Here is a 56,628-nt window from a genome sequence, read left to right on the forward strand (position 1 = left end):
GAAGAGCCTGCCGAAGCCGACGATCATCGGCCACCGCGGCTCCAGCGGCTACCGCCCGGAGCACACCTTCGGCTCCTACAACCTCGCCCTCGACCTCGGCGCCGACGTCGTCGAGGCCGGCGACCTCGTCCCCACCAAGGACGGTCACCTGGTCTGCCGTCACGAGCCGGAGATCGGCGGCACCACGAACGTCGCCGACCACCCCGAGTTCGCCGACCGCAAGACCACCAAGACGCTGGACGGCGTCCCCACCACCGGCTGGTTCACCGAGGACTTCACGCTCGCCGAGCTGAAGACGCTGCGCGCGATAGAGCGCATCCCGGCCAACCGCCCGCACAACACGATCTACAACGGCCGCTGGGAGATCCCCACCTTCGAGGAAGTCCTCAAGTGGCAGGACGAGCAGACCCGCAAGCGCGGCAAGCAGGTCTGGATCTACCCGGAGGCCAAGCACCCCACCTACTTCCGCAAGCTCGGCCTCGGCGTCGAGGAGCGGATCGCCAAGCTGCTGCGCAAGTACGGCAAGGACAAGCGGAACTCGCCGGTCATCGTCCAGTCCTTCGAGCCGACCAGCATCCAGCGCCTCAACAAGCTGATCGACAACCCGCTGGTGGTGCTGCTGTCCGCCGCGAACACGCAGCCCTACGACTTCGTCGCGACGGGCGACCCGCGCACGGTCGCCGACCTGATCACGCCCAAGGGCCTGCGTGAGATCGCCGGCTACGCGCAGGGCATCGGCCCGACCGTGGACCTGATCATCCCGAAGGACGCGAACGGCAACTTCACCACGCCGAGCACCCTCGTCGCGGACGCGCACAAGGTCGGTCTGATCCTGCACCCGTACACCATGCGCAACGAGAACCCCTTCCTGCCGCCGGCCTACCGCATCGGCAGCGACGCGGACGCCTACGGCAACGTCTTCCCGGTCTTCCAGAAGTACTTCGAGACCGGCATCGACGGCGTCTTCACCGACAACGCCGACACCGCCCTGCTGGCCCGCGCCGACTTCGTCAACGGCTGAGCCCCCGCACCCCGTTCGGGGTGTCTCCCGGCCGCCCCGGCAACCTGCCCCGGGGCGGCCGCGTCGTTCCGCACATGACCCACGACCTGGTCACCGCCCTGCGCCCGCTGCTCACCGCCGAGGCCGCCGCCGAGGCACATGCGTGCGGCAGCGACCCCCGCGACCTGGAGCAGACCGTCTGGCTCCGCCTCCTGGAGCGCCTGGAGACCCATGGCCCGCCCCGGGCCCCGGAGGACTGGCTGCGCCGCGCCGTCCGCGCCGAGTCCCGCCGCACCCGACGCACCGCCCGCCGGGAACACCCGTACGCCACGGACCCCGCCGACCCCTGCGCCCCCACCCCCGAACAACGCGTCCTCACCACCGCCCGCCACCGCGCCCTGCGCGAGGCGGTCGCCCGCCTCCCCGGCCGCTGCCCCCGCCTCCTCCAGGCCCTGTTCTCCCCGAAGGACCTGACATACCGGGAAATCGCGGGGGAGTTGGGTATCTCACAGGGCAGTCTCGGCCCGGAACGTTCCAGATGTCTGGGTTGTCTGCGCCGATTGTTGACGCCGGAGGTTGCGCGCCGCGAAGCGCGGGGATAGGAGTGAGAACGACAGGCGATCAGGTGAGCGGGAGGCGTGCGCACATGGGCATGAGCGTGACCATCTCGGTGGCGACCGAGCAGGATGCAGAGCAGATCTTCAGGCTCCAGTACCTGTGCTTCCAGAGTGAGGCGGCGCTGTACGGCAACTACCGCATCGACCCGCTCGTCCAGAGCCTCGACTCGGTCCGCCAGGAGCTCGCCACCGACTGCGTCTTCGTCGCCCGCCTCGGCGAGGAGGTCGTCGGCTCGGTCCGCGGCTCGGTCACCGAGGACGGCGCCGCCGCCATCGGCAAGCTCTGCGTCCACCCCCGCCTCCAGGGGCACGGCATCGGCGCCCGCCTGCTCCGCGCGGCCGAGGAGGCCCTCGCCGAACAGCGCGGCGCCAAGAGGTTCCGCCTCTTCACCGGCCACCGCAGCGAGGGCAACCTCCGCCTGTACCGCCGGGTCGGCTACGAGACGGTGGGCACGTCGAAGGGCGCGGACGGCGTCCCGATGATCGTCCTGGAGAAGCCGGCGAGCACATACGCGACAACGGCCTAGCTTTTCAACGCCCCAAGCTGAAGCGCCCCTTCAGGGGCGCGGGGCCGTGTTTGATGTGCGGCTACCGCCGCGTGGGCGCGACCAGCCACGAACCACCCGCAGTCGCGCACGTTCCTCAGGCTCCCGCCCCCTTGGCGCCCTTCCGCAACCAGTACAACGCGGAAATCGGCAACAGCACGGGAATGAACACGTACCCCATCCCGTAGTCCGACCACACGGTCGCGTCCGGGAACGCGGAAGAGTCGACGACCGTCCACGTACCCACGATCAACACCCCCGCAAGCTCGGCGGCGCAGCACACCTGCGCCACCCTGCGGGCCGTCTCGCCGCCCCGCACCAGCGTGTACGTGATGAACGCGTACACCACCCCCGCGACCGCCGACAGCGAGTACGCGAGCGGCGCCCGGTAGAACTCGGTCGCGATCTGGTACGCGGATCGCGACACGGCCCCGACGACCATCACGCCGTAGAACCACACCAGCAGCGTCCCCGGCCCACTGGTCAGCCGCTTCGGCCTCTCGTCCACGGCCGTCATCTCACCCTCCCCAGATGTCATAGAGCCGCACCTCCAGCACGGCCAGCACCACGCCGCCCGCGGCGACCGTCACGGAACCCCACCGCGTCCGCTCGGCGAGCGACATGAACCCCGCGGCCGGCACGCACGCGAACGCGCCCAGCAGATAGGCGACGAAGATCGTCGTCCCCTGGTCCGGCTTCTCGCCCCGCGCCAGCAGCACGATCCCGGCGACCAGTTGGATCACCGCCAGCACCGTCACCACGGCCATCCCGATGAAGTGCCAGTCCTTCGTCGGCTGGTCCCGGTACGCCGCCCAGCCGCACCACGCGGCGAGCAGCAGCGCGGCGACTCCGGTCACCAGCAGCAGGGCATTGAGCATGCGGTGACCTTATTACGGCCGAAACGGCCCGATGCCGTCGCCCCTGCCGTACACCGTAGGGTCTAGACCATGACGATCCACGCACAAGCCCTCCTGTTCGACAACGACGGCACCCTGGTCTCCTCCCTCGACTCGGTCGAGCGCTGCTGGACCCGCTGGGCGGCGGAGTACGGCGTCACCGAGGAGTTCGCCCGAGTCGAGCTGCACGGACGGCCCGCCGCGGACATCGTCGCCGACCTGCTCCCGGCGGACCTCGTGCCGGAGGCGGTCGCCCGGGTCGAACAGCTGGAGGTGGAGGACGTCCCCAACGACGGCGTCCACCTGCTCCCCGGCACCGCCGCGTTCCTCGACTCCCTGCCCGCCGACCGCTGGGCCGTCGTCACCTCCGCCACCCGCCGCCTCGCCGAGGCCCGCCTGGAAGCGGTCGGGATCCGGCCGAAGACGCTGGTCTGTGCCGACGACATCACCCGCGGCAAGCCCGACCCCGAGCCCTACCTCCTCGCCGCCCGGCAACTGGGCGTCGACCCGGCGCACTGCGTGGTCTTCGAGGACGCCCCCGCCGGGCTCCAGGCGGGCCGCGCGGCCGGTATGACCACCGTGGCGTTGGCCACAACACACCAGGCGCACGAGCTGGACGCGGACCTCGTGGTGAAGGACCTCTCGGCCTTGTCCGCGCTGGTCACCGACCGCGGCGTCGAGATATCGCCCCGCGGCTGAAAGGCGTCCGCCGCTGTCCAGCATGCGGACAGCGGCGGTCTGTCAGGACCGTAGGTCTGGTTTACTGATCGCATGACCACGACGAGCGACCGCACCCCTGCGACCGAGGCGACCATGACGCCCGGTGCTCGTTGTATGTGTCGAATGTGCGCCTTCTAGAGGGCCCCCGCACCACCCCAGAGCTCGCGCCCCGAAGCGAGACCGGTGGCATGTCCGTACGACGCGACGACGCCCGTACGTGACGCACGCCGCCCCCCCCGCGCACATGTTCTCCCCGGTTCAGCGCCTCTGCGAGAACCGTGCCGCGTCCCTGAACGAACGCACCCGTGCGCCCGGGCACACCCACGCCCGCGCACTCGACAGTGACGGAAACCCACGTGATCACCACAACGGGCCTCACCAAGGTCTACCGCTCGCGCGGCCGAGAGGTCACCGCCCTCGACGGCGTCGACCTGCACGTCCGCGAAGGCGAGGTGTACGGCGTCATCGGCCAGTCCGGCGCCGGCAAGTCCTCGCTGATCCGCTGCGTCAACCTCCTGGAGCGCCCCACCGCCGGCACCGTGACGGTCGACGGCCGGGACCTCACCGCCCTCGCCGGGCGCGGTCCCCGGGCCGGCCGGGAGCTGCGGCAGGCGCGCAGCCGGATCGGCATGGTCTTCCAGCACTTCAACCTGCTGTCCTCCAGGACCGTCCAGGACAACGTCGAACTGCCCCTGGAAATCCTCGGGAAGTCGGGGAAGGAACGTTCCCGCAAGGCGCTTGAGCTGCTCGACCTGGTCGGGCTCGCCGACAAGGCGAAGGCCTACCCCGCCCAGCTCTCCGGCGGCCAGAAGCAGCGCGTCGGCATCGCCCGCGCCCTGGCCGGCGACCCCAAGGTGCTGCTCTCCGACGAGGCCACCAGCGCCCTCGACCCGGAGACCACCCGCTCCATCCTCCAGCTGCTGCGCGACCTGAACCGGCAGCTGGGCCTGACCGTTCTGCTCATCACGCACGAGATGGACGTCGTGAAGACGATCTGCGACTCCGCCGCGTTGATGGAGAGGGGCCGCATCGTCGAGCACGGGACCGTCAGCGAACTGCTCGCGACCCCGGGTTCCGAACTGGCCGCCGCGCTCTTCCCGGTCGGCGGTGAGGCATCCGGCGACGACCGCACGGTCCTCGACGTCACCTTCCACGGCGAGGCCGCCACCCAGCCGGTCATCTCCCAGCTCTCCCGCACCTACAACATCGACATATCGATCCTCGGCGCGGCCATCGACACCGTCGGCGGCCTCCAGATCGGCCGCATGCGCATCGAACTGCCCGGCCGCTACGAGGACAACGTGGTGCCCATCGGCTTCCTGCGTGAGCAGGGCCTGCAGATCGACGTGCTGGGCCAGGAGCCCGCGCTGGTGAAGGACGGTGCCCAGTGAGCTGGTCCGAGATGCAGCCGCTGCTGTCCCAGGCGTGTTGGGACACCCTCTACATGGTCGGCTGGTCCACGCTGATCGCCGTCGTCGGCGGCCTGCCGCTCGGCGTCCTCCTCGTCCTCACCGACCGGGGCGGCCTGCTCCAGAACGTGCTGGCCAACAAGGTCATCGGGCAGATCGTGAACGTCGCCCGCTCGATGCCGTTCATCATCCTGATGGTCGCGCTGATGAACTTCACCCGCTGGATCACCGGGACGACCATCGGCCGCGAGGCCGCCATCGTGCCGCTCGCGATCGGCGCCATCCCCTTCTTCGCCCGCCTCGTCGAGACGGCTGTCCGCGAAGTGGACGGCGGGCTCGTGGAGGCCGTGCAGTCGATGGGCGGCAACACCTGGACCGTCGTACGGAAGGTCCTCGTACCCGAGTCGCTGCCCTCGCTCATCTCCTCCACCACGACCACGATCGTCGCGCTCATCGGCTACTCCGCCATGGCCGGCACGGTCGGCGCCGGCGGGCTCGGCGACATCGCCATCCGCTACGGCTACCAGCGGTTCGAGACCGAGCTGATGTGGATCACGGTCGCCATCCTCGCCGTCGTCATCTCGGTCATCCAGTTCGCCGGCGACTACGCGGCCCGCTCGCTGCACCGCCGGGGCGGTCAGTCGGGCCCGGTGCCGAAGCTCCGGCTGCTCAAGGCGTCCACCGCGACGAGCAAGACCGTCTGAGCCGCCCCCTCCCCAGAACTCCCCGCACCACCCACCGCGGGGCCGCTCCACCCTTAAGGAAAGGCACTTTTCGTGCGTAACACCGCCAAGCTCACCACCGCCGTCCTCGCCGCCGGAGCCCTCACCTTCGGGCTCACCGCCTGCGGCTCGGACAAGGACTCCGCCTCCGGCTCCGGCGACTACAGCGGACCGCTGGTCGTCGCCGCGAGCCCGACCCCGCACGCCGAGATCCTCGACTACATCAAGGACAACCTGGCGAAGAAGGCCGGACTCGACCTGGAGGTCAAGGAGTTCACCGACTACATCACGCCGAACACGGCGACCGAGGACGGCTCGGTGGACGCCAACTACTTCCAGAACAAGCCGTACCTCGACGACTTCAACAAGAAGCGCGGCACCCACATCGTGCCCGTCGTCACGGTCCACCTGGAGCCGCTCGGCCTCTACTCCCACAAGATCAAGAGCGTCGACGCGCTGAAGAGCGGTGCGACGATCGCCGTCCCCAACGACGCCGTGAACGAGGCCCGCGCCCTCAAGCTGCTCGCCGCGAACGGGCTCATCACCCTCAAGGCGGACGCCGGCAGCGAGGCGACCCCGCAGGACATCGCGAAGAACCCGAAGAACCTCCAGTTCAAGGAGGTCGAGGCGGCCCAGACCGCGCGCTCCCTGGACGACGTGGACGCCGCGGTCATCAACGGCAACTACGCCATCTCGGCCGGCATCAAGCCCGCCAAGGACGCCCTCGTCCTGGAGTCCGCGAAGAACAGCCCGTACGGCAACTTCCTCGCGGTGAAGAAGGGCAACGAGAAGGACCCGCGGGTGAAGAAGCTCGCCAAGCTGCTCACCTCGCCCGAGGTGAAGAAGTTCATCGAGGACAAGTACCAGGGCTCGGTCATCCCGTCGTTCTGAGCCGTACCGTCCTTCCGGGCCGTCCGGTCCTTCTGACGGCACGTATACGGCGTATCGCCACGCACGGGGTCCACTCGGTCACCACGGGTGGACCCCGTCGTGCGGTTCAGTGGTTTCATGCTGCATGCTGGGCAGTTCGCAGGCCCTGACGGTTTGGCCCTGAAGGATTTCCGAAGGTTACGGAGCGGCGCATGACTAGCACCTTCCCCAACATCTCCATCAGCACGGAGCGGTTGGTGCTGCGTCCCCTCGACGAGGATGATGTGCCCGCGCTGGCCGAGATGATGAACGACGAGCAGGTGGCGGCCTGGACCAGCGCCCCGCAGCCGTACAGCGAGGACGCCGCCCGGCGCTGGATCACCGAGCACGCCCCGGCCGAGCGGCTCGCCGGCCGGGGCCTCGACCTCGCCGTCACCGAGTTCCTCACCCAGCGCCTGGTCGGCGTCGTCCGGCTCGCCAAGACCAACTGGCACATCCGGGCGACCGAGTTGTCGTACATCATCGCCCCCTGGGCCCGCGGCGAGGGCTACGCCTCCGAGGCCGCGCTCGCCACCGCCCAATGGCTGCTCGGCGACCAGAAGTTCGAGCGCATCGAGCTGCGCACCGCCGCCGACAACACCGCCGCGCAGCAGGTGGCACAGAAGATCGGCTGTATCAGCGAGGGCGTGCTGCGCAACGCCTGCATAGTCCACGTCCGCACCGAGGACGGCACCTGGGCGGACGTGCGCAGCGACTACATCGTGTGGAGCCTGCTCCCGGAGGACCTGGAGGGCGCGGGTGAGGAACTCGCCGGCAGCGACGGCTTCACCTCCTGGAACTGACGGCGGCGGGACTCTCCCCGTCGCGCGCCGTACACCTCCACCAGGTACTCTCACGGAGCCCGCCCTCCGGGCCCGGACCCTGACGACCTGCGAAAACCCTGGAGACTGACGACGATGGCCGACCGGGTCACGGTGATCGGCTGGGATGGCTCGCCCCTGACCGCCGCGGGGCGCGGCGCGCTCGGCGCCGCCACGCTCGTCGCGGGCGCGGCCCACCATCTCGCCCTCCCCGAGGTGCCGCCCGGCGCCGAACGCATCCGCCTGGGCAGCGTCGCCCTCGCCGCCCGCCGCATCGCCGGCCACCGCGGCACCGCCGTGGTGCTCGCCGACGGCGACCCCGGCTTCTTCGGCGTCGTACGGACCCTGCGCGCACCCGAGTTCGGCCTGGAGGTCGAGGTCGTCCCCGCCGTCTCCTCGGTGGCCGCCGCCTTCGCCCGCGCCGGGATGCCCTGGGACGACGCACAAGTGGTCGTCGCACACCGGCGAACCCTGCGACGCGCGGTGAATGTGTGCCGCGCCCACACCAAGGTCGCCGTCCTCACCTCACCCGGCGCCGGCCCGGCCGAACTCGGCCTCCTCATGGAGGGTGTCCACCGCACCTTCGTCATCTGCGAGGAACTCGGCACCGAACGCGAGCAGGTGCACGTCGTCACCTCCGACAAGGCAGCCGACCACGCCTGGCGTGACCCCAACGTCGTCATCGTCATCGGCGGCACCACCGGAGCGGTGACGGCACCCGACGGCGGCGGCTGGATCGCCGGCCGCGATCCGGCCACCGGCCCGCGCGGCTGGGTGTTGCCCGACGCGGAGTACGGCGACGGCGCCCCGCTCGGCGAAGGGGAGACGGATCTGCTGCGGGCCGCCCAACTCGCCCGGCTGGGACCCCGGGTCGGAGACCTCGTCTGGGACATCGGCTGCGGCAGCGGCGCGTTCGCCACCGAGGCCGCGCGCGCCGGAGCCGCCGTCATCGCCGTCGACCGGGACCTCGCGGCCTGCGTGCGCAGCGAGACGGCCGCCCGGAAGTTCGGCGTCCAGCTCCAGATCGTGCACGGCGGTGCCCCGCACGTGCTGGAGGACCTGCCCGAGCCCGACGTCGTCCGGGTCGGCGGTGGGGGCGCGGCCGTGGTCAGCGCGGTCGCCGACCGCCGCCCGCAGCGCATCGTCGCGGACGCCGCCACCCGGGACGCGGCCGAACTCATCGGCCGCGACCTGACGGAGCACGGATACGACGTCGAATGCGCCCTGCTGCAGTCCGTCGAACTCGACACCAGGGCCTGGACGGAGACCGAGCGGAACGTCGCGTTCCTGCTCAGCGGTGTTCTCCCCGAGCGCGCCCCGTGATCCTGTTGTCATACTGCGCGCGGTAGGCTGGCCGATCGCTGCACCGCACCGGTGGCCCGGAAATTCGTTCGCCAATGTCCGGAAAACGCGCCCCTTTTGGGGCGGGTGTGGTACGGCATAACCGGGGACGCGCAACGTGGCGCAGTCCACAGCGGGCTGTCGCGGATCACGCTGTCGCGACGGTCGAACGGCCGGGACAATGCCACTGAATGGCTTTGTCGCCTTTTCTGGCGGGTCGTTCGTGCCGCTGGGCACGCACGCTCGTTCTTCACTGCGGGGCGGTCGGTGCGCCGTCCCGGGCGAGCTGGTCGTAGAAGGCACTAACCGATGGGCGAGGGGTACGCATGACGGACACCGGCCAGGTCCCGGGCGAGGGACTGCCGGAGAGCGCAGGCATGGTGGAACAGCCGGGCGTTCCCGCGCACGGCGCGTACACCTACCTCTCCGAGTCGCCTGCCGAGGACGAAGAGGACCTGCTGCTCCCCGGGGCCCAGGGCGCCTGGGGCAACGAAGTGCCGCCGCCGGCCCCGGAGCCGGTCGTCGAGACCGTCCACGAGCCCGGCCCGCACGAGATGGACGGCCGGGACAGCGGCTCGGTCGACCTCACCGCCGTCCGGCTGCCCAGCTCGGTACCGGCGTCCCCGATCCTCTCCGTGCCGCACGACCCGGCGGCCGCCCCGGCGCCGCGCCGCCCGCTGCACCTCGGCCCGCCGATCCCCGACGCCTCCACCAGCCCGGTCCGCTCCCTCGCCGACCGCGGCCCGGCCGGCGTGCCGGTGCGGCAGCCGGGCGCGCCGGCGGCCGGTCCCGAGTACCTCGACGTCCAGCCGCCGCACGAGGCGGTACCGCAGTCACCGCAGTCCGCCGCGCCCTGGGGTGCGCCGCAGGTCTTCCCGCAGGCGGCACCGCAGGCAGTCGCGCAGGCCGCTCCGGTGGCCCAGGTGGCAGCACCGGCCACGGCTGCCGAAACGGTTGCTCCGGCTCCCGAGCCGGTTGCTGTCGCGGCTCCCGCCGTCCCTGCCGCTCCCGCTGTTCCGGAGCCCGAGCCGCTGCCGCAGCCCGTGGCCGCTCACGAACTCGGAACTCCCGACCCGATCGGCGGCGCCGCCCAGGCGGCCGTCGCCCGGCTCGCCACGGCGGCCGTGGCCGCGGGCGAGCCGCAGGTACCTGCGGCCGGCGTCGGCGCGCAGTTCGACAACGCGTACGGTGCGCAGGGCGCGGCCCGGCCGGTCGACGGGGGCGTTCCGGTACCGGTGGCCGAGCCGGTGGCACCGCCGGCCGCACACGCGCCGGGCGTTGCTCACGTGACGCAGGTTCCGCAGTTCCCGGACGCTCCCGGGAGCGCCGAGGTTCCGCAGGCTCCCCAGGGGCCGGATGCGGTGCTGACGCAGGTGGCTCCGTCGGACGTGGTGAGTCCGGAGGCCGTACCGGCTCCCGGCACCGACGCGCCCGTTGGCGGCGGTACCCCGCCGGTGCCGGAGGAGGCCGGTCATCGGCTGACGGAGCCGGAGAACGCCGCCGATGCCGTGGTAGCCGCGCCGGAGCAGCAGGCCGTGGCGCCGGTCGGAGTCGAGCAGGTCACGGAGCCCGTGGTGCCCGAACCGGCCCCGGCGCCGGAAGCGGTCGTACCGCATGCTGTCGTACCGGAGGTTGTCGCGCCGCAAGTTGTCGCGCCGGAAGCTGTCGCCTCCGAGCCCGTCCCGGCTCCGGAGGCCGTCGTGGCCGAGCACGTCCAGCCGATGCCCGCCGTGCCGCCCGTGCCGGTGCAGCCCGACGAGGCTGTCGGCGAGGTCCCCCAGCCGCCCCAGCCGGCGGAGCCCCTCACGTCGGCCGTCCCGGAGGCCGAGCAGGTCACTCCGCCCGCCGCGGCCGACGTATCCGCGGAGGCCGTCGTGCCGCCGCCGGCCGAGACCCCCGAGTCGCACCCCGCCGAGCCCGCCCAGCCGGTCGACGTCCCCCTCGCCGGCCCGCAGACCCAGGGCCCGGCGCCCGCCCCCGAGGAGACCCCGGCGGCCACCGTCCCGACGGAACCGGCCCCGGACCACCTCCTGGGCGAGTTCGTCCCCGTGGACGGTCAGGTGCCGACCACACCGCACCTCGCCCCCACCCCGCCCCACCCGCTGGTCCTCCCCGCGCAGGACCAGGGAGGTGTGTCGCCGCCCGGACAGGCCGCGACGGTCCCCGGGCCCCGCGAGGCCGAACCCGCTCCGCTGCCGGGGCACCCCGATGTCGTACAGCAAGCGGAGGACCTGGACACCAGGGCCGCCGACCAGGAAGAGAGCACGGCCCCCGTGGCAGAAGCACGTCAGTCCACCGGCCCGGCCGCGCCCGCCTACGACGACGCCGAGCGCGAGGCCGTCCTCAAGGTCATGCGCGAGCGCCGTGACATCCGCAACGGCTTCCGCAGCGACCCCATCCCGCACGAGGTGCTGCTGCGCGTCCTGGAGGCCGCGCACACCGCGCCCTCGGTAGGCCACTCCCAGCCCTGGGACTTCGTCGTCATCCGCTCGGCCGACACCCGCCGCTCGATGCACGAACTGGCCATGCGCCAGCGCGACGCCTACGCCAAGTCCCTTCCCAAGGGCCGCGCGAAGCAGTTCAAGGAACTGAAGATCGAGGCCATCCTCGACACCCCGGTGAACATCGTGGTCACCGCCGACCCGACGCGCGGCGGCCGCCACACCCTCGGCCGGCACACCCAGCCGCAGATGGCGCCCTACTCCGCCGCGCTCGCCGTCGAGAACCTCTGGCTCGCCGCGCGCGCCGAGGGCCTGGGCGTCGGCTGGGTCAGCTTCTTCGACGAGCGCGAGATGGTCCGCGCCCTCGGGCTGCCCGAGCACCTGGAGGTCATCGCCTACCTGTGCGTCGGCTACGTCGACGAGTTCCCGGACGAGCCCGAGCTGATGCAGGCCGGCTGGTCCAAGCGCCGCCCGCTGTCGTGGGTCGTCCACGAGGAGACCTACGGCCGCCGCGCGCTGCCCGGCGAGGACCCGCACGACCTGCTCGCCGAGACCGTCGCCAGTGTCCGCCCGCTGGACGCCAAGGCGCTCGGCGAGGCCTGGGAGCGCCAGAAGCGGATGACCAAGCCGGCCGGCGCGCTCGGCATGCTGGAGATCATCTCCGCGCAGCTCTCCGGCCTGTCCCGGCAGTGCCCGCCGCCGATCCCGGAGCCCGCGGCCGTCGCGATCTTCGCCGGCGACCACGGGGTGCACGCCCAGGGCGTCACCCCCTGGCCGCAGGAGGTCACCGCCCAGATGGTGGCCAACTTCCTCGGCGGGGGAGCGGTCTGCAACGCGTTCGCGAGCCAGGTGGGCGCCGAGGTCTGCGTGGTCGACGTCGGCGTCGCGGCCGAGCTGCCCGCCACGCCGGGGCTCCTCCCGCGCAAGGTCCGGGCCGGCACGTCCGACATGACGACCGGCCCGGCGATGACCCGCGAGGAGGCCAAGCAGGCCATCGAGGTGGGCATCGAGACCGCACGCGACCTGGTGGCTGCCGGCAACAAGGCGCTCCTCACCGGCGAGATGGGCATCGCGAACACGACCGCCTCCGCCGCGCTCATCTCCGTCTTCACCGGAGCCGACCCCGCCGAGGTCACCGGCCGCGGCACCGGCATCAACGACGAGACCCTCGCCCGCAAGACCGAGGTGGTCCGCCGTGCCCTGGAACTCCACCAGCCGGACCCGGCCGACCCGATCGGCGTCCTGGCCGCGATCGGCGGCTTCGAACACGCCGCGATGGTGGGCCTGTTGCTGGGCGGCGCGTCCCTGCGCACGCCGGTGATCCTCGACGGCGTCAGCGCAGGCGCCGCCGCTCTCGTGGCCCGCGCCATCGCCCCCGAGGTCCTCGCCGCCTGCATCGCCGGCCACCGCAGCGCGGAACCGGGCCACGTGGCAGCCCTGAACAAGCTGGGCCTGCGCCCCCTGGTCGACCTCGACCTCCGCCTGGGCGAGGGCACGGGCGCCCTGCTCGCCCTTCCGCTGGTCCAGAGCACGGCGCGGGCCATGCACGAGGTGGCGACGTTCGACTCGGCGGGCGTGACGGAGAAGTAGGCGACTACGGTTCCGGGCTCCCGTAGCGGCCCACTGGTCGTTGGCTGCGGGCTGCGGCCCACTGGTCGTTGGCTGCGGGCTGCGGGCTGCGGGCTGCGGGCTGCGGGCTGCGGGCTGAGGGCTGCGGGACGGCCGTGCCGGGTTCCTTGTCGGCCGACCGGTGGTTCTGGGCTGCGGGACGGCAGCACCAGCTTCCTTTTCGGCCGACCGGGTGGTTGTGGGCAGTCGTTCCGCAGGGCGGAACGGGTGGGCACAACCACCCACAGCCCTGCACCCGGCACGCAACGCCCAGCCCCCGGACACCTGTCCCACCAAGTCACCCTGCCCCGTAAAATCTGCACGTCAGGGCTATAGCAACGCCTCGGAGGAGCCGCACCTCATGGCCGAACACCCCGCCTACCCCGTAGGCCTCCGCCTCACAGGCCGCCGCGTGGTCGTCCTCGGCGGCGGTCAGGTAGCCCAGCGCCGCCTCCCCGCCCTCATCGCGGCCGGCGCCGACATCACCCTCGTCTCCCCCGAGGCGACCCCCTCGGTCGAAGCGATGGCGGACGCCGGTGAGCTCACCTGGGTCAGGCGCCCCTACCAGGACGGCGATCTCGGCGACGCCTGGTACGCCCTGATCGCCACCAGCGACCCCGCCGCCAACTCCGCCGCCTCCGCCGAGGCGGAGCGCCACCGCGTCTGGTGCGTACGGTCCGACGACGCCGACCAGGCCACCGCCTGGACCCCGGCGACCGGTCACAGCGAGGGCGTCACGGTCGCCGTCCTCACCACCGACGCGCGCGGCCGCGACCCCCGCCACACCGCCGCCATCAGGGACGCCGTCGTCGAGGGCCTGCGCGACGGCACCCTCGTCGCCCCCCACCACCGCACCCGCACCCCCGGCGTCGCCCTGGTCGGCGGCGGCCCCGGCGACCCCGACCTGATCACGGTCCGCGGCCGCCGCCTGCTGGCCGCCGCCGACGTCGTCATCGCCGACCGCCTCGGCCCGCGCGACCTCCTCGCCGAACTCCCGCCGCACGTCGAGGTGATCGACGCGGCGAAGATCCCGTACGGCCGCTACATGGCCCAGGAGGCCATCAACAACGCTCTGATCGAACACGCCAAGCAGGGCAAGTCGGTGGTACGGCTCAAGGGCGGCGACCCCTACGTCTTCGGCCGGGGCATGGAGGAGGTCCAGGCGCTCGCCGAGGCCGGGATCCCCTGCACGGTCGTCCCCGGCATCTCCAGCTCGATCTCCGTACCGTCCGCCGCGGGCATCCCGGTCACCCACCGGGGCGTCGCACACGAGTTCACGGTGGTCAGCGGTCATGTCGCACCGGACGACGAGCGCTCGCTGGCCGACTGGCCGTCCCTCGCGAGGCTGACCGGGACCCTCGTCGTCCTCATGGGCGTCGACAAGATCGGGAAGATCGCCGAGACCCTGGTCGCGCACGGCAAGTCCCCGGAAACTCCTGTGGCTCTGGTCCAGGAAGGCACGACGGCCGCTCAACGCCGGGTCGACGCGACCCTCGCCACGGTCGCGGAGGTCGTCCGCACCGAGGAAGTGAAACCCCCGGCGGTCATCGTGATCGGCGAGGTCGTGAACGTCGGGCCGCGCCCGGCGGCCTGAAAGGGCACCCGCGCGGGCACCGACGTAACCCCGGGTAACACAACCCGCCCCAGACCATTGGCACCCCACCCAGGACAAGGCAGTATCACCCTGTGGCCGATCTCATCACCGTTGAGGATCCCGACGACCCGCGCCTCCGTGACTACACGGGCCTGACCGACGTCGAGTTGCGCCGCAAGCGCGAACCGGCCGAGGGCCTGTTCATCGCCGAGGGCGAGAAGGTCATCCGCAGGGCGAAGGACGCGGGCTACGAGATGCGTTCCATGCTGCTGTCCGCCAAGTGGGTCGACGTCATGCGCGACGTCATAGACGAACTCCCGGCCCCCGTCTACGCGGTCAGCCCGGAGCTCGCCGAGAAGGTCACCGGCTACCACGTGCACCGCGGCGCCCTCGCCTCCATGCAGCGCAAGCCGCTGCCGACGGCGACCGAACTGCTGCGCACCACCCGCCGGGTCGTCGTCATGGAGTCGGTCAACGACCACACCAACATCGGCGCGATCTTCCGCTCGGCGGCCGCCCTCGGCATGGACGCGGTACTGCTCTCCCCGGACTGCGCCGACCCGCTCTACCGCCGCAGCGTGAAGGTCTCCATGGGCGCGGTCTTCTCCGTGCCGTACGCCCGTCTCGACACCTGGCCCAAGGGGCTGGACTCGGTCCGCGAGGCCGGGTTCACGCTGCTCGCCCTCACCCCGGACGAGAAGGCCCGCAGCCTGGACGAGGCGGCCCCGCACCGGATGGACAGGGTCGCCCTGATGCTCGGTGCGGAGGGCGACGGCCTGTCCACCCAGGCGCTGGTCGCCGCCGACGAATGGGTGCGCATCCCGATGTCCCACGGCGTCGACTCCCTCAACGTGGGCGCGGCGGCCGCGGTCGCCTTCTACGCGGTGACCACCGGCCGCCCCGAGGCGTAGGACCGCTACTCCCTGAGGGCCACGGCCTTCGCCGGTACGACACCGGTACCGGGCACGCCCATCCCGTGGGCGGGCCCGGAGCAGCCCTGGGCCAGCGCGATCCCCAGCGCCACCAGCAGGGTCACCACGACGAACACGAACAGCCGCTGGCGCAGCAGCCGAGGATTGGCCGGCCGCCGACCGGTACCCGTGGGACGCGGCGCGGGACGCCCGTTGCCGCCGCGCGACGCGGGCCGGTTCCCGCTCCCGTTCCCGGGCCGGGTGCCGTTGCCGCGCGGGGCGGGCGTGGGGCGCGCGCCGTTCGGCCGGGACGGCACACCGCCGGCCGGGCGCGGACCGCTGCCGCCGCGTGAGGGAGCGTTGCCCCGCACCGGCGCGCCCGACGCACCCGACGAGGACTGCGGCCGGCGCTGGGTGCGCTGCGGATCCGGGTAGGTCGAGTAGGTGTCGGTGAGCCGCCCGGTGGGCCGGTCCGCCTCCGCGGCACGCGGCGCGGGCGGCCGTACGTCGGCCAGCCCCTGCGCCTCGCGCGCGGCGATCTCCTTCAGCCGGAGCGACAGCTGGAGCGTGCTCGGCCGCTCCTCCGGGTCCTTGGCCAGACAGGCCCGCACCAGCGGCGCGAGCGCGTCCGGCACGCCGTGCAGGTGCGGCTCCTCGTGGACGACCCGGTAGAGCATCACCTCGGAACTGCCGTGCCCGAAGGGCGAGTCGCCGGTCGAGGCGTAGGCGAGGGTCGCGCCGAGCGAGAAGACGTCCGTGGCCGGGGTGACGGCCGCCCCGCGCACCTGCTCGGGCGCGAGGAACCCGGGGGAGCCCACCGCCGTACCGACGTGGGTGAGGGTGGAGGCCCCGGTGGCCCAGGCGATGCCGAAGTCGATGATCCGCGGCCCCTTCGGGGACAGCAGGATGTTCGACGGCTTGAGATCCCGGTGCACGACCCCGGCCTCGTGCACGGCGACCAGACCCTCGGACAGCGCCGCCCCGACCGCCGCCGCGTCCGCCGCGCCCAGCGGGCCGTCGTCGGCGACCTTGTCGTGGAGCGAAGGGCCGGGCACGTACTGGGTGGCGAACCACGGCCGCTCGGCCTCCAGGTCCGCCGCGACCAGCCGCGCGGTGCAGCCGCCCCTGATCCGCCGGGCCGCCGAGACCTCACGGGCGAAGCGGGACCGGAACTCCTGGTCCTCCGCCAGATCGGGCCGGATCACCTTCAGCGCGACCCGCTGCCCCTTCTTGTCGGAGCCGAGGTAGACCACGCCCATCCCGCCGGCGCCGAGCCTTCTGTGAAGCCTGAACGAGCCGACGACGCGCGGGTCCTCGCGCCTCAGGCGCATCATCGCCATGTTCATCCCCGCTGCCCGGTCCGTCTGACGTGGCACAGCTTACGTTTACCGGGCCGCCCGTGCGCAGAGGCCGCGCCCTCTCGGCCCGATGGATTGTCAGTGCCGGGTGCGAGACTTGAGGAGTGGTCAGGAAGGCGCCGTTATCGGCACCTTTGAGCACCCGTCTGCTCCAACAAGCCGTCACAGAAGGGGGATTGATGCTGTGAAGGGTGACCGCGTGGAGATAGTCGTGGACGCCGGCGACACGACCCGTACGTACGAGGTGGTGGCGAGCAGGGCCGGCCGCCGGGTGGAGACAGCGGTACGGCGGGGGGTGGTGGAAGTGAGCGAAGTCACGCGGAACGGCGCCGTCGTCCGGACCGCCCGCTTCATGGCGACCCGGGTCCTGGCCCTCGTGGAGCAGCCGGTGCCCCGAGAGGACAGCTCGGAAAAACCGGGAAGGACCGGGCACCCCCTCCGGGAAGACCCCGAGGGGTAGGACGAGACGTAGGACCCGTCTCCACCCAGGGGAGTAGACCGCAGGTCACGGCTCATCCTCTCGGAGGCCCGCGATTCGGTACGAGGGCATGACGTCCGCGAGGTGGCACGCGCCTAGATTTGAGGTCAAGCGGCGGGTGCAGCACTCGTCCCCCGAGGTCAGACACCCGCCGCTGCCAACGACAACTGAGCACGGTCAGGAGAGGGACCATGGCCCTTACGGCACAGCGGACACACACCACCCGTCCCCGCCGACAGGGCCGCCGCCACCCGCTGGTGGCGACGCTGATGGCCCTTCCCCTGGCGGCCCTGCTCCTCCTCGTCTTCGACGGCTGGGAGACAGTGGCCACACAGGCGTCGTCCGTGGGAGTGATGCTGGGGCGCTGAGCGGCGACCCCAGGCCCGGAAGAGCGGTCCGGGCGGGGACATCCACCCATGAAACCCCGTGGGGACGGGGGTGCGGCGGACGGCAAAATGCCGGCGCAGCTGGGGAGCTGCGCCGGCATTGCTTTTTCCCGGGGCTGCGGTTGTTGTCAGGCCGCGGTCCGGTGGGGGCTGATCGCGCAGTTCCTCCCCCAGCCTTCGGCCGGGGGTGCCCCCAGCGCCCTTTACGGCGCTACTCAGCTGCGGGCAGTCGTGCCTCCCCCAGTGCCATAAGGGCCTGGGAGGTGCCCCCAGGGCGGCACGGGTGGGCGCAGCGGCACCCCGCGAGCGCGGGTGAGCGACACCCCGGTACCCCAGCCCCCACCCCGGCCGCATGTGAACCCCGGCCCACCACACCCACGTACCCTCACCCCAGCACAGCCGCACCTCCCGGGGGACCCCATGACCGCAGACCTACTGCCCCAGCTGACCGCCAAGGTCACAGCCGCCGCCCACCCGGACGCGGCCCCCTGCGCCTGCGGCACCACCACCCTCGCCCACCGCCCCGACACCATGGTCCTCCGCCACGCGGAAACCGTCGCCAAGGCCCACGCCCCCGCCACCGACCCCACCGCCCTCGCCCTCCGCCTGGCCACGGCGACCCGCCTCCCCGGCGTCTTCCTCCCGCCCCTCGCCGCGGCCCCCGCCGCCTTCGTCGACGACCGCCCCGTCACCCTCTGGCCGTACGGCGCCCCGGTGGACCCCGACGCTCCGGAGGCCGCCCCCTGGGAAGCCGCCGCCACCCTCCTCGCCCTGCTCCACCGCACCCCGCCCGCCCCCGCCACACCCCCGATGCGCGGCCCCGCCAAGGCGGCCCACGCGATGGCCCGGCTCAGGGAAGCCCTCCCCGGCGCGGGCGCCCACCCCGCCGCCCCGCCCGTCCTGCGGGCCTGGTCCGCCCTGCCCGCCTGGGCCCGCGCCGAGGCCCCCATGCCCGGCCGCCCCCGCACCCTCTGCCACGGCGACCTGCACCTGGGCCAGCTGGTCCGCTACCCGGCGCCGAACGGCCCGTGGCGGCTCATCGACGTGGACGACCTCGGCGTCGGCGATCCCGCCTGGGACCTCGCCCGCCCCGCGTCCTGGTACGCCTGCGGCCTCCTCCCGCCCGAGGAGTGGACCCGCTTCCTCGGCGCCTACCGCGAGGCCGGCGGTCCGGCCGTACCGGAGGACGGCGACCCCTGGCCCGCGCTGGACGTCCCGGCCCGCGCCCTCACCGTCCAGACGGGCGCACGCTACCTCGCCAAGGCCATCGCGGCGGACCGCCCTCTGGACGAGGTCGAGCAGTCCCTGATCGACGCATGTGCCCGAATGGCTCCGCAATGATCCCGGAATGCATCCGTACAGCTCCCGAACGACCTTGGTCCCCGGGCGGTTGGCCCACGATTTCCCGAAGTAAGGTGCAACCGACCGGGAACGGACGGAGTCTGTCCTGGGGAAAACGCGAAGCAGTTTTTACCGGCGAGGAGTTGAGCCGACCATGCAGTGTCCGAAGTGTCATGCGCCGATGCACACCTACAACCGCAACGGCGTCCAGATCGAGCAGTGCAGCGGCTGCCGGGGCATCTTCCTCGACTACGGCGAGCTGGAGGCGCTGACCCAGCTGGAGGCACAGTGGTCCAAGCCGGTCCCGCCGCCGGCTCCGCAGGCCTACCCGGCCCCGCCCGCGCCGGCCTGGGGCGCCCCGCAGCACGGCGGCGGTCACCACGGCGGCGGTCACGGCGGGCACTACGGCGGCCATGGCGGCCACCACGGCCACAAGAGCTGGGCGCACATGCTCTTCTCCAGCTGACCGCACGAAAAAGCCCCGGCCGTACGAGACGGCCGGGGCTCTTTGCTGTGTGGACGATACTGGGATTGAACCAGTGACCTCTTCCGTGTCAGGGAAGCGCTCTCCCGCTGAGCTAATCGTCCTCGGGACCGAGATCCGAGGATCACGGGCACTGCGTGCGCGATACTGGGATTGAACCAGTGACCTCTTCCGTGTCAGGGAAGCGCTCTCCCGCTGAGCTAATCGCGCGAGACAGATCCACGGCCTTCCGGCCAAGATCCAGTGGACGATACTGGGATTGAACCAGTGACCTCTTCCGTGTCAGGGAAGCGCTCTCCCGCTGAGCTAATCGTCCTTGGAGGTGGAGACGGGATTTGAACCCGTGTAGACGGCTTTGCAGGCCGTTGCCTCGCCTCTCGGCCACTCCACCAGGAGTGTAGGGGATCGGGAAGACCCCTAGTTCCTTCGAGCGGACGACGAGGCTCGAACTCGCGACCTCAACCTTGGCAAGGTTGCGCTCTACCAACTGAGCTACGTCCGCCTGTCGTTTCGGTCCGCTCTCGCGTCCCGGCGACGTGTTGAACTCTAGCGGATTCCCGGGCCAGCACAAAAACGCGTTTGCGCAGCGTGCTGCGCCGGTCCCGACGGATGAGGTGGTCAGGGCCCCCTTGACGACATGCCCGGGCCACCCCGAGGACACCCGCCATAGACTCGACGACGTGCTCCATCGCGCTCCTCATCACCCTCCTCTCGCCCGGTTCGGCGACCGCGTCGCCACCGGCCTCCTCGACGTGACCAGCGACCCCGCGGCCCTCGACTCCGCCGGATTCTGGGCCGTCTGCGCGGATTTCGAGGGCCGGCTGACCTGCGCCCGGTTCGGCGACGTACGGGCGGAGCCGGTGCCCGCGCCGGTGCCGGGACGGTGGCGGGGCCCGGCGGTCGGTGACTGGACGTCGTCGCTGGACCACGTCGCGTACACGGCGGCGGTGCGGCGGATCCGTACGCACATCGCGGCCGGCGAGGTCTATCAGGCCAACCTCTGCCGCGTGCTGTCCGCGCCGGTCGCCCCGGACGCCGACGTGGACGCCCTGACCGCGCTGCTGGCCCGCGGCAACCCGGCGCCGTACGCCGGAACGATTCGCCTCCCGGCGCACGGGGTGGAGATAGCCACCGCCTCGCCCGAGCTGTTCCTGCGGCGGACGGGGCGGACCGTCGAGAGCGGGCCCATCAAGGGGACCGGCCGTACCGAGGCGGACCTCCTGGAGAAGGACTACGCCGAGAACGTGATGATCGTGGACCTGGTCCGCAACGACATCGGGCGGGTCTGCGCCACCGGCACCGTGACCGTCCCCGACCTGTGCGCCGTCGAGAAGCACCCGGGGCTGGTCCATCTGGTCTCCACGGTCCGGGGCGAGCTGCGGGCCGACGCCGGCTGGCCCGAACTGCTCGCCGCGGCCTTCCCGCCCGGCTCGGTCACCGGCGCGCCGAAGTCGAGCGCCCTGCGGATCATCGACACCCTGGAGACCGTGCCGCGCGGCCCCTACTGCGGCGGTATCGGCTGGGTGGACGCGGACCGGGGCGTCGGGGAGCTGGCCGTGGGCATCCGTACCTTCTGGATCGACCGGTCCGGCGACGGTGACGCGCTGCGGTTCGGCACCGGCGCCGGGATCACCTGGGGATCCGATCCGGAGGGTGAATGGCGGGAGACCGAGCTGAAGGCCGCCCGGCTGCTCGCGGTAGCGTCGGGTACGTACGACGTGCACGAAGGGGGTCCCGGGTGCTGAGCAGACCCGGAGGACACCCCCGTACCCGCGGCCGGTCCGGCGCAACCGACGCATCCGGCGCTGACTTGTGAGGTAGAGAGCAGTGAAGATCTGGTTGGACGGCGGGTTGCAGGACGTCGAGTCCGCGCGTGTCTCCGTCTTCGACCACGGGCTGACCGTGGGGGACGGCATCTTCGAGACGGTGAAGGCGACCGAGGGCCGGCCCTTCGCGCTCACCCGCCACCTCGACCGGCTGACCCGCTCGGCGCGTGGCCTCGGCCTGCCCGACCCCGACCACGACGAGGTCCGCCGGGCCTGCGAGGCGGTCCTCGCGGCCAACCCGATGCCGCTGGGCCGGCTGCGCATCACCTATACCGGCGGCCACGGCCCCCTCGGCTCCGACCGCGGCGACCGCGGCCCCACCCTCGTGGTCGCCCTCGGCGAGACCGGCCGCCGCGCCGACTCCACCGCCGTGATCACGGTCCCCTGGACACGCAACGAGCGCGGCGCGCTGACCGGCCTGAAGACCACCTCGTACGCCGAGAACGTCGTCGCCCTGGCCCGCGCCCACCAACACGACGCCTCCGAAGCCCTGTTCGCCAACACGGTCGGGCAGCTCTGCGAGGGCACCGGCTCCAACGTCTTCGTCGTCCTCGACGGCGAGATCCACACCCCTCCGGTCGCCTCCGGCTGCCTGGCCGGCATCACCCGCGCCCTGACCGTCGAGTGGACCGGCGCCCGGGAGACCGACCTGCCCCTGGACGTCCTGGAGCGGGCCGACGAGATCTTCCTCACCTCCACCCTGCGCGACGTCCAGGCCGTGCACCGCGTCGACGACCGCGAACTTCCCGGCGCCCCCGGTCCGGTGACCGCCAAGGCCATGCGCATCTTCGACGAGCGCTCGGGTGAGGACCTGGATCCCTGAGAGCCCCCATGGGGGCATTGCCGGACCGGGCCATATTGGGCTGACGTCGCCGTCCCGGGCGGGTAGAACACCCCTGATGACCACGACCCTGCGGCCGACCGAGCCGCTCCAGCACGGTGCCGACGGGGCGCCCTCCCGCCACTTCCAGGTGTGCGTGAACGGCAGGCCCGTCGGCACCCTCCACCTCGGCACCTCGCCGAATCTCGGGTCTCGCGTGGCCCGGATCGTCGATCTGCGCATCGAGGAGCCCGACCGCCGCCGGGGTCGGGGCACCGTGGCCGCGCTCGCCGCGGAGGAGGTGGCGCGCGGCTGGGGCTGCCGGCAGATCGAGGTGAGTGTCCCGGCCGCCGCGGAGCCGGCACTGCGGCTCGTCACAGCGCTCGGCTACGTCCCGCGCAACCGCAGGATGGAGAAGCGCCTCGGCGACACCCCGCCCGCCCTGCCGGCCGGCAGCCTCGGCCGTGCCATGAGCGAGGCCGAGTTCGAGGAGTGGCTCGCGTACGAGTCCGAGGCGCACGCACGCATGTGGATCGAGCGGGGCCTGCCCGAAGCCGAGGCACACGAGAAGTCGCGGCGCGACCACGAGCGACTGCTGCCCCGGGGGCCGGCCACCGAGGACATGCGGTTCAGCATCCTCGAACACGAAGGGACACGCGTCGGCACCCTGTGGCTGGCCTTCTGGAAGGACCGGGCCTGGGTGTACGACGTCGAGGCCGACGCCGCCCACCGCGGCCGGGGACACGGCCGCACCCTCATGCTGCTGGCGGAGCACCAGACGATCGCCGCCGGCAGACCCGTCCTCGGCCTCAACGTGTTCGCCGGCAACACCCCGGCCGAACGGCTCTACGAGTCGCTGGGGTACGTCACGGTGTCCTGCGTCTTCTACAAGAACCTGATCTGAGGTCCGGCCAGTCCTGCCCGGTCGCTCATGCCCGGTCACTCCTGCCCGGTCACTCCTGCTCGGCCAGCAACCGGTCGGCGATCTCCGCCACGCGCTCGCGCAGGCCCTCCTGGCTCTTGCCGCCGTCGAGGCGTTCGCCGCCGATGACGTACGTCGGGGTGCCCGTCACGCCGATGGCCTTGCCCTCGGCCTGGTCGGCGTCCACGATCAGGATGTGCCGGCCGTCGACCAGCGCGGTGTCGAACTCCTCGGCGTCCAGACCCAGTTCGCCGGCCACCTCGACCAGGAACGGCTCGCCCTCGCGGTCCAGTTCCTCGACCCGGCCGAGGACCGCCTCGACGTACTCCCAGCCCTTGCCCTGCTCCAGGGCCTCCTCGGCGGCCTGCGCGGCGGCGAAGGCGTGCTTGTGCTTCTCCAGCGGGAAGTGCCGCAGCCGCAGCTCCAGCCGGTCACCGTACCGGGCACGCAGGGCGCGGAGGTCGTCCAGGGCGCTGCGGCAGTCGGAACACTGGAGTTCACACCAGACGTCGAGGACCAGGGCGTCGGTGCGCGCGGGGGAGTCGTTCATGCCGACCAGTCTTCCAGGCCACGCTCCGTCCACCGAATCGAGACGGCGGGGGTGGCCGGCGGACGGACCGGGCGGCGGCCGGTATCCGGGGCCGACGGCTGGAGCGGGTGTGGTCGTGGCTCGTCCCTGGGGTGGAGGCGACCCGGAGAGGACCCCGAGATGCCCCTGAATGTCAGGCCTGGGCATGGATCGCACGGGCCGGGCGGTGCACGATGGAAGGGGCGAAGCAGCGCACGCACGCCGCCCGTCGCCCCGCCCGCCCGACCCAGCCCGCAGGAGGACCGGATGATCGCCGAGACAGTCTGTTCCGCCGCGTCCGCGGCAGGCCTGGGCATCGCCGTGGTCACCGCCTATCGCAAGCGGTACCTGGCGGCGGCCCGCATCGCCGCCTACTCCCTCGTCCCCGTCGGCCTGGTGATGACCGGCGTGGTCGGCTGGCTCGCCGACACCGTCTTCAGCCCCACCGCCTGGGCGGGCTTCGGCGTGCTCGGCGCGGCCTGGGCCCTGTTCGCCACCACCCGCGCCGTGGAGCGCCGGCGCGGCGGCGGCCGTGGCACCCGTGCCGAGCGCAAGGCGGCCTCCCGGGGCGCAGAGCATGACGCCGTCGCCCCCGCCGCCTCGGCACCGTCCCTGAGTCCGGCCACCCGCCCGGCGACCAGGCCCGCGGCGGCGCCCCGCAGCGCCGGCTCGGGCGACGACTTCAGCGACATCGAGGCCATCCTCAAGAAGCACGGAATATGACACGCCGCGGCGGCGGACGGGGCACGGTGGACGGCGCCCCGCAGCACGCCGGCGCGGCGCTGTTCAGCCGGGTTGCGGGCGCATGCATATGACAGTCACATGAGGCATTGAAACGACACAGTGCGCCTGCGGCGCGCGCGGAAGTGTTCAGAGGGCGAGCGGAAGCGAAACGGACATCACGGAATTCGGCGAACTCCCGCCCATTCCGGGCGTGTTGATCGCGCGGCGGGTGTCCGCTGGGACATCATCGCCGCGAGATGCTGGACACGAAACAGAGCGAGGCCGCGCCGTCGAAGGACGAGCCCCGCGGGTGCCTCTTCGCCCTTTCCCAGCCACCGCTGATGATCTTCCTAGCGGTGATCGGGTGTCTGCTCCTCATGGCTGCGCTGCACGACCTGCTGTGGCTGTGAGCCGTACCCGCCCGTCCCGGCGTCACCCGCCGGGACCGGCGTCGGCATCTGCACCGTCGGTACTCCCGCGGTGTGCACCCCGTTCCCGACGTCCCTCCGATCAGCCCGTCGCCTCCTTGCGGCGTGCCCGGTACGCGGCGACATGCAGGCGGTTTCCGCAGGTCCGGCTGTCACAGTAACGACGCGAACGGTTACGGGAGAGGTCGACGAAGGCGCGCCGGCAGTCCGGAGCCTCGCAGCGCCGCAGTCGCTCCTGCTCCCCGGCGACGACGAAGAACGCGAGCGCCATCCCGCAGTCGGCGGCGAGATGGTCGGCCACCGAGGCACCGGGCGCGAAGTAGTGCACATGCCAGTCGTAGCCGTCGTGGTCCGTGAGCCGGGGCGTGGTGCCCGCGGCCGCCACCAGCTCGTTGATCATCCCGGCGGCGGTCCGGGCGTCCGGAGCGGCGAAGATGCCCGCGAAGCGGCTGCGGATCTTGCGCACTGCCGACAGATCGAACTCCGACAGGACGCCCACATCGCTGATGTCGTGGTTTCGTACGAAATCCAGGAGGGTCGCGACATCGGGCAGTCCGTCCGGCGCCGCGTCGTCCTCCGGCGCGGAGTTCACCAGATCCACCACGGCGTCGAGAGAACACCGGGTGTCGTGGGTGATCAGCACGTTTCGCTCCCTGGCCTGAGGGTCGGGCGGGCGCCCGCCGATGGTGGCCGATGGTAGCGACATACGGCGGCCCCGCACCGTGCCCTGTCCCACTCGTGACTGTCCGGTACAACGCGCACCGCCCCCCGGCGGTTCCACGGGCACGCGGACACACCGGCGCCGCCCCGTGACCGAACACGGTGGCGGCGCCGGTGCTGCCGTATGCGGTTGTCTAGGCCCGAGCCGTCTCCCCGAGTGGACGGCGCCGGGCGGCTTGCAGGGGGCGTGCCCTCAGCTTTCCGCCAGAATGTGCGACAGCTCCTGATCGAGATCGAAGTGGCGGTGTTCCGTGCCGGGCGGCACGGCGGCGTCCGTTCGCTTCAGGAAGGACTCCAGGGCCCGCGCCGGGGCTTCCAGCAGGGCTTCCCCTTCCGGAGAGCTCAGGGCAATGCACACGACGCCCTGACCGTGACTGCGGGACGGCCAGACGCGGACGTCGCCGGTGCCGGTGGGGCGGTGCAGCCCCTCGGCGAGGAGGTCGCGGGCGAACACCCACTCGACGGTCTCCTCGGCTCCGGTGTGGAAGGTGGCGTGCACGGCGTAGGGGTCGGCCGTGTCGTACCGCAGGCCTGCGGGGACAGGCAGGGATGACTCGCTCGACACAACGAGGCGCAGGTGCAGCTCGCAGCTGACCGTGGTGTTCATAAGCGCCAGGGCCTTTCGCTCAGTGTGCGCTCGGGGATTCGCACGTCGGCGAAATCGACATGCCACCTACGGTGCCGTTGTAAACCCCTCTGAGTGTTTTGCGTGTGTTTACGTAACTCTTCCGGCCGAGAACCCGGACGCGATCTACGACCATTCCGGTGACCTGAATCGCTCAGGTAGGGTTTGGTCGTATGAATACGGGGAGTAACGAACCGGGCGAGGCCGCCGTGGCCTCGGACGGGAGCGAGGTGGACGGGACGACGACGGACCGGGGGCGTGACGAGCGGGGGCTCGGATCGCGGGCGCCCGCGTTCATCAGGGCGCGCCGGGTGCTGCACCTGAGCTGGCAGGTCGGGGTCTTCGCGATCGGCCTGGCGGTGGTGGCCGTGGGCATCGTCCTGCTGCCGTTGCCCGGACCCGGCTGGGTGATCATCTTCGCCGGCATGGCGATCTGGGCGACCGAGTTCGTCTGGGCCCAGCTGGTGCTGCGCTGGACGAAGCGCAAGGTCACGGAGGCGGCCCAGAAGGCCCTCGACCCCAAGGTGCGCCGCCGCAACATCACCCTCACGACGATCGGCCTGGTGGTCGTGGCCGCCGGGGCCGGGATCTACCTCTCCAGGTTCGGGATCGTGATGCCCTGGAAGATCGAGGAGTGATCCGGCCGTCGGCCGCAGGCCCCCGGCGACTGGTCGGGGGCACCCCCTGACATGGGGTAATGTTCTTCCTGCGCCCGGGCGATTAGCTCAGTGGGAGAGCGCTTCGTTCACACCGAAGAGGTCACTGGTTCGAACCCAGTATCGCCCACCCGGAACCACGGCCCACCTGCGAGAGAGCAGGTGGGCCGCGGTCGTCTCGGGGCTCGGAGGGGCGGCGCCACGGCGGTGACGGCCACGGCGGCGACGGCCACGGCGGCGACGGCCACGGCGATGACGGCCACCTCGGGCGACGGCCACGGTCACGATCAGTACATGGCCTGCCTCGGGCTGGTGCTCGGGGCGGCACGAGATGCGCTGCGGGTTCTCAGACCTCCGACGTCTGCCTGTCTCGGCCCACCCCGCCCCACCCCATCTCAACCCCTCCTCCGGCCTTCGCCCCCCCGGAGCCGCTTGCCCCCCTTCTCGCCGCCCCCTCCACCCTGCTCGCCGAAGCCAACCCGTAACCCCCGCCTCCCGCAGGCCACTTCGCGTTCGACCCCCCGACTGAACGCCCCTCACCTGTGGCGTCACCCGCCCCGCACCCCTCGCGGTTCCGCCGCGCCGTCCCGCCCCGCCGGCCCCGCCCACAAGAAATTCCTGTCCGAATCATTGACGCCTCACCGGCCCCTCCGTAACTTGTGCCAGCAAGCGCTTACTTGAAACGATTCATGCAGGCGTCGGCGACGCTGCGGGGAGGGGCCCGACTGTGGGAACCAGCAGGAATGTGGAGAGGCGGACCATCCTGAAGGCGGCCGGGGCCTCGGCGGCCGCGCTCGGGATCGCCGCGACGGCCGGGTGCGGAGGTGGCAGCGGTTCCGGGGACGGAACGGTGACGATCCGTTACTCGTGGTGGGGCGCCGAGGAACGCGCGCAGAAGATCAACAAGACCATCACGCTCTTCGAGAAGAAGTACCCGAAGATCAAGGTCAAGACCGACTTTCAGACGTACGCGTCGTTCTGGGAGAAGTTCCAGACCCAGGCCGCCGGCGGAAATCCCCCGGACGTTTTCCAGAATGCCGTCACCTTTCTCCGGAAGTACGACAAGCGAGGAATTCTCCTCGACCTCAAGTCACAGGTTCAGGCAGGAAATCTGAGCCTGGATCACTTCCGGGCCGGAGTGACGAAGGTCGGCGAGGTCGACGGAAAGCAGCTCGGAATCCCCGTCGGCTCCAACACCATGGCGCTGGTCATCGACAAGAAGGTCTTCGAGAAAGCAGGCGTCGAGCCGCACACGGGCTGGACCTGGGACGACTACTTCAAGGCCCTGAAGACCATCCATGACAAGACGAAGGTCGCGGGGGACACCGGCTACTTCGGCATCATGTACCTCTACGACCTCTACCTCCGCCAGAACGGCAAGGCGTTCTACACCAAGGACGGGCTCGGCTTCGACAAGGCCGACCTGACGGAGTGGTGGGGCGACGGCTACGGCCGCGTCAAGGCCGGCATCGTCACGGACCCGAAGGTCGTGGCCCAGGACTTCCCCAAGTCCTCCCTCTCCGCCGGGCACGGCGCCTCGGAGTTCACCTGGGACAACTTCACCGTCCGCTACTCCTCCGAGGGCGACAGCACCTACGGCCTCGCCCCGATCCCGACCATGGACGGCAAACACACCGGGCAGTACCTCGCCTCCCTGATGCTGAGCGCCTCCGCCCGCACCTCCCACCCCAAGGAGGTCGCGCAGTTCATCGACTTCATGGTCCACGACCCCGAGGTCGGCAAGATCATGGGCTACGACCGGGGCATCCTCGCGAGCACCGAGCAGTACGCGGCGTTCAAGCCCACGGACGCGGTGAACAAGGAGATCGCGCAGTACGAGGACGACACCGCCAAGGCCGGCGTCCTCGGCACGATCACCCCGCATCCCTCCGGCGCCGACACCATCGAGGCCGCCTTCCTGCGCATCGGCGGCGACCTCGGCCAGGGCAAGACCAAGGTCTCCGACGCGGTGAAGCAGTTCTTCACCGAGTCCGAGGCCGCCTTCCAGGCCTGATGGGACCTGCCGTGACGCTCGTCAAGGACTCCCTGCCCGCCGCCCGCGAGCCGCGCCCGGCCGCCTCCGCCCGCACGCGGCGGCGGCCCGGCCGCCGCCGCGAGAACCTCGCCGGCTACCTCTTCATGTCCCCGTGGATCGCGGGCTTCCTGCTGCTCACCGCGGGCCCGATGGTCGCCTCGCTCTACTTCGCGTTCACCGACTACAACCTCTTCAACACCCCGAAGTGGATCGGGTTCGACAACTTCACCAAGATGTTCGACGACCCCCGCTGGCAGAGGTCGGTGGAGGTGACCGCGAAGTACGTGGTCATCGGCACCCCGCTGAAGCTACTGCTCGCGCTCGGGGTGGCGATGCTCCTGGCCCAGAGCCGGCGCGGCCAGGCCTTCTACCGGGCCGCCTTCTACGCCCCCTCGCTCATCGGCGCGAGCGTCTCCGTCGGCTTCGTCTGGCGGTCGCTCTTCTCCGACGGCGCGATCGTGGACCGTACCCAGTCCCTCTTCGGCCGGCACGTCGGCGGCTGGGTCGGCAACGCCGACTGGGTGCTGTACTGCCTGGTCGCACTGACCGTGTGGCAGTTCGGCGCGCCCATGGTCATCTTCCTGGCCGGTCTGAAGCAGGTGCCCAAGGAGCTCTACGAGGCAGCCGAGATGGACGGCGCCGGACCGCTGCGCAGGTTCTGGAACATCACCCTGCCGATGATCTCCCCGGTGCTCTTCTTCAACGTGCTCCTGGAGACCATCCACTCCTTCCAGATCTTCGGCTCGGCCTACGTCGTCTCCAACGGCACCTGCGGACCGGCCGACGCCACGCTCGTCTACACCTGCTACCTGTACCAGCAGGGCTTCCAGAACGCCCGGATGGGCTTCGCCGCCGCGATGGCCTGGATGCTGCTGCTGGCCGTGGCCCTGGTGACGGCCGTCCTCTTCTGGTCCCAGAAGAAGTGGGTGCACTACGAGGAGGACGCCCGATGAGCGCGACCACCACCAAGCCGTCCCTGCCGAACCGCTCCCTGCCGAGCCGCCGCCGGGCCGGATCCCTCGGCTGGCACCTCGGCGCCCTGCTGATCCTCGCGGTCATCCTCTACCCGGTGGTCTGGGTGATCGGAGCGTCCTTCAAGCCCAGCAAGGACATCATCAACAGTCTCCGGCTGTTCCCGGCCCACCCGATCCTGTCCAACTTCAAGGGCCTCGCCGACGGCATTGCGGACATCAGCATCTGGACGTTCTTCCAGAACTCCCTCTTCTACGCCGTCGGCGCCGTCGTCGGTGTGCTGGTCTCCTGCTCCCTCACCGCCTACGCCTTCGCCCGCATCCGGTTCGCCGGCCGCAACCTGCTCTTCTCCCTGATGATCGGCACCCTGCTCCTGCCGTACCACGTACTGCTGATCCCGCAGTACGTGATGTTCCAGAAGCTGGGCTGGATCAACACCTACGCCCCGCTGCTGATCGGCAAGTACCTCGCCACCGAGGCGTTCTTCGTCTTCCTGATGGTGCAGTTCATGCGGAACCTGCCCCGGGAACTCGACGAGGCGGCCCGGCTCGACGGCTGCGGGCACTTCCGCATCTACTGGTCGATCGTGCTGCCGCTGTGCCGGCCCGCCCTCATCACCAGCGCGATCTTCACCTTCATCAACGCCTGGAACGACTTCATGGGCCCGCTGATCTATCTCAACGAGCCCGGCAAGTACACGGTCTCCCTGGGACTCATGATGTTCCGCGACTCCGACGGTGTGGCCGCCAACTACGGCGGCATGATCGCCATGTCCCTCGTGGCGCTGCTGCCCGTGCTCCTGTTCTTCCTCGCCTTCCAGCGTTATCTGATCGACGGGATGGCGACCTCCGGACTGAAGGGCTGATGACGTCGTGGCCGACGTGCGCGCAAGGCCGTCCGTCTTCGCGGAGCGGTTCGGCGTCTTCGCCGAGTGCCTGCTCACCGGGGTCTGGATCGCCATCGCCTCCCTGGGGATCGTCACCTACCCGGCCGCCTTCGCGGCCGGCGCCCGGCACCTGCGCCGCCGTACCGGTCAGGTGGGCGGCGGCTGGCAGGAGTTCGTGAGCGACTTCCGGGCCGCCCTGCCCGGTGGCCGGCTCGTCGGGCTCGCCGGCTGGGGTGCGGTCGCCGCCGCCTGGGTGGACGTTCAAGCCGTACGCGCCGGGCTGCCGGGCGGTCCGCTCGTCGGGGCCGTTGGCCTGTTCGCGGTGATCGGCCTCGCGGTCGCGGGGCTGCGCGCCGCTGCCGTCTGGGCGCCCGGCGACCGCTGGCGCACCCTGCTCGCGGCGGCCGGCCGCCGCACCGTCCTCGACCCGGGCGGATCCTTCCTGCTCGTCGGGGGAGCGGTCCTCGTGGTCTGTACCGCCCTGCTCATCGCGCCCCTGGCGGTGCCCGTGCTGGGCGCCCTCGCGGCGGCGGCCGTCGCGGTCGAGGAGCGTCACCGGCGCCGCCACGGCTGACCGGCCCCGCACCAGGGTCGGCGCCCGGCGCCACACCTTCCTCTGTCATGCACCTGATCACAACTCTCCATCCTCCCTGCACTCGCACGGACAGGAAAGGCGGACCATGTCTCCCATCCCCCGCAGGTCCCTCCTCAAGGCGGCCGCCGTCGCCGGCGCCGCCGCCCAGTTCAGCTGGGTGCTGGGTGCGAAGGACGCGCAGGCCGCGCCCGGAGCCGAGGCCGCCGACGCGGACCCGGTGACCCTGGACTGGCTGGAGGACGGCGGCCTCGGCGCCGCGCCCGGTTCCACCGTCGGCGTGCCCTGGCCGATGGGTGCGTTCCAGGAGGACCAGACCTTCGCGCTGACCGACGAGGACGGCAAGGACGTGGCCGTCCAGTCCTGGCCGATCGCCTACTGGCCCGACGGCTCCCTCAAGTGGACGGCCCACGCGGTCGGCTCCGGCACCGGCAGGCTCACCCTCGCGGCAGGCGAACCGGCCGCTCCGGCCCGGCAGGTCACCGTCGACAAGCACGGCGGCACGATCGACGTGTCGACAGGCGTGATCACCGTCACGATCGGCAAGGACGGCTCGACGATCGTCAAGTCCGTCACCCGGGGTTCGACGGAGATCGCCAGGAACGGACGGCTCGTCCTCATCCGCCAGCCCGAGATCGAGGACGAGGACCAGGGCCAGGTCAGGACCGAGCGCTTCGACGGCGCGATCGACTCCGTCACCGTCGAACAGGAGGGCCCGGTCCGGGCCGTGGTCCGCGTCGACGGCAAACACCGCAAGGGAAGCCGCAGTTGGCTGCCGTTCTCGATCCGGCTCTACTTCTACGCGGGCGCCGACTCCTTCCGGATGGTCCACACGATCACCTACGACGGCACCCAGGAGCCGGGCAGAGCGAGCGGTGACTTCATCCGCGGGCTCGGCGTCCGGTTCAGCGTGCCGATGCGCGACGAGGCGTACGACCGGCACGTGCGGATCGGCGGCGAGGGAACGGGCCTGCTGCGCGAGGCCGTCCAGGGCATCATGGGTCTGCGCCGCGACCCGGGCGCGGCCGTCCAGGCGGCCCAGTACGCCGGGCAGAAGCTCGCCGACCCCGCCACCTGGGACCAGCGCGTCACCACCCGCCTCCAGTACATCCCGCACTGGGGCGACTACACCCTCGCCCAGCTCTCCGCCGACGGCTTCACCCTGCGCAAGCGCACGAAGAAGGGGTACGGCTGGATCGCGGCCGGCGGCGGCAGACGGGCCTCCGGGTTCGGCTACGTCGGCGGGGCGAGCGGCGGACTCTCCTTCGGCCTGCGCGACTTCTGGGAGAAGTTCCCGGCCCAGCTCGACATCCGCGACGCCCACACCGACGCGGCCGAGGTCACCCTCTGGCTCTGGTCGCCCGAGGCCCAGCCGATGGACCTGCGCTTCTACCACGACGGCATGGGTCAGGACACTTACGCCAAGCAGCTCGAAGGCCTCAACATCACCTACGAGGACTACGAGCCCGAGTTCGGCACCCCCTACGGCATCGCCCGCACCTCCGAACTCCTCTTCTGGGCCAACGAGTCGACCCCTTCGGCGGACGCCCTGGCCGAACAGGTGGCGGCGGTACGGACGTTGCCGCAGCTCACCGCCCCGCCCCGGCAGCTCATCAAGGCCAAGGTCTTCGGCCCCGGCCTCTACTCCGAGCCCGACCGCTCCACCGCCGCCAAGGCGAAGATCGAGGACCACCTCGACTTCCTCTTCACCTACTACAAGGACCAGGTGGAGCAACGCCGTTGGTACGGCTTCTGGGACTACGGCGACTTCATGCACACCTACGACACCGTGCGCCACCAGTGGCGGTACGACGTCGGCGGCTATGCCTGGGACAACTCCGAGCTCTCGCCCGACCTGTGGCTCTGGTACGCGTACCTCAGAAGCGGCCGCTCGGACATCTTCCGGTTCGCCGAGGCGCTCACCCGGCACACCGGCGAGGTCGACGTCTACCACATCGGCCAGTGGGCAGGGCTCGGCACCCGGCACGGCATCCAGCACTACGCCGACAGCGCCAAGCAGCAGCGCATCTCCAACACCACCTACCGGCGCTTCTACTACTTCCTCACCGCCGACGAACGCGTCGGCGACCTCATGGCCGCGAACGTCGACTCCGACGAGACGTTCCTCGTCCTCGACCCGCAGCGCAAGGTCCGCACCGACCCCTACACCCCCGACCGCCACGCCCTCTCGATCGGCTTCGGCACCGACTGGAGCGGCCTGGTCTCGGCCTGGCTGACCGAGTGGGAACGCAAGGGGCCCAAGTGGGAGAAGGCCAAGGCCCGCGTCCTGTCGACCATGGCGGGCATCGCCGCCCAGCCCAACGGCTTCGTCCAGGGCAGCGGCCTGTACGACCTGGACACCGGCAGGTTCGCCACGGCGACCACTCCGGTCGTCTCGGTCTCGCACCTCTCGGCCGTCTTCGGCCTCAACGAACTCTGCGCCGAACTCGTCTACTTGACCGACATGCCGGAGTTCACCGAGGCGTACTTCGACTACTGCCGCTACTTCAACGCCACCAAGGCGGAACAGGCGGCACGCTACGGCTCCAACTTCGGCACCCTGCTGCTCTTCCAGGGCCACTCACGCCTCGACGCGTACGCCGCCGTACAGACCGGCGACGCGACGCTCGCCAAGCGCGCGTGGACGAAGTTCTACAGCTCCGACGGCTATACGGAGTCCTCGCCGTGGAAGACGGAGCCGCTCTCCGGCCCGGTCACGCTCGTCGCGGGCAGCGAGGCGAGCTGGGTGTCCTCCAACGACACCGCGCTGTACGGACTCGCCGCCATCGAGAACCTGGCACTGCTCGGCGACAAGATGCCCTCGTAAAGGAGTGGGGGAGCGCCGTCGCACGGGCGGCGGCGCTCGTACCGGTGAGTGTGGTCCAGGTCACTCCACGCGGGCATGAGTACGCGTACTCAGATCCACGGTCTGCGACACACTGCGGCCATGGACTGGAACCACTATCGTTTCCGCAGCCTGTGGCCCCTCCCGGTACCCCTCACCACCGTGTACGAGGCGCTGCGGGAGGTGGAGGAATACCCCCGCTGGTGGCCCCAGGTGCGCTCGGTGAACCGGCTGGACGACTCCGTCGCCGTCCTCACCATCCGGTCGTTCCTCCCGTACGACCTCACGTTCACCGCACGCGAGGCGCGGCGCGACCCCGAGGCCGGCGTGCTGGAGATCTCGATGACCGGGGACATCGAGGGCTGGGCCCGGTGGACGATCACGTCGGACGGCGCCGGCACCCTCGCCCGCTACGACCAGGTCGTCGACGTCCGCAAGCCGCTGCTGCGACGACTCGCCCCGCTGGGACGGCCGTTCTTCCGGCTCAACCACCGGCTGATGATGCGCTCCGGACGGCGCGGACTGCTCAGGCACCTGCAAGCGGTTTGAACGAAACCCGCCGGTCCCTGTATCGTTCACTGCGTTCCCGGGCGATTAGCTCAGTGGAAGAGCGCTTCGTTCACACCGAAGAGGTCACTGGTTCGAACCCAGTATCGCCCACCGGGAAAAAGCCGGTCTGCACCAGCAGACCGGCTTTTTTGTGTGTTCAGAGGGGGGCTCATGACTGGTGGGGAAGGCAAGAGACCGGGACGACGGGGGAAGGTGACGTCCATACGACGGCGCAGGGTGAGGTCGCTGATCGTCGTCGCCATCGTCCTGGTGGTGTTCGGCGGGATCGCCGCCGGCGTCCAGGTGCTCTCGAACAAGGAGCGCGTCACCTCGATGTGGGTCGGTGCCGAGATACGCGCCGACGGAAGCGCTCGGATCACCGAGGTCATCGCCTACGACTTCGGTCACTCGGGCGACTCGCACGGCATCTTCCGGGACGTGCCGGGCGATCCCTTCATGGACGACGAGAACCTGCACGTCACCATGGACGGTCACAAGGTCCCGTACGAGGACACGTACGGCGACTACTACGAGGACGAGAAGGGCAAGCGGGAAATCGCCGACCGGCTGAAGATCGGCGATCCCGGCCGTCTGGTCAGCGGAATCCACCGCTATCGCATCCAGTACGTGCTCCCGGACGTGGTGAAGGGCCGCAAGCTCGCCTGGGACGCCGTCGGCACCGGCTGGAAGGTCGACCGGGCGGATGTCACGATCCATGTCGTGGACACGCACGGGCTCACCGGAGTCCGCTGTGTCCGGGGCACCGGGGACGACGGGACGCCCTGTACGGCCGAGCAGAGCGAGCCGGGCCACCTCGTCGTCGAACTCGACAAGTTGAGCGGCCACGAGGGCCTCACGCTCTACGCCACCGCCGACCAGGCCAAGACCGCCACCGGGGCGGCACTGCCCGCGGCACCCACCGGCAAGGCCGTCGGTACGAGCCTGCCGCACCCGATGCGTACCGGCGGGCTCTTCCTCGCCGCCGCGCCGGCCGCCTTCGCGCTGACGGTGTGCGCGCTGCGCCTCCTCGGGCGCGACCGCCTCGTGGCGGACGGCGGTCGTGAGCGGCGCGTCGCGGTCGGACGGCTCGGCCGCAAGGTCACCCCGTCCGCGACACCGCCCGACGAGCTGACCCCGGCGCAGGGCGGCATCCTGCTCGCCGAGATCGTCGAGGACCGGCACCGGGTGGCGTGGCTGCTCACCGCCGCGGCCGACGGCCATCTGAGCATCGAGGGCGGCGACAAGCGCCCGACCCTGAGACGGCTCAACCGCGAGGGTGAGCCGGTCGACCGGGAGATCAAGGACATCCTCGGCACGATGTTCGGCGGCCGCAGCAGCATGACCCTCGGGATCCGCGACGCCCCCTTCAGGTCGGGCTGGGGCAGCCTGACGACCCGCTTGTCCAACTGGCGCGCGGACAGCGGGCTGTGGGACGTCGACGCCGCACGTCGCGCTGGAGTCGCCGGAAGAGCCGGCCTGATCCCGGTGCTGGTCGGCTTCGTCCTCGTGATCACCGGAGGCGTCCTGACCGGCCGTCGTAACGCCGCCGGATGGCCCGTCGTGCTCGCGGCCGCCGTCGTCACGGGTGTCGGTCTGGCGCTCGCCGCACGCGGGTGGGAACTGGAGCGGCGCACCCCGCGCGGTACCGCTCTCCGGCTCCGGGTCGAAGCCTTCCGGCGCTACCTGGCCGACCCGTCCACCTGTCCCGGTGAACTGCCCGTCGCCGAGCGGGCGGAGCGGTACACGGCGTGGGCCGTGGCCCTCGGTGTCGAATCCGCCTGGGAACAGGCCATCGGCGCCTCGACGTCGACGCCGACGGCCACGGCTCGGCGGCGTTCCTCCTTCGACTTCACCGACGTCCTGCTCGCCGCCGTCGTCCTCTCCGCGGCCAGCCCGCCCTCCAGCTCCGGTGGCGGTCGCTCCGGCGGTGGCGGTTCCTCCTCCTCCGGTGGCGTCGGCGGTGGCGCCGGCGGCGGAGGAGGCGGCTCCTGGTGACGTTGGGGTGGGGCGCCGGGAGCCGGCGCCCCACCACTCACGCCGCCGTCGGCAGCTCCGGCCGTAGTGGCCAGTACGTGTTCACCGTCTCCGGTGTACCACTGCGCGCGAACCAGGCCTGCAGCCCGCGCGCCTGCGCCGCGTGCCACGTCGTCTGCAACGTGTGCAGCTCGGCGGGGCTCAGGCGCTCCAGCCGGGCCGCGAAACGGCGGCCCAGCGCCCGTACGAGCTCCAGGGAAGCGAGCGCGTCCGCGCCCGCGTCGTGCGCGCCCTCGAGGGTGACCTCGTAGTGCGCGCACAGGTCGGTCAGGGTCCGGCGGCCCTTGCGGTAGCGGTCCAGATGCTTGTCCAGGACCCGGGGATCGAGGACGAGCAGGGGGCTCGCCTCGAACCAGCGGTCCAGTGCGGACGCCCGGTGCCGGCGCAACTCCCGGTCCAGAAGCGTCAGATCGAACGGCGCGTTCATCACCACCAGTGGGCGGTGCATCGCCGCGTGCTCGGCCAGTTCCTCGGCTATCTCATGCATCACCGGCGCCGGCCAACGGCCGTTGCGCTGCAGGTGTTCGTCCGTCAGCCCGTGCACCGCCGTCGCCGCTTCCGGCACCGGCACACCCGGGTTGACCAGCCAGCGGGTCACCCGGGGTCGGGTGCCCGGGGCGTCCTGGACGACGACCGCGGCCGACACGATGCGGTCGGTCTCCACGTCCACGCCCGTGGTCTCCGTGTCGAAGGCCGCCAAGGGCCCCTCGTACCAGCACGTCATGCCAATACAACTCCTCGTTCACCCACGGCAGGTGACGTTCCGTCTTCTGCCCGTTTGGTGATACCCGGGCCGTTTGCGACGTACGCCGGTAGGTAACAACAGGAGTGCGGGTCTTTGCAGTTCAGCGGCCCGCCACGGGGAAACTCTTTGGCTGGGAAGGCTGTTGGTCATGGCGATAGCGCAGCCCGAACGGGGCGGGCTGCTGCCCGAACGTACGGGCCCCCATCGCGGCACACTCGCGACCACCGCCTGCATGGAGACATTGCAGGTGGGCTATCTGCATGCCGTCGCGGCGGCGGCCGGCTGCTCGCTGTCGCAGCCATTCCCGGACAACGGCATCGACTGGCACGTCAGCCACGGCTCGCCCGGTCACACCGTCGACGACGAGGTGACGATAAAGGTGCAGCTCAAGTGCACGTACCAGATCGCACCGAACCCGCCGGGACGTTTCTTCTCCTTCACGCTGGACAACGACCACCTGCGCAAGCTCGCCCGCACACCGGTGTCGGTGCACAAGATCCTGGTGGTGATGCTGGTGCCGCGCTCCCAGGACGACTGGCTGCGCGCCAGCCACGACCGGCTCGATCTGCGCCACTGCTGCTACTGGGTCAACCTGGCAGGGCATCCGATCACCGGCCGGAACCGGACCACCGTGCGGGTTCCGACCTCGCGCATCTTCGACGACCGGGCGCTCTGCGAGATCATGACGCGGGTCGGGACGGGAGGACGACCATGAGGCACCGTCCGTACGAGGAGCAGCTGCGGGAAGTCCGGCCGCATCCGGTGGACCCCCACTGGAACCATCCTCCCGAGCCCACCGAGGTCGACCCCGCGGTGCTCGGCGCCCTGCTGCGCCGGCACGGCTGGCAGCGGCGCGGCGGCGCCCCGGGGCGGTACGGCCGCTGGACCCCACCCGGGCCGGGCAACACCGGCACCAGCCTGCTGGTACCCGAGAGCCGCGCCTTCCCGGACAGTGACGACCTGCTCGGGGAGGCGCTCACGGCTCTCGTGCGCAGCGGTACGCCCGCCGCGCGTGAGGTGCTGGTCGGGCTCGCCGTGCCCAGCGACGAGATCCGCTGGTGGCGGGACGTGCCCGGCGGGCCGGCGGACGCCGCGTCCTGGACGGTCGAGGAGCAGCTGCGCACCGCCGCCCGGCAGACCCTGCTGGCCGGCGCGCTCGCCACCCGCGCGCGTGCCGGTTACTACGGCGCCCGGCACAAGCGCGCGGCCGCCGCGATGCTGGAGTCCGTCCTCGTCGGCTCGGCGGACGGCGGGCGCGGCCTGGCCGCCTTCGTGCCCGTCGGTACCGGCCGGCCGCTCGCCGTACGCCTGCACCAGGCCCTGTACGCCGCCCGTGAGGCCATCGACTACCAGCGGGCCACCGGCGGCATGGACGCCTTCGACGGAGCCGTCGAGGCGGGCGTGAGCCGGGAGCTGACCGACGCCCTCGTGACGCTCGTACGCGGCACGGAAGGTGCCCGCGTCTCCGTGGAGTGGGCGCCGGGCGCCGGGGTCCCCGACGACTGCGCGGCCACCACCGAGCCCATCGAGTTCTCACCCGGCGACCTGCCCGTGCTGCGCGAGGCCGGCGCCCGCTATCTGCGCGACGAACCCTCGGTCGCGGTCCGGGTCACCGGCACCGTCGTCCGCATGCGCCGCTCCGAGCCGCGCGGCGAGGGTGCGGTCCGGCTGCGGGTGATCGCCGGGGCCGAGGTGCCGTACGTCCGGGTCACCCTCGACGAGGAGGACTACCGGATCGCCGGGCAGGCCCACCTGGTCGGACTCCCGGTGCGGGTGCACGGGCGGCTGGAGAGCCGGGGCGGCTTCCGGCGGCTGTCCGGCGCCTTCGGGGTCGCGCCGGTCCAGGTGGACGAGGCGGAGCGGGACCGGCTGATGAAGTCCCTCCAGGAGAACCTCGACTTCTTCGAGGAGGCGTGCACCGGAGACGACTGCGACTGAGCGGGGACAGTCGGTAACCGTTTCGCGGACGGAGGGTCGGGGTCGGTACGATCCCCTATTGCGCGCGCTCCTGGTATGGCGCCGCATCCACCTTCAGTCAGGAGAGACCGGTGTCAGACGTCCGTGTGATCATCCAACGCGATTCCGAGCGGGACGAGCGCGTGGTGACGACGGGCACTACGGCCGCCGAGCTCTTCGCCGGCGAGCGCGCGGTCATCGCCGCCCGGGTGGCCGGTGAGCTCAAGGACCTCGCGTACGAGGTGCAGGACGGCGAGACCGTCGAGGGCGTCGAGATCTCCTCCGAGGACGGTCTCAACATCCTGCGCCACTCCACCGCGCACGTCATGGCCCAGGCCGTCCAGGAGCTGTTCCCCGAGGCCAAGCTGGGCATCGGCCCGCCGGTCAAGGACGGCTTCTACTACGACTTCGATGTGGAGAAGCCCTTCCACCCCGATGACCTCAAGGCCATCGAGAAGAAGATGCAGGAGATCCAGAAGCGCGGCCAGCGCTTCTCCCGCCGTGTCGTCACCGACGAGGCGGCCCGCGAGGAGCTGGCCGACGAGCCGTACAAGCTGGAGCTGATCGGCCTCAAGGGCTCGGCCTCGCACGACGACGGCGCGGACGTCGAGGTCGGCGCCGGTGAGCTGACGATCTACGACAACCTGGACGCCAAGACCGGCGAGCTGTGCTGGAAGGACCTCTGCCGCGGTCCCCACCTGCCCTCCACCCGTCTCATCCCGGCGTTCAAGCTGATGCGCAACGCGGCCGCCTACTGGCGCGGCAGCGAGAAGAACCCGATGCTCCAGCGCATCTACGGCACCGCCTGGCCGTCCAAGGACGAGCTGAAGGCGCACCTGGACTTCCTCGCCGAGGCCGAGAAGCGCGACCACCGCAAGCTGGGCAGCGAGCTGGACCTGTTCTCCATCCCGGAGCAGATCGGCTCCGGCCTCGCCGTCTTCCACCCCAAGGGCGGCGTCGTCCGCCGCGTGATGGAGGACTACTCGCGCCGCCGGCACGAGGAGGAGGGCTACGAGTTCGTCTACACCCCGCACGCGACGAAGGGGAAGCTCTTCGAGACGTCCGGGCACCTGGACTGGTACGCCGACGGCATGTACCCGCCCATGCAGCTCGACGAGGGCGTGGACTACTACCTCAAGCCCATGAACTGCCCGATGCACAACCTGATCTTCGACGCGCGCGGCCGGTCCTACCGTGAACTGCCGCTGCGCCTCTTCGAGTTCGGGACCGTGTACCGGTACGAGAAGTCGGGTGTCGTGCACGGCCTCACCCGGGCCCGCGGCTTCACCCAGGACGACGCGCACATCTACTGCACCAAGGAGCAGATGGCGGAGGAGCTCGACAAGACGCTCACCTTCGTCCTGAACCTGCTGCGCGACTACGGCCTCACCGACTTCTACCTGGAGCTGTCCACCAAGGACCCGGAGAAGTTCGTCGGCTCCGACGAGGTCTGGGAGGAGGCGACCGAGACGCTCCGCGCGGTCGCCGAGAAGCAGGGCCTCCCGCTCGTCCCCGACCCGGGCGGCGCCGCCTTCTACGGCCCGAAGATCTCCGTGCAGACCAAGGACGCCATCGGCCGTACCTGGCAGATGTCGACCGTCCAGCTCGACTTCAACCTGCCCGAGCGCTTCGACCTGGAGTACACCTCCGCCGACGGCTCCAAGCAGCGCCCGGTGATGATCCACCGCGCCCTGTTCGGCTCCATCGAGCGGTTCTTCGCGGTGCTCCTGGAGCACTACGCGGGCGCCTTCCCGGCGTGGCTGGCGCCGGTCCAGGCGGTGGGCATCCCGATCGGGGACGGGCACGTCGAGTACCTGCAGAAGTTCGCCGCCGAGGCGAAGAAGCAGGGCCTGCGGGTCGAGGTGGACGCGTCCTCCGACCGCATGCAGAAGAAGATCCGCAACGCCCAGAAGCAGAAGGTGCCCTTCATGGTCATCGCGGGCGACGAGGACATGACGGCCGGTTCGGTCTCCTTCCGCTACCGCGACGGCTCGCAGGAGAACGGCATCCCGTTCGACGAGGCCATCGCCAAGATCGTGAAGGTGGTCGAGGAGCGGACCCAGGTCTGATCCCTCTCCGTCGGAGGCCCTCGGAGATCAGTGCTCCGGGGGCCTTCGCTCGTCCTCGTTCAGCGCGAACCGCTGCAGCATCCAGGACGAGAACGACCCGGTGACCGTGCCCAGCAGTGCCAGACCGCAGGCCATGAGCCCTGCGGCGATGAACCGCCCCAGGGTGGTCACCGGGACGTAGTCGCCGTAACCGACCGTGGAGAGGGTCGAGCAGGTCCACCAGAGGGAGTCGCCGAAGGTGCGGATGTTGGCGTTCGGGGCCGAGCGTTCGGCCTGGTAGACGGCGAGGGCGCCCGAGAACCCCAGCAGCGAGATCGACAGCGTCGAGTAGAGCGCCACGCGCGCGTGCAGCGGGAGCCGGGGTTCCCCGCGCCGGCGCTGGACCGACTCGTAGGTCCGCACGACCCGCACCGGCCGCAACAGGGGCAGCACCAGGACGAGCGTGTCCAGCCAGTGCCGCCGTGCGAACCCCGGTCCCTCGCCACTGAGGCGCCAGCGCACCGCGTAGTCGACGGCGAACATCGCCCAGGCCGTGTACATCAGCGACAGGAACAAGGCGTGCGCGGCGTCCGGCAGCCGGGGCAGCAGCACATGCACCGCGTACGAGCCGAGAAAGACCAGCGACGCGATGCCGAGCACCAGGTCGGTCCTCCGGTCCCAGCGGGTCAGCCGGCTGTCGTCGTCCATCCGCCCAGCTTCGCCGCCGGGCTGTTTCCCCGGGCCCCCTCGACACGCCGCGAACGGGCGAAGCCATATGCTGCCTAGCATGACGAGTGAGCCCGAGCAGCAGATCGGAGTGGGGACGCAGGACGCGTTCCAGCGCCTGTGGACACCCCACCGGATGGCCTACATCCAGGGTGAGAACAAGCCGACCGGTCCGGGGGCCGACGACGGCTGCCCCTTCTGCTCGATCCCGGCCAAGTCCGACGAGGACGGGCTGATCGTCCGGCGCGGTGAGCACGTCTACGCGGTGCTCAACCTCTATCCGTACAACGGCGGCCACCTGATGACGGTCCCGTACCGGCACGTCGCCGACTACACGGACCTGACCGGCCCGGAGACGGTCGAGCTGGCCGAGCTGACCAAGCAGGCGATGACCGCGCTGCGCACGGCGTCCGGCGCGCACGGCTTCAACATCGGCATGAACCAGGGCACGGTGGCGGGCGCCGGCATCGCGGCCCACCTGCACCAGCACATCGTTCCGCGCTGGGGCGGCGACACGAACTTCATGCCGGTGGTGGGCCACACGCGGGTGCTGCCGCAGCTGCTGGCGGACACGCGGAAGATGCTGGCCGAGGCCTGGCCGACGGCTTGAGGCGCTGCGGCTCCCCTCCCCGGGACGCGGGGAGGGGCCCGCCCTCACGCGTCGTACGTGTCGGCCTTCTTCGGTGAGGCCTCCTGGACGGACCCGCTGAGCGCTCCCGCCCGCGCGTTGAACTTGTCCATGTTGACGTCGTGCTCCTTGAGCACGGTGAACGCGGCCCGGTGCACCGCCCGGAGCACCGGCGTGGCCGCGCGCAGCGCGTCGTCGGCCATGAAGCGGTGCTTCCACGGCTGGTCGGCCCAGGCGTGCCGGAGACCGAACGGCTCGGGCAGGCCTATGGAACCGCCGAGCCACTTCAGCAGCGGCGGATACCAGCTGATCACCGCCCGCGCGGCGAGCCGGACCACCTCGTCCGGGGTGACCAGGGGCAGCTTGATCGTCCGGGTCTCCCAGAACCGGACGGTCTTGGCGACCGTCTTGGTGGGCGCCTCGGGCTTGCCGCTGAACAGGCCGTTGACCGGTCCGAGGGCGTGTCCGGTGACCTCGATCCGCAGGGTCTCCTTCAGCACGGTCACGGTGGCCATCATCGTGATGATCAGGCCGCCGTCCCACAGGTACGGCCACTGCACGCCCAGGTAGTGCCGTTCACCCTTGTCGAAGTGGTTGTTGTTGCAGATCCGCTCCACGTCGGCGGGCCCCACCTTGTAGTCGGTCCCCTCGGGCCTGGAGACCGCCTTGGCGCCCTCTCCGACATGGGTGACGATCCAGTGCCTGACCTGGGGTGTCGGGAAGCCGCCGGTCTTCAGGTGCTGCCGGTGCAGCACGCTCAGCTCCTTCTCGATCTCCCGGACGACCGTCCAGGCGCGGAACTCGTGGATGCCCTTGACCGGATCGAGCGGGATCAACTCCTCGGCGAGGTGCCAGGAGCCCCAGCGGGTGCCCATGCCGAGTATGCCCTTGGGGCCGGCGTAGAAGACCGAGTTGGACTGCTGTTCGGCGCTGAGCCGGGCCAGGGACTGGCGCAGCTGCTCGGCCGCGGCCTGGTCGGGGCTGGTCGGCACCGCCTCGGGGACCTTGGCGCCGACGCTGCCGCCGGACAGCAGGCCGTCCCAGGCCTCGCGCAGGTCCCGCGCGGTGCGCTCGCAGAGCCGCTTGGCCAGGTACCAGCCGACGACCGGGAGCACGATGCAGCCGCGCGCGTACCAGCCCCAGAAGCCGGTGAGGGGCATCCGGATCAGGAAGACGACCGCGAGGACGCCGACGGCGGCCAGCAGGGCGCTGCCGAGCCCGGAGACCCGCTTGTTGTCGGTCTTCAGCATGGTGGCCCGGAGCTGGAAGACGCCCAGCCAGACCAGCAGGCCGGGCAGGAAGAGCACGCCGCACAGGAACATGACGGCGGTGAGCCGCGTGTCGCGCTCCCGGCGGATGCGGTTGGCGGCGAGGCAGTGCTCGACGACCACCTGGGGTTCGCTGCCGAAGGACTGGATGAGGGGTTTGCGGCCGACGCCCAGCATGCGGTCGATGACCGCCTGGGAGTACGCCTCACCGAAGTTGGGCCGGAATATCTTGGCCCACTTGCGGCCCTCGGTGACCGTGGACTGGTGCCACTCGTTGTCGGCCTTCTTGATCTCCTCCATCGGCGTGTCCCGGTAGGCCGCCGAGGCCAGGGCATAGGTCGGTGCCTGCGCCTCGCCGCCCGGCCTGGGCACCTGTGGCCCGAAGAAGTCCTCGAAGCTCATTCCCGCCCCCACTTGCCGCCGTCCCGCTCCTGCGGCCTTCCCGACTTCCGTACTCCGCACACCTGTTGATCAAGTACTCAGAGTATCCCCAGCCACTGACAGGCGTTCGGCGGACGGCCGAAGCCGCCCGCCGAACACTCCCTGCGACACCGATCAGGAGGTGTCTTTGGCCTGTTCGCGAATCTTCTCGGCGATCTGCGGCGGCATCGGCTCGTGCCGGGCGTAGGAGCGGCTGAAACGCGCCGTGCCGTGCGACAGGGAGCGCAGGTCGACCGCGTACCGGCCGATCTCGAACTCCGGTACCTCCGCCTTGACGAGGGTGCGTCCGCCGCTGGTCTGCTCGGTGCCGAGCACCCGGCCGCGCCGCCCGGACAGGTCGCTCATCACCGCGCCCACGTAGTCGTCGCCGACCAGCACGGACACCTCGGCCACCGGCTCGAGGAGATGGATCTTCGCGTCCGCCGCGGCCTCCCGCAGGGCCAGCGCGCCCGCCGTCTGGAAGGCCGCGTCGGAGGAGTCCACGGAGTGCGCCTTGCCGTCGAGCAGGGTGACCCGCACGTCGACCAACTGGTAGCCGGCGGCGACCCCCTTGACGGCCTGGGCCCTGATGCCCTTCTCGACCGACGGGATGAACTGCCGGGGCACCGCGCCGCCGACCACCTTGTCGACGAACTCGATGCCGGAGCCGCCCGGCAGGGGCTCCACCTCGATCTCGCAGATCGCGAACTGCCCGTGCCCGCCGGACTGTTTGACGTGCCGTCCGCGCCCGGCGGACTTGCCGGCGAACGTCTCCCGGAGGGACACCTTGTGCGGTACGACGTCGACCTGGACTCCGTACCGGCTGCGCAGCCGCTCCAGGGCGACGTCCGCGTGCGCCTCGCCGAGGCACCACAGCACCACCTGGTGGGTGTCCTGGTTCTGTTCGAGCCGCATGGTCGGGTCCTCGGCGACCAGCCGGGCGAGGCCCTGCGAGAGCTTGTCCTCGTCCGCCTTGCTGTGCGCCTCGATGGCGAGCGGCAGCAGCGGGTCGGGCATCTCCCACGGCTCCATGAGCAGCGGGTCGTCCCTTCCGGAGAGGGTGTCCCCGGTCTCCGCGCGGCCGAGCTTCGCCACACACGCCAGGTCACCGGCGATGACGTGGGTGACCGGCCGCTGCTGCTTGCCGAACGGCGTGGACAGGGCGCCGATCTTCTCGTCGACGTCGTGGTCCTCGTGGCCGCGGTCGGCGAGACCGTGCCCGGAGACGTGGACCGTCTCGTCGGGGCGCAGGGTGCCGGAGAAGACCCGGACCAGCGAGACCCGGCCGACGTACGGGTCGGAGGCGGTCTTCACCACCTCGGCGACCAGCGGACCGCCGGTGTCGCACGGCTTGATGTCGCGCGGTGTTCCGTCGAGGGTGGTGACCTCGGGCGTGGGGTGCTCGAAAGGGGTCGGGAAGCCACCGGTGACCAGCTCCAGGAGCTCGACCGTGCCGAGGCCCTGGCGGGCGCCGTCGGCGGCCGGGGCGGCGGCCAGGACGGGGAAGAAGGCCCCGCGTGCCACGGCTCGCTCCAGGTCCTCGATCAGCGTCTTGAGGTCGATCTGCTCACCGCCCAGATAGCGGTCCATGAGGGTCTCGTCCTCGCTCTCCGAGATGATCCCCTCGATGAGCCGGTTGCGGGCGTCCTCGATGTCCGGCAGCTGGTCGGGGCCCGGCTCGGACTCCTTGCGCTCCCCGGTGGAGTAGTCGAACAGCTTCTGCGTGAGCAGCCCGACCAGGCCGGTCACGGGTGCGTGTCCGTCCGGGCCCTGCGGGCCGTAAAGCGGCAGGTAGAGGGGGAGTACGGCGTCGGGGTCGTCGGCGCCGAACGCCTCGGCGCACACCCGGGTCATCTCCTGGAAGTCCGCGCGGGCGGCCTCCAGGTGCGTGACGACGATCGCCCGCGGCATCCCGACCGCCGCGCACTCCTCCCACACCATCCGGGTCGAGCCGTCCACCCCGTCCGAGGCCGAGACGACGAAGAGGGCCGCGTCCGCCGCGCGCAGACCGGCCCTCAGCTCACCGACGAAGTCGGCGTATCCCGGGGTGTCCAGGATATTGATCTTGATCCCGTTCCATTCGACCGGCACCAGCGACAGCTGTACGGAGCGCTGCTGCCGGTGCTCGATGTCGTCGTAGTCCGAGACGGTCCCGCCGTCCTCCACCCGGCCCGCCCGGTTCACCGCTCCCGCGGTCAGCGCGAGCGCCTCCACCAAGGTGGTCTTGCCCGATCCGGAGTGGCCGACCAGCACCACATTCCGTACAGACGCGGGGTGGTCGGCCGCCCTTGCCCTGCCGGCGGCTCCGGGGTGTTCCTTGACCTTGTCGCCCATGGTTTTGCCTCCCGTGCACGGTGAGGTCTCTGTGGGCGCGGGCGAGCATGGCGGGCCGCGTGCGGTGGCGGCTCCGATGACGCCCGCGGTTATTCGAGCTTTCCACTCCCGTCACGGTGCGTCCATACGAAGGACGTGATCGTGCCCGCGGGACCCTTCCGGCCCCGCGGCCGGACCCGACTGAGAGTGCCCACCCGTCGCACACACGCGCGCGTGACTACGATGGGCCAGCCGGGGTGGCCAGCAGGGGCCGCACGGCGCAACGACCGTCGGGAAGGCCATGCTGAACAAGTACGCGCGTGCATTCTTCACGCGTGTCCTCACACCGTTCGCCGCGTTTCTCATCCGCCGGGGCGTGAGCCCGGACACGGTCACGCTCCTAGGCACGGCCGGAGTGGTCGCGGGCGCGCTGGTCTTCTTCCCCCGGGGTGAGTTCTTCTGGGGCACCATCGTGATCACGCTGTTCGTGTTCTCGGACCTGGTGGACGGCAACATGGCCCGCCAGCTGGGCCGCACCAGCCGCTGGGGCGCCTTCCTGGACTCCACCCTGGACCGGGTCGCCGACGGCGCGATCTTCGGCGGCTTCGCCCTCTGGTACGCGGGCAACGGGAACAACAACGTCCTGTGCGCGGTCTCCATCTTCTGCCTGGCCAGCGGCCAGGTGGTGTCGTACACCAAGGCGCGTGGCGAGTCGATCGGGCTGCCGGTGGCCGTCAACGGTCTCGTGGAGCGCGCCGAGCGCCTGGTGATCTCGCTGGTGGCGGCCGGTCTGGCCGGCTTCCACAAGTTCGGTGTGCCGGGCATCCAGATCCTGCTCCCGATCGCCCTGTGGATCGTCGCCGTGGGCAGCCTGGTCACCCTGATCCAGCGGGTCGTCACGGTCCGCCGGGAGTCCGCCGAGGCGGAGGCCGCCGCCGAGCGCGAGAAGGCCTCGCACGGGAGCGAGGCCGGGCAGTGAGCGCCGCCGACCGGGTCACCGACTCTCTGTACGGTCTCGGCTGGAGCACCGTCAAGAAGCTCCCCGAACCGGTCGCCGTGCGCCTCGGCAACTCCATCGCGGACCTCGCCTGGCGGCAGCGCGGCAAGGGCGTCCAGCGGCTCGAGTCCAACTACGCGCGCGTGCGGCCCGACGCGAGCCCCGAGCGGCTGCGCGAACTCTCCCGGGCGGGCATGCGGTCGTACCTGCGCTACTGGATGGAGTCCTTCCGGCTGCCGTCCTGGAGTGAGGAGCGGATCCGGACCGGCTTCGTCCCCAAGGACGTCCACCACCTCACCGACGGCCTCGCCTCCGACCGCGGTGTGATCCTCGCGCTGCCGCACCTGGCCAACTGGGACCTGGCCGGCGCCTGGGTCACCACCGAGCTGAAGACGCCGTTCACCACGGTCGCCGAGCGCCTCAAGCCCGAATCGCTGTACGACCGCTTCGTCGCCTACCGCGAGGGCCTCGGCATGGAGGTCCTGCCGCACAGCGGCGGCTCCGCCTTCGGCACCCTGGCCCGCAGGCTGCGCGACGGCGGCCTGGTCTGCCTGGTCGCCGACCGCGACCTGTCCGCCTCCGGCATCGAGGTCGGCTTCTTCGGCGGCACCGCGCGGATGCCGGCCGGACCCGCCCTGCTGGCCCAGCAGACCGGCGCGCTCCTCCTGCCCGTGACGCTCTGGTACGACGACACCCCCGTCATGCAGGGCCGGGTGCACGCCCCGATCGAGGTACCCGAGTCAGGTGACAAGGCGTCGAAGACGTCTGTCATGACACAGGCGCTGGCCGACGCCTTCGCCACCGGGATCGCCGACCATCCGGAGGACTGGCACATGCTGCAGCGGTTGTGGCTCGCGGACCTCGACCCCGCGAAGGGACCGTCGTGAGGATCGGCATCGTCTGCCCCTACTCCTGGGACGTCCCGGGTGGCGTCCAGTTCCACATCCGCGACCTCGCCGAGTACTTCATCCGCCTCGGCCACCACGTCTCCGTCCTCGCCCCCGCCGACGACGACACCCCGCTGCCGCCCTACGTCGTCTCGGCCGGCCGCGCGGTCCCGGTGCCGTACAACGGCTCGGTGGCCCGCCTGAACTTCGGCTTCCTGTCCGCCGCGCGGGTGCGCCGCTGGCTGCACGACGGCGCGTTCGACGTGGTCCACATCCACGAACCGACCTCCCCGTCCCTCGGCCTGCTGACCTGCTGGGCGGCGCAGGGCCCGATGGTGGCGACCTTCCACACCTCCAACCCGCGCTCCCGCGCGATGATCGCCGCCTACTCGATCCTCCAGGCCGCCCTGGAGAAGATCAGCGCCCGGATCGCGGTCAGCGAGTACGCCCGCCGCACCCTGGTCGAGCACCTCGGCGGCGACGCCGTCGTGATCCCCAACGGCGTGGACGTCGACTTCTTCGCCAAGGCGGAGCCCCGCCCCGAGTGGCAGGGCGACACCATCGGCTTCATCGGCCGCATCGACGAGCCCCGCAAGGGCCTCCCGGTCCTGATGAAGGCCCTGCCCAGGATCCTCGCCGCCCGCCCGCAGGCCCGGCTCCTGGTGGCCGGCCGGGGCGACGAGGAGGCCGCGGTCGAGTCCCTCCCCGCCGAGCTGCGCTCCCGCGTCGAGTTCCTCGGCATGATCAGCGACGCGGACAAGGCCCGCTTCCTGCGCAGCCTCGACCTGTACATCGCGCCCAACACGGGCGGCGAGAGCTTCGGGATAATCCTCGTGGAAGCCCTGTCCGCGGGCGCTCCCGTCCTCGCCTCCGACCTCGACGCCTTCGCCCAGGTCCTGGACCAGGGGGCGGCGGGCGAGCTCTTCGCCAACGAGAACGCGGACGCGCTGGCCGAGGCCGCGGTACGGCTCCTGGAGGACCCGGAGCGCCGGGCCGAGCTGCGAGCCCGCGGCAGCGTGCACGTACGGCGCTTCGACTGGTCCACCGTGGGCGCGGACATCCTGTCCGTCTACGAGACGGTGACCGCGGGCGCGGCGGCGGTGGCGGCGGACGAGCGGTCGGGGCTGCGGGCGCGGTTCGGGCTGGCGCGGGACTGAGCGCTCCGCTGGGAGTGCCGCGATGTGACGTCCGCCGTCTGACGGGTGTGGCGCCGTCGTGGCTGGTCGCGCCCACGCGGCGGTAGCCGCACATCGGATACTGCCCCGCGCCCCCTTCGGGGCGCTGCTGCGGCGCGTCCTACGGGGACTGGGCATCCGGCGCGTCCTATAGCGTTCCGCCCGTGACCGCTTCCCTCATCTGGACGCTCTGGATCCTCGCCGCTCTCGTGGTGGTCGGCCTGTACCTCAGCTGGACCGCGGGCCGACTCGACCGGCTGCACGCCCGGATCGACGCGGCCCGGGCCGCCCTCGACGCCCAGCTGTTGCGACGCGCCTCCGTGGCTCAGGAACTGGCCACCTCGGGGGTGCTGGATCCCGCCTCCTCGATCGTGCTGTACGAGGCCGCGCACGCCGCCCGGCAGGCCGAGGAGGAGCAGCGGGAGGTCGCCGAGAGCGAGCTGAGCCAGGCGCTGCGGGCCGTGTTCGAGGACCCGCAGCAGGTCGAGGAGGTCCGTCAGGCCCCCGGCGGCGACGCCGCGGCGAGCGAGCTGGCCGAGGCGGTACGCCGGGTCCCGATGGCCCGCCGCTTCCACAACGACGCCGTCGGCGCGGCCCGCCGGCTGCGCGAACACCGCAAGGTCCGCTGGTTCCGGCTGGCCGGGTACGCACCCTTCCCGCTGGCCTTCGAGATGGACGACGAACCGCCTGCCGCGCTGGTCGAGCGCACGGCCTGACCGGAAAACGATCCACCGCCTTCCCATTGGCCCTTGCTGTGGACTGGTCCACTCGCGTTTCCTCGGTGTTTGCAGAAACCCTCTTTCAGCGAGTGAGGTCACCCGTGTCCACCAGTGAGAACCAGACCCCCGAGACCGGCACTGCCCGTGTGAAGCGCGGCATGGCCGAGCAGCTCAAGGGCGGCGTGATCATGGACGTCGTCACGCCGGAGCAGGCGAAGATCGCCGAGGACGCGGGCGCCGTCGCCGTCATGGCCCTGGAGCGGGTCCCGGCCGACATCCGCAAGGACGGCGGGGTGGCCCGGATGTCCGACCCGGACATGATCGAGGGCATCATCGAGGCCGTGTCGATCCCGGTCATGGCCAAGTCCCGGATCGGCCACTTCGTCGAGGCCCAGGTCCTGCAGTCGCTCGGCGTCGACTACATCGACGAGTCCGAGGTCCTCACCCCGGCCGACGAGGTCAACCACTCCGACAAGTGGGCCTTCACCACCCCCTTCGTCTGCGGCGCCACCAACCTGGGCGAGGCCCTGCGCCGGATCGCCGAGGGCGCGGCCATGATCCGCTCCAAGGGCGAGGCCGGCACCGGCAACGTCGTCGAGGCCGTCCGCCACCTGCGCCAGATCAAGGCCGAGATCGCCAAGCTGCGCGGCTGCGACAACAACGAGCTGTACGCCGCCGCCAAGGAGCTGCGCGCCCCCTACGAGCTGGTCAAGGAGGTCGCCGAGCTCGGCAAGCTGCCGGTCGTGCTGTTCTCCGCCGGCGGCGTCGCCACCCCGGCCGACGCGGCCCTGATGCGCCAGCTCGGCGCCGAGGGCGTCTTCGTGGGCTCCGGCATCTTCAAGTCCGGCGACCCGGCCAAGCGCGCCGCCGCCATCGTCAAGGCGACCACCTTCTACGACGACCCGAAGATCATCGCGGACGCGTCCCGCAACCTCGGCGAGGCCATGGTCGGCATCAACTGCGACACCCTCCCCGAGACCGAGCGCTACGCCAACCGCGGCTGGTAAGGCCAGAGGTTTCGTGCACATGACCGACGCACCTGTCATAGGCGTCCTGGCCCTCCAGGGCGACGTACGGGAGCACCTCATCGCCCTGGCCGCGGCCGACGCCGTGGCCAGGCCGGTCCGGCGCCCCGAGGAACTCGCCGAGGTGGACGGCCTCGTCATCCCCGGCGGCGAGTCCACCACCATCTCCAAGCTGGCCGTGCTGTTCGGCGTGATGGAGCCCCTCCGCGCGCGCGTGCGCGGCGGAATGCCCGTCTACGGCACCTGCGCCGGCATGATCATGCTCGCCGACAAGATCCTCGACCCGCGCTCGGGCCAGGAGACCATCGGCGGCATCGACATGATCGTGCGCCGCAACGCCTTCGGGCGGCAGAACGAGTCGTTCGAGGCGGCGGTCGACGTCCGCGGGATCGGCGGCGATCCTGTAGAGGGCGTGTTCATCCGCGCCCCCTGGGTCGAGTCGGTCGGCGCGGAGGCCGAGGTGCTCGCCGAGCACGAAGGCCACATCGTCGCGGTCCGCCAGGGCAACGCGCTCGCCACGTCGTTCCATCCGGAACTGACCGGCGACCACCGTGTGCACTCCCTGTTCGTCGACATGGTGCACGCGAACCGGGCGGCGGAGTCCTAGTAGGATCTCTGGCGTTCGTTGTTTGGATGGGTTACGCGAAGGAGACAGGCAGATGTCCGGCCACTCTAAATGGGCTACGACGAAGCACAAGAAGGCCGTGATCGACGCCAAGCGCGGCAAGCTCTTCGCGAAGCTGATTAAGAACATCGAGGTCGCGGCCCGCATGGGCGGCGTCGACATCGAGGGCAACCCGACTCTGTACGACGCCATCCAGAAGGCCAAGAAGCAGTCGGTCCCGAACAAGAACATCGACTCCGCGGTCAAGCGCGGCGGTGGTCTCGAGGCCGGTGGCGCCGACTACGAGACGATCATGTACGAGGGTTACGGCCCGAACGGCGTCGCGGTGCTCATCGAGTGCCTCACCGACAACCGCAACCGCGCCGCCTCCGACGTGCGCGTCGCCATGACCCGCAACGGCGGCAACATGGCGGACCCGGGCTCGGTGTCGTACCTCTTCAACCGCAAGGGCGTCGTGATCGTCCCCAAGGGCGAGCTGACCGAGGACGACGTGCTCGGTGCCGTCCTGGACGCGGGCGCCGAGGAGGTCAACGACCTGGGCGAGTCCTTCGAGGTGCTGAGCGAGGCCACCGACATGGTCGCCGTCCGCACCGCCCTCCAGGACGCCGGGATCGACTACGACTCCGCCGAGGCCAACTTCGTCCCGACCATGCAGGTCGAGCTGGACGAGGAGGGCGCCAAGAAGATCTTCAGGCTGATCGACGCCCTTGAGGACAGCGACGACGTGCAGAACGTCTTCGCCAACTTCGACGTCAGCGACGAGGTCATGGAGAAGGTCGACGCGTAACGCTGCCGCGGGCTGAGCGGATTCGGCGGGCTGGAGGGACACGTCCCACCGGCCCGCCGCTGTTGTCGGTGACAGCGACTAGCCTGGCGCTATCCGCAGATCACCGCCACGGACCGCAACCATCAATTGAGGAACCACGACGGTGCTCGGCCAGGTCCGCGAGAGCGGCGGCGGTTTGGCCGCAAAGAGGGGAGGGGGGCGCGGTGCGTGTACTGGGGGTGGACCCAGGGCTGACCCGGTGCGGTGTCGGTGTCGTCGAGGGTGTCGCCGGGCGGCCGCTCACCATGGTCGGCGTGGGGGTCGTACGGACGCCGGCGGACGCCGAGCTGGGTCGTCGCCTTGTCGCCATCGAGCAGGGCATCGAGCAGTGGCTGGACGAGCACCGGCCCGAATTCGTCGCCGTGGAGCGGGTGTTCAGCCAGCACAACGTACGGACCGTGATGGGCACCGCCCAGGCCAGCGCCGTCGCCATGCTGTGCGCCGCCCGCCGGGGCATCCCCGTCGCCCTGCACACCCCCAGCGAGGTCAAGGCCGCCGTCACCGGCTCCGGACGCGCCGACAAGGCCCAGGTCGGTGCCATGGTCACCCGGCTGCTCAGGCTCAGCGCCCCGCCGAAGCCCGCCGACGCCGCCGACGCCCTCGCGCTCGCCATCTGCCACATCTGGCGCGCCCCCGCGCAGAACCGACTCCAGCAGGCCGTCGCCCTGCACGCAGCCAACGCAACGAAAGGCCGTACGGCATGATCGCCTTCGTCAGCGGCCCGGTCGCCGCCCTCGCCCCGGACTCCGCGGTCGTCGAGGTGGGCGGGATCGGCATCGCCGTCCAGTGCACCCCCACCACCCTGTCCGGGCTGCGCATGGGCCGGCCGACCAAGCTCGCCACCTCCCTGGTCGTGCGGGAGGACTCGCTCACGCTGTACGGCTTCGTGGACGACGACGAGCGCCAGGTCTTCGAGCTGCTCCAGACGGCGAGCGGGGTCGGCCCACGGCTCGCCCAGTCGATGCTCGCCGTGCACAGCCCGGACGCGCTGCGCCGCGCGGTCGCCACCGGTGACGAGAAAGCGCTGATCGCCGTTCCGGGCATCGGCAAGAAGGGCGCGCAGAAGCTGTTGCTGGAGCTGAAGGACCGGCTCGGCGAGCCTGTCGGCGCCCCCGCGGTCGGTGCGCCGATCAGCCAGGGCTGGCGCGACCAGCTGCACGCCGCCCTGATCGGCCTCGGCTACGCGACCCGGGAGGCCGACGAGGCTGTCACCGCCGTCGCCCCGCAGGCCGAGGCCGCCGACGGCCCGCCCCAGGTCGGCCGGCTGCTCAAGGCGGCCCTGCAGACCCTCAACCGCGCCCGCTGACCCCACCACCGCTGAGGCACATCACTTATGAACTGGGACGACCCGACCGACACCGGCGCCGACGCGGAGCGGCTGGTGGGCGCCGTCGCCGACCGTGAGGACCAGGCCGTCGAGGCCGCCCTGCGCCCCAAGGACCTCGGCGAGTTCATCGGCCAGGAGAAGGTCCGCGAACAGCTCGACCTGGTGCTGCGCGCCGCACGCGCGCGTGGCGCCACCGCCGACCACGTGCTGCTCTCCGGCGCCCCCGGCCTGGGCAAGACCACCCTCTCCATGATCATCGCGGCCGAGATGGGCGCCCCGATCCGCATCACCTCGGGCCCCGCCATCCAGCACGCCGGCGACCTGGCCGCGATCCTCTCCTCCCTCCAGGAGGGCGAGGTCCTCTTCCTCGACGAGATCCACCGCATGTCCCGGCCCGCCGAGGAGATGCTGTACATGGCGATGGAGGACTTCCGCGTCGACGTCATCGTCGGCAAGGGGCCGGGTGCCACCGCCATCCCCCTGGAGCTGCCCCCGTTCACGCTGGTCGGCGCCACCACCCGCGCGGGTCTGCTCCCGCCGCCGCTGCGCGACCGCTTCGGCTTCACCGCGCACATGGAGTTCTACGAGCCGCGCGAACTGGAGCGGGTCGTGCACCGCTCGGCCAACCTGCTGGACGTCGAGATCGAGCCGGCCGGCGCTGCCGAGATCGCCGGCCGCTCGCGCGGCACGCCCCGCATCGCCAACCGGCTGCTGCGCCGGGTCCGGGACTACGCGCAGGTCAAGGCGGACGGCCTGATCACACCTGAGATCGCGCACGCGGCGCTCGCCGTCTACGAGGTGGACGAGCGCGGCCTCGACCGGCTGGACCGCGCGGTCCTGGAAGCCCTGCTCAAGCTGTTCGGCGGCGGCCCGGTCGGCCTGTCCACCCTCGCCGTCGCGGTGGGGGAGGAGCGGGAGACGGTCGAGGAGGTCGCCGAACCCTTCCTGGTCCGCGAGGGCCTGCTGGCCCGCACCCCACGCGGCCGCGTCGCCACCCCCGCGGCCTGGGCCCACCTGGGCCTGACCGCCCCGCGCGGCGCGGCGGGCGGAACCGGCCAGCAGGACCTGTTCGGCACCTGACACCGACACGGGAAGGGCCCGGGTTCTGAGCTCGCCGACCTCCGGGGCTCCGGGTCCGCGGACCTGCGGACCTCCGGCCCAGGACACCCGGGCCGCGGCCCCGGGCCCCGGACACACGGCCCCGGACACCGCACCTCCGATCCACCCGCGCGCCCGACGCCCGCCCCGCGCCCATCCGGTTCCCGAGCCGTTGCCGATGAGAACGCGTCGAGCCCTCCGTATCCCGGGACAGGACCCGGACTGGTGCCTCTCCCCGCCCGGGCAGACCGCCGCCCGTCGGCCAGGCCCCGGCCGCAGACGTGATCGCTTCGTGACGGCGGGGCATTGGCGGGCCCAGGAACCCAGGTGCCATGCTGAACGTTGTTCCATGCGCGCGGACTCGCTTAGACTCCGCCGATGCTGCCTTTGCGGGCGGCGCCGACCACACCCCCATCATCCAGGCCGCTCACCGCCGCGGCTGCGCGAAGGAAAATCCGTCCCGTGAATAGCTTGCCCATTCTCGTGTTCATCGTCCTCATCGCGGCCATGTTCCTGATGACGCGTTCCACCAGGAAGCGCCAGCAGCAGGCCACGCAGATGCGGAACGAGATCCAGCCCGGCAACGGGGTCCGCACCATCGGGGGCATGTACGCGACGGTCAAGGAAGTCAACGAGGACACGGTCCTCCTCGACGCCGGCCCGGGCGTGGACCTCCTCTTCGCGAAGAACGCGATCGGCTCCATCCTCACGGACGACGAGTACAACCGCATCGTGCACGGCATCGAGCACGACCTGAAGTCCGACGCCGACGTCGTCCCGGACGACGCCTCCTCCCTCACCGAGACCGACGACGAGCCTGCCGAAGCTGCCGCCGCCTCCGACGACAAGGCCGTCGACCTCGGGAAGAAGGACGCCGCCGAGGACGAGACCGACGATGCGGAGACCAAGACCGACGGGCCGGCCGAGTCCGCGACCGCCGAGGCGAAGGCTGACGAAGAGCCGAAGAAGACCGACGGCGACTCCGACGCGAAGTAGCCGTGTCCCGGGGAGCGGTGCGCACATCCCACGCGCACCTCGCACCCCGGGTGCGTCTGTTTTCCGC

Annotated in this window: 54 protein-coding genes and 7 tRNA genes (1 of these 61 only partly in view); 46 read left to right on the forward strand and 15 right to left on the reverse strand. The window is 71.2% G+C overall.

The annotated features are described in order from the left end of the window. The 3 genes from ABT137_RS08130 to ABT137_RS08140 all read left to right on the forward strand — a co-directional run. A protein-coding gene (locus ABT137_RS08130) for a glycerophosphodiester phosphodiesterase (protein WP_351704318.1) crosses the window boundary here: on the forward strand, positions 1-1,021 show its 3' portion. It extends 164 nt beyond the left edge of the window; the window shows 1,021 of its 1,185 coding nt (coding positions 165-1,185); the start codon falls outside the window, past its left edge; its stop codon occupies positions 1,019-1,021. 74 nt (positions 1,022-1,095) lie between these two features. Further along, positions 1,096-1,602 (forward strand): sigma-70 family RNA polymerase sigma factor, encoded by a 507-nt coding sequence (locus tag ABT137_RS08135; RefSeq protein WP_351704321.1) that lies wholly within the window; start codon positions 1,096-1,098, stop codon positions 1,600-1,602. Between the two features lie 44 nt (positions 1,603-1,646). After that, on the forward strand, positions 1,647-2,144 hold the full coding sequence (locus ABT137_RS08140; protein ID WP_351498915.1) for a GNAT family N-acetyltransferase: 498 nt from the start codon (positions 1,647-1,649) through the stop codon (positions 2,142-2,144). 115 nt (positions 2,145-2,259) lie between these two features. Here ABT137_RS08140 and ABT137_RS08145 read toward each other — a convergent pair whose 3' ends face one another. After that, on the reverse strand, positions 2,260-2,679 hold the full coding sequence (locus ABT137_RS08145; RefSeq protein ID WP_351704323.1) for a hypothetical protein: 420 nt from the start codon (positions 2,677-2,679) through the stop codon (positions 2,260-2,262). Position 2,680: 1 nt separating this feature from the next. Further along, on the reverse strand, positions 2,681-3,040 hold the full coding sequence (locus ABT137_RS08150; RefSeq protein WP_351704326.1) for a hypothetical protein: 360 nt from the start codon (positions 3,038-3,040) through the stop codon (positions 2,681-2,683). Positions 3,041-3,109: 69 nt separating this feature from the next. Between ABT137_RS08150 and ABT137_RS08155 the strand changes: the two genes are divergently transcribed. The 9 genes from ABT137_RS08155 to ABT137_RS08195 all read left to right on the forward strand — a co-directional run bounded on the left by ABT137_RS08155 (position 3,110) and on the right by ABT137_RS08195 (position 15,534). Next, complete coding sequence (locus ABT137_RS08155; RefSeq protein WP_351704329.1) at positions 3,110-3,757, forward strand: HAD family hydrolase; 648 nt, start codon at positions 3,110-3,112, stop codon at positions 3,755-3,757. Positions 3,758-4,134: 377 nt separating this feature from the next. Beyond that, positions 4,135-5,169, forward strand: coding sequence for a methionine ABC transporter ATP-binding protein (locus ABT137_RS08160; RefSeq protein WP_351704332.1), 1,035 nt, complete (start codon positions 4,135-4,137; stop codon positions 5,167-5,169). After that, a complete protein-coding gene (locus ABT137_RS08165) occupies positions 5,166-5,891 on the forward strand; it encodes a methionine ABC transporter permease (protein WP_351704335.1) in 726 nt (241 codons plus the stop codon). Before ABT137_RS08160 ends, ABT137_RS08165 begins: the two co-directional genes overlap by 4 nt. Before the next feature lie 72 nt (positions 5,892-5,963). Continuing rightward, positions 5,964-6,800, forward strand: coding sequence for a MetQ/NlpA family ABC transporter substrate-binding protein (locus ABT137_RS08170; RefSeq protein ID WP_351704338.1), 837 nt, complete (start codon positions 5,964-5,966; stop codon positions 6,798-6,800). A 191-nt stretch (positions 6,801-6,991) separates the two neighbouring features. After that, complete coding sequence (locus tag ABT137_RS08175) at positions 6,992-7,621, forward strand: GNAT family N-acetyltransferase (protein ID WP_351704341.1); 630 nt, start codon at positions 6,992-6,994, stop codon at positions 7,619-7,621. A 114-nt stretch (positions 7,622-7,735) separates the two neighbouring features. Beyond that, entirely contained in the window at positions 7,736-8,962 is a 1,227-nt protein-coding gene (gene cbiE, locus ABT137_RS08180; protein ID WP_351704344.1) for a precorrin-6y C5,15-methyltransferase (decarboxylating) subunit CbiE, read from the forward strand. 344 nt (positions 8,963-9,306) lie between these two features. After that, the gene (cobT, locus tag ABT137_RS08185; RefSeq protein ID WP_351704347.1) at positions 9,307-13,011 is read left to right on the forward strand and encodes a nicotinate-nucleotide--dimethylbenzimidazole phosphoribosyltransferase; all 3,705 of its coding nucleotides are present in this window, start codon (positions 9,307-9,309) and stop codon (positions 13,009-13,011) included. Positions 13,012-13,390: 379 nt separating this feature from the next. Beyond that, complete coding sequence (cobA, locus tag ABT137_RS08190) at positions 13,391-14,623, forward strand: uroporphyrinogen-III C-methyltransferase (RefSeq protein ID WP_351704350.1); 1,233 nt, start codon at positions 13,391-13,393, stop codon at positions 14,621-14,623. Between the two features lie 92 nt (positions 14,624-14,715). Continuing rightward, on the forward strand, positions 14,716-15,534 hold the full coding sequence (locus ABT137_RS08195) for a TrmH family RNA methyltransferase (RefSeq protein WP_181807761.1): 819 nt from the start codon (positions 14,716-14,718) through the stop codon (positions 15,532-15,534). Between the two features lie 5 nt (positions 15,535-15,539). Here the strand turns inward: ABT137_RS08195 and ABT137_RS08200 are convergent, their stop codons facing one another. Next, complete coding sequence (locus ABT137_RS08200) at positions 15,540-16,880, reverse strand: serine/threonine-protein kinase (RefSeq protein ID WP_351704729.1); 1,341 nt, start codon at positions 16,878-16,880, stop codon at positions 15,540-15,542. Between the two features lie 196 nt (positions 16,881-17,076). Between ABT137_RS08200 and ABT137_RS08205 the strand changes: the two genes are divergently transcribed. From ABT137_RS08205 to ABT137_RS08220, 4 genes are all read left to right on the forward strand, one after another. After that, positions 17,077-17,352: a DUF8836 family protein gene (locus ABT137_RS08205; RefSeq protein WP_294001445.1), complete on the forward strand. Its 276-nt coding sequence runs from the start codon at positions 17,077-17,079 to the stop codon at positions 17,350-17,352. Positions 17,353-17,561: 209 nt separating this feature from the next. Then, positions 17,562-17,738, forward strand: coding sequence for a hypothetical protein (locus ABT137_RS08210; protein ID WP_046726640.1), 177 nt, complete (start codon positions 17,562-17,564; stop codon positions 17,736-17,738). 438 nt (positions 17,739-18,176) lie between these two features. Beyond that, entirely contained in the window at positions 18,177-19,097 is a 921-nt protein-coding gene (locus ABT137_RS08215; protein ID WP_351704354.1) for a phosphotransferase family protein, read from the forward strand. Positions 19,098-19,251: 154 nt separating this feature from the next. Beyond that, positions 19,252-19,563: a TFIIB-type zinc ribbon-containing protein gene (locus ABT137_RS08220; RefSeq protein WP_351704357.1), complete on the forward strand. Its 312-nt coding sequence runs from the start codon at positions 19,252-19,254 to the stop codon at positions 19,561-19,563. 50 nt (positions 19,564-19,613) lie between these two features. Here the strand turns inward: ABT137_RS08220 and ABT137_RS08225 are convergent. From ABT137_RS08225 to ABT137_RS08245, 5 genes are all read right to left on the reverse strand, one after another. Then, positions 19,614-19,685 (reverse strand) — tRNA-Val (locus tag ABT137_RS08225). Between the two features lie 34 nt (positions 19,686-19,719). Next, positions 19,720-19,791: transfer RNA gene (locus ABT137_RS08230), tRNA-Val, on the reverse strand. Positions 19,792-19,825: 34 nt separating this feature from the next. Then, positions 19,826-19,897 (reverse strand) — tRNA-Val (locus ABT137_RS08235). A gap of 1 nt (position 19,898) precedes the next feature. Next, a tRNA-Cys gene (locus tag ABT137_RS08240) sits at positions 19,899-19,972 on the reverse strand. A 38-nt stretch (positions 19,973-20,010) separates the two neighbouring features. Then, positions 20,011-20,083: transfer RNA gene (locus ABT137_RS08245), tRNA-Gly, on the reverse strand. Positions 20,084-20,261: 178 nt separating this feature from the next. Here ABT137_RS08245 and ABT137_RS08250 point away from each other — a divergent pair. The 3 genes from ABT137_RS08250 to ABT137_RS08260 all read left to right on the forward strand — a co-directional run bounded on the left by ABT137_RS08250 (position 20,262) and on the right by ABT137_RS08260 (position 23,131). Further along, positions 20,262-21,326: a chorismate-binding protein gene (locus ABT137_RS08250; RefSeq protein ID WP_351704360.1), complete on the forward strand. Its 1,065-nt coding sequence runs from the start codon at positions 20,262-20,264 to the stop codon at positions 21,324-21,326. Between the two features lie 82 nt (positions 21,327-21,408). Further along, on the forward strand, positions 21,409-22,230 hold the full coding sequence (locus tag ABT137_RS08255) for an aminotransferase class IV (RefSeq protein ID WP_351704363.1): 822 nt from the start codon (positions 21,409-21,411) through the stop codon (positions 22,228-22,230). Between the two features lie 76 nt (positions 22,231-22,306). Continuing rightward, positions 22,307-23,131, forward strand: a complete 825-nt coding sequence (locus tag ABT137_RS08260; protein WP_351704366.1) for a GNAT family N-acetyltransferase — start codon at positions 22,307-22,309, stop codon at positions 23,129-23,131. Positions 23,132-23,180: 49 nt separating this feature from the next. On the opposite strand, the gene ABT137_RS08265 is transcribed toward ABT137_RS08260, so the two are convergent. Then, positions 23,181-23,699, reverse strand: coding sequence for a DsbA family protein (locus ABT137_RS08265; RefSeq protein WP_351704369.1), 519 nt, complete (start codon positions 23,697-23,699; stop codon positions 23,181-23,183). Between the two features lie 285 nt (positions 23,700-23,984). Here ABT137_RS08265 and ABT137_RS08270 point away from each other — a divergent pair, with 285 nt between their 5' ends. Together ABT137_RS08270 and ABT137_RS08275 are read left to right on the forward strand one after the other, a co-directional pair. Beyond that, on the forward strand, positions 23,985-24,440 hold the full coding sequence (locus tag ABT137_RS08270) for a hypothetical protein (RefSeq protein WP_351704372.1): 456 nt from the start codon (positions 23,985-23,987) through the stop codon (positions 24,438-24,440). 257 nt (positions 24,441-24,697) lie between these two features. Continuing rightward, the gene (locus ABT137_RS08275) at positions 24,698-24,850 is read left to right on the forward strand and encodes a hypothetical protein (RefSeq protein ID WP_234531635.1); all 153 of its coding nucleotides are present in this window, start codon (positions 24,698-24,700) and stop codon (positions 24,848-24,850) included. A gap of 100 nt (positions 24,851-24,950) precedes the next feature. On the opposite strand, the gene ABT137_RS08280 is transcribed toward ABT137_RS08275, so the two are convergent. Together ABT137_RS08280 and ABT137_RS08285 are read right to left on the reverse strand one after the other, a co-directional pair. After that, complete coding sequence (locus ABT137_RS08280; protein WP_351704375.1) at positions 24,951-25,511, reverse strand: CGNR zinc finger domain-containing protein; 561 nt, start codon at positions 25,509-25,511, stop codon at positions 24,951-24,953. A 270-nt stretch (positions 25,512-25,781) separates the two neighbouring features. Continuing rightward, entirely contained in the window at positions 25,782-26,195 is a 414-nt protein-coding gene (locus ABT137_RS08285) for an SsgA family sporulation/cell division regulator (RefSeq protein ID WP_004002642.1), read from the reverse strand. 191 nt (positions 26,196-26,386) lie between these two features. On the opposite strand from ABT137_RS08285, the gene ABT137_RS08290 reads away from it, so the two are divergent. The 10 genes from ABT137_RS08290 to ABT137_RS08335 all read left to right on the forward strand — a co-directional run bounded on the left by ABT137_RS08290 (position 26,387) and on the right by ABT137_RS08335 (position 36,743). Next, positions 26,387-26,851 (forward strand): TIGR02611 family protein, encoded by a 465-nt coding sequence (locus tag ABT137_RS08290; protein ID WP_351704378.1) that lies wholly within the window; start codon positions 26,387-26,389, stop codon positions 26,849-26,851. 76 nt (positions 26,852-26,927) lie between these two features. Then, a tRNA-Val gene (locus ABT137_RS08295) sits at positions 26,928-26,999 on the forward strand. A 597-nt stretch (positions 27,000-27,596) separates the two neighbouring features. Further along, a complete protein-coding gene (locus ABT137_RS08300) occupies positions 27,597-28,883 on the forward strand; it encodes an ABC transporter substrate-binding protein (protein ID WP_351704381.1) in 1,287 nt (428 codons plus the stop codon). An 11-nt stretch (positions 28,884-28,894) separates the two neighbouring features. Further along, complete coding sequence (locus ABT137_RS08305) at positions 28,895-29,857, forward strand: carbohydrate ABC transporter permease (protein ID WP_351704384.1); 963 nt, start codon at positions 28,895-28,897, stop codon at positions 29,855-29,857. Next, complete coding sequence (locus ABT137_RS08310; protein WP_351704387.1) at positions 29,854-30,741, forward strand: carbohydrate ABC transporter permease; 888 nt, start codon at positions 29,854-29,856, stop codon at positions 30,739-30,741. Before ABT137_RS08305 ends, ABT137_RS08310 begins: the two co-directional genes overlap by 4 nt. 16 nt (positions 30,742-30,757) lie before the next feature. Next, on the forward strand, positions 30,758-31,336 hold the full coding sequence (locus tag ABT137_RS08315) for a hypothetical protein (RefSeq protein ID WP_351704732.1): 579 nt from the start codon (positions 30,758-30,760) through the stop codon (positions 31,334-31,336). A gap of 106 nt (positions 31,337-31,442) precedes the next feature. After that, complete coding sequence (locus ABT137_RS08320; RefSeq protein ID WP_351704390.1) at positions 31,443-34,181, forward strand: exo-rhamnogalacturonan lyase family protein; 2,739 nt, start codon at positions 31,443-31,445, stop codon at positions 34,179-34,181. Positions 34,182-34,301: 120 nt separating this feature from the next. Next, positions 34,302-34,748 carry an SRPBCC family protein gene (locus ABT137_RS08325; protein ID WP_351704392.1) on the forward strand — a complete coding sequence of 149 codons (447 nt, stop codon included), beginning with the start codon at positions 34,302-34,304 and terminating at the stop codon, positions 34,746-34,748. 39 nt (positions 34,749-34,787) lie between these two features. Then, positions 34,788-34,859 (forward strand) — tRNA-Val (locus ABT137_RS08330). Between the two features lie 126 nt (positions 34,860-34,985). Further along, positions 34,986-36,743, forward strand: a complete 1,758-nt coding sequence (locus tag ABT137_RS08335) for a DUF2207 domain-containing protein (RefSeq protein WP_351704395.1) — start codon at positions 34,986-34,988, stop codon at positions 36,741-36,743. A 37-nt stretch (positions 36,744-36,780) separates the two neighbouring features. On the opposite strand, the gene ABT137_RS08340 is transcribed toward ABT137_RS08335, so the two are convergent. Beyond that, a complete protein-coding gene (locus ABT137_RS08340) occupies positions 36,781-37,506 on the reverse strand; it encodes a 3'-5' exonuclease (RefSeq protein ID WP_351704398.1) in 726 nt (241 codons plus the stop codon). Positions 37,507-37,675: 169 nt separating this feature from the next. On the opposite strand from ABT137_RS08340, the gene ABT137_RS08345 reads away from it, so the two are divergent. From ABT137_RS08345 to thrS, 3 genes are all read left to right on the forward strand, one after another. Beyond that, the gene (locus ABT137_RS08345; protein WP_351704401.1) at positions 37,676-38,242 is read left to right on the forward strand and encodes a DUF4365 domain-containing protein; all 567 of its coding nucleotides are present in this window, start codon (positions 37,676-37,678) and stop codon (positions 38,240-38,242) included. Then, positions 38,239-39,465, forward strand: a complete 1,227-nt coding sequence (locus ABT137_RS08350; RefSeq protein ID WP_351704404.1) for a hypothetical protein — start codon at positions 38,239-38,241, stop codon at positions 39,463-39,465. The genes ABT137_RS08345 and ABT137_RS08350 overlap by 4 nt, the downstream gene beginning before the upstream one ends. 110 nt (positions 39,466-39,575) lie before the next feature. Then, complete coding sequence (thrS, locus tag ABT137_RS08355) at positions 39,576-41,552, forward strand: threonine--tRNA ligase (protein WP_351704407.1); 1,977 nt, start codon at positions 39,576-39,578, stop codon at positions 41,550-41,552. 27 nt (positions 41,553-41,579) lie between these two features. Here the strand turns inward: thrS and ABT137_RS08360 are convergent, their stop codons facing one another. Beyond that, positions 41,580-42,239, reverse strand: a complete 660-nt coding sequence (locus ABT137_RS08360) for a potassium channel family protein (RefSeq protein ID WP_351704409.1) — start codon at positions 42,237-42,239, stop codon at positions 41,580-41,582. 79 nt (positions 42,240-42,318) lie between these two features. On the opposite strand from ABT137_RS08360, the gene ABT137_RS08365 reads away from it, so the two are divergent. Then, positions 42,319-42,867 carry an HIT family protein gene (locus ABT137_RS08365; RefSeq protein ID WP_351704412.1) on the forward strand — a complete coding sequence of 183 codons (549 nt, stop codon included), beginning with the start codon at positions 42,319-42,321 and terminating at the stop codon, positions 42,865-42,867. A 44-nt stretch (positions 42,868-42,911) separates the two neighbouring features. On the opposite strand, the gene ABT137_RS08370 is transcribed toward ABT137_RS08365, so the two are convergent. Together ABT137_RS08370 and ABT137_RS08375 are read right to left on the reverse strand one after the other, a co-directional pair. After that, a complete protein-coding gene (locus tag ABT137_RS08370) occupies positions 42,912-44,555 on the reverse strand; it encodes an AbeC-like domain-containing protein (RefSeq protein ID WP_351704415.1) in 1,644 nt (547 codons plus the stop codon). A 153-nt stretch (positions 44,556-44,708) separates the two neighbouring features. After that, positions 44,709-46,907: an elongation factor G-like protein EF-G2 gene (locus tag ABT137_RS08375; RefSeq protein WP_351704418.1), complete on the reverse strand. Its 2,199-nt coding sequence runs from the start codon at positions 46,905-46,907 to the stop codon at positions 44,709-44,711. Between the two features lie 280 nt (positions 46,908-47,187). Here ABT137_RS08375 and pgsA point away from each other — a divergent pair, with 280 nt between their 5' ends. From pgsA to yajC, 11 genes are all read left to right on the forward strand, one after another. Next, positions 47,188-47,865 carry a phosphatidylinositol phosphate synthase gene (gene pgsA, locus ABT137_RS08380; RefSeq protein ID WP_351704421.1) on the forward strand — a complete coding sequence of 226 codons (678 nt, stop codon included), beginning with the start codon at positions 47,188-47,190 and terminating at the stop codon, positions 47,863-47,865. After that, complete coding sequence (locus tag ABT137_RS08385; RefSeq protein ID WP_351704424.1) at positions 47,862-48,770, forward strand: phosphatidylinositol mannoside acyltransferase; 909 nt, start codon at positions 47,862-47,864, stop codon at positions 48,768-48,770. The genes pgsA and ABT137_RS08385 overlap by 4 nt, the downstream gene beginning before the upstream one ends. Further along, a complete protein-coding gene (locus tag ABT137_RS08390; RefSeq protein ID WP_351704427.1) occupies positions 48,767-49,927 on the forward strand; it encodes a glycosyltransferase family 4 protein in 1,161 nt (386 codons plus the stop codon). The genes ABT137_RS08385 and ABT137_RS08390 overlap by 4 nt, the downstream gene beginning before the upstream one ends. Positions 49,928-50,109: 182 nt before the next feature. Then, on the forward strand, positions 50,110-50,661 hold the full coding sequence (locus tag ABT137_RS08395) for a LemA family protein (protein WP_351704430.1): 552 nt from the start codon (positions 50,110-50,112) through the stop codon (positions 50,659-50,661). 104 nt (positions 50,662-50,765) lie between these two features. Then, complete coding sequence (gene pdxS / locus ABT137_RS08400) at positions 50,766-51,671, forward strand: pyridoxal 5'-phosphate synthase lyase subunit PdxS (RefSeq protein ID WP_351704433.1); 906 nt, start codon at positions 50,766-50,768, stop codon at positions 51,669-51,671. A gap of 19 nt (positions 51,672-51,690) precedes the next feature. Next, the gene (pdxT, locus tag ABT137_RS08405; RefSeq protein WP_351704436.1) at positions 51,691-52,296 is read left to right on the forward strand and encodes a pyridoxal 5'-phosphate synthase glutaminase subunit PdxT; all 606 of its coding nucleotides are present in this window, start codon (positions 51,691-51,693) and stop codon (positions 52,294-52,296) included. A gap of 52 nt (positions 52,297-52,348) precedes the next feature. After that, on the forward strand, positions 52,349-53,101 hold the full coding sequence (locus tag ABT137_RS08410; RefSeq protein WP_351704439.1) for a YebC/PmpR family DNA-binding transcriptional regulator: 753 nt from the start codon (positions 52,349-52,351) through the stop codon (positions 53,099-53,101). Between the two features lie 203 nt (positions 53,102-53,304). Continuing rightward, on the forward strand, positions 53,305-53,844 hold the full coding sequence (gene ruvC, locus ABT137_RS08415) for a crossover junction endodeoxyribonuclease RuvC (protein WP_351704441.1): 540 nt from the start codon (positions 53,305-53,307) through the stop codon (positions 53,842-53,844). After that, positions 53,841-54,446, forward strand: a complete 606-nt coding sequence (gene ruvA / locus ABT137_RS08420) for a Holliday junction branch migration protein RuvA (protein ID WP_351704444.1) — start codon at positions 53,841-53,843, stop codon at positions 54,444-54,446. Before ruvC ends, ruvA begins: the two co-directional genes overlap by 4 nt. 27 nt (positions 54,447-54,473) lie before the next feature. Continuing rightward, on the forward strand, positions 54,474-55,547 hold the full coding sequence (gene ruvB / locus ABT137_RS08425; RefSeq protein ID WP_351704447.1) for a Holliday junction branch migration DNA helicase RuvB: 1,074 nt from the start codon (positions 54,474-54,476) through the stop codon (positions 55,545-55,547). 489 nt (positions 55,548-56,036) lie between these two features. After that, positions 56,037-56,561 (forward strand): preprotein translocase subunit YajC, encoded by a 525-nt coding sequence (yajC, locus tag ABT137_RS08430; protein ID WP_502984489.1) that lies wholly within the window; start codon positions 56,037-56,039, stop codon positions 56,559-56,561. Positions 56,562-56,628: the final 67 nt, after the last annotated feature.

The organism is Streptomyces sp. NPDC001980, from assembly GCF_040296885.1.
Taxonomy (GTDB): Bacteria; Actinomycetota; Actinomycetes; order Streptomycetales; family Streptomycetaceae; genus Streptomyces.

Excerpts from the sequence above, each read along its gene's own strand:
- ABT137_RS08140 (WP_351498915.1), top strand. The coding sequence starts at position 1,647 with ATGGGCATGAGCGTGACCATCTCGGTGGCGACCGAGCAGGATGCAGAG.
- ABT137_RS08200 (WP_351704729.1), bottom strand. The coding sequence starts at position 16,880 with ATGAACATGGCGATGATGCGCCTGAGGCGCGAGGACCCGCGCGTCGTC.
- cbiE (WP_351704344.1), top strand. The coding sequence starts at position 7,736 with ATGGCCGACCGGGTCACGGTGATCGGCTGGGATGGCTCGCCCCTGACC.
- pdxT (WP_351704436.1), top strand. The coding sequence starts at position 51,691 with ATGACCGACGCACCTGTCATAGGCGTCCTGGCCCTCCAGGGCGACGTA.
- ABT137_RS08220 (WP_351704357.1), top strand. The coding sequence starts at position 19,252 with ATGCAGTGTCCGAAGTGTCATGCGCCGATGCACACCTACAACCGCAAC.
- ABT137_RS08410 (WP_351704439.1), top strand. The coding sequence starts at position 52,349 with ATGTCCGGCCACTCTAAATGGGCTACGACGAAGCACAAGAAGGCCGTG.
- ABT137_RS08210 (WP_046726640.1), top strand. The coding sequence starts at position 17,562 with ATGGCCCTTACGGCACAGCGGACACACACCACCCGTCCCCGCCGACAG.
- ABT137_RS08365 (WP_351704412.1), top strand. The coding sequence starts at position 42,319 with ATGACGAGTGAGCCCGAGCAGCAGATCGGAGTGGGGACGCAGGACGCG.
- ABT137_RS08155 (WP_351704329.1), top strand. The coding sequence starts at position 3,110 with ATGACGATCCACGCACAAGCCCTCCTGTTCGACAACGACGGCACCCTG.
- cobA (WP_351704350.1), top strand. The coding sequence starts at position 13,391 with ATGGCCGAACACCCCGCCTACCCCGTAGGCCTCCGCCTCACAGGCCGC.
- ABT137_RS08260 (WP_351704366.1), top strand. The coding sequence starts at position 22,307 with ATGACCACGACCCTGCGGCCGACCGAGCCGCTCCAGCACGGTGCCGAC.
- ABT137_RS08175 (WP_351704341.1), top strand. The coding sequence starts at position 6,992 with ATGACTAGCACCTTCCCCAACATCTCCATCAGCACGGAGCGGTTGGTG.
- ABT137_RS08345 (WP_351704401.1), top strand. The coding sequence starts at position 37,676 with ATGGCGATAGCGCAGCCCGAACGGGGCGGGCTGCTGCCCGAACGTACG.
- ABT137_RS08340 (WP_351704398.1), bottom strand. The coding sequence starts at position 37,506 with ATGACGTGCTGGTACGAGGGGCCCTTGGCGGCCTTCGACACGGAGACC.
- ABT137_RS08375 (WP_351704418.1), bottom strand. The coding sequence starts at position 46,907 with ATGGGCGACAAGGTCAAGGAACACCCCGGAGCCGCCGGCAGGGCAAGG.
- ABT137_RS08285 (WP_004002642.1), bottom strand. The coding sequence starts at position 26,195 with ATGAACACCACGGTCAGCTGCGAGCTGCACCTGCGCCTCGTTGTGTCG.
- ABT137_RS08215 (WP_351704354.1), top strand. The coding sequence starts at position 18,177 with ATGACCGCAGACCTACTGCCCCAGCTGACCGCCAAGGTCACAGCCGCC.
- ABT137_RS08310 (WP_351704387.1), top strand. The coding sequence starts at position 29,854 with ATGAGCGCGACCACCACCAAGCCGTCCCTGCCGAACCGCTCCCTGCCG.
- pgsA (WP_351704421.1), top strand. The coding sequence starts at position 47,188 with ATGCTGAACAAGTACGCGCGTGCATTCTTCACGCGTGTCCTCACACCG.
- ABT137_RS08265 (WP_351704369.1), bottom strand. The coding sequence starts at position 23,699 with ATGAACGACTCCCCCGCGCGCACCGACGCCCTGGTCCTCGACGTCTGG.
- ABT137_RS08275 (WP_234531635.1), top strand. The coding sequence starts at position 24,698 with ATGCTGGACACGAAACAGAGCGAGGCCGCGCCGTCGAAGGACGAGCCC.
- cobT (WP_351704347.1), top strand. The coding sequence starts at position 9,307 with ATGACGGACACCGGCCAGGTCCCGGGCGAGGGACTGCCGGAGAGCGCA.
- ruvB (WP_351704447.1), top strand. The coding sequence starts at position 54,474 with ATGAACTGGGACGACCCGACCGACACCGGCGCCGACGCGGAGCGGCTG.
- ABT137_RS08290 (WP_351704378.1), top strand. The coding sequence starts at position 26,387 with ATGAATACGGGGAGTAACGAACCGGGCGAGGCCGCCGTGGCCTCGGAC.
- ABT137_RS08135 (WP_351704321.1), top strand. The coding sequence starts at position 1,096 with ATGACCCACGACCTGGTCACCGCCCTGCGCCCGCTGCTCACCGCCGAG.
- ABT137_RS08350 (WP_351704404.1), top strand. The coding sequence starts at position 38,239 with ATGAGGCACCGTCCGTACGAGGAGCAGCTGCGGGAAGTCCGGCCGCAT.
- ABT137_RS08360 (WP_351704409.1), bottom strand. The coding sequence starts at position 42,239 with ATGGACGACGACAGCCGGCTGACCCGCTGGGACCGGAGGACCGACCTG.
- ABT137_RS08150 (WP_351704326.1), bottom strand. The coding sequence starts at position 3,040 with ATGCTCAATGCCCTGCTGCTGGTGACCGGAGTCGCCGCGCTGCTGCTC.
- ruvA (WP_351704444.1), top strand. The coding sequence starts at position 53,841 with ATGATCGCCTTCGTCAGCGGCCCGGTCGCCGCCCTCGCCCCGGACTCC.
- ABT137_RS08145 (WP_351704323.1), bottom strand. The coding sequence starts at position 2,679 with ATGACGGCCGTGGACGAGAGGCCGAAGCGGCTGACCAGTGGGCCGGGG.
- ABT137_RS08370 (WP_351704415.1), bottom strand. The coding sequence starts at position 44,555 with ATGAGCTTCGAGGACTTCTTCGGGCCACAGGTGCCCAGGCCGGGCGGC.
- ABT137_RS08325 (WP_351704392.1), top strand. The coding sequence starts at position 34,302 with ATGGACTGGAACCACTATCGTTTCCGCAGCCTGTGGCCCCTCCCGGTA.
- ABT137_RS08320 (WP_351704390.1), top strand. The coding sequence starts at position 31,443 with ATGTCTCCCATCCCCCGCAGGTCCCTCCTCAAGGCGGCCGCCGTCGCC.
- ABT137_RS08270 (WP_351704372.1), top strand. The coding sequence starts at position 23,985 with ATGATCGCCGAGACAGTCTGTTCCGCCGCGTCCGCGGCAGGCCTGGGC.